Here is a 55,059-nt window from a genome sequence, read left to right on the forward strand (position 1 = left end):
CCTCCCGCGCCATCAGCATCTCGACCCGGTGGCTCAGAACGGCGATCTGCCGTTCCTGACGGGCGACGACATCCGAAAGATCATCGACCGCGCGGAGGAGATGGGCGATGCGCTCTTCGAGAGGGGTGAGGTCCATGTCCGCATGAGACTCCGGGCCGGCGGGGCTTGTCCAGCCCCCGCCGTTGCCCCCGCCGGGCCCTCGCGCTAAAGCGCCTCCGCAACCCGGAGGACCCCAGGTGCTTAAGGATACCAAGACCCAACGCCGCCCCAAGGCCGAGACGCCCAAGGGCTTTCGCGACTACTTCGGCGCGGAGGTGACCGAGCGGAGCGCGATGCTCGCCCGGATCGCGGAGGTCTATCGCCATTACGGCTTCGAGGCGCTGGAGACCTCGGCGGTCGAGACCGTCGAGGCACTGGGCAAGTTCCTCCCCGACGTGGACCGTCCGAACGAGGGCGTCTTCGCCTGGAAGGAGGAGGAGGACTGGCTCGCCCTCCGCTACGACCTCACGGCGCCGCTGGCTCGCGTCTACGCCCAGCACCGGGCGCAACTGCCGACGCCCTACCGGCGCTACGCGATGGGCCCGGTCTGGCGGAACGAGAAGCCGGGGCCGGGGCGGTTCCGGCAGTTCTACCAGTGCGACGCGGATACGGTGGGGACGCCGACGGTCGCGGCGGATGCAGAGATTTGTGCGATGCTGGCCGATGCCCTAGAGACGGTCGGCATCACGCGCGGTGACTACCTTATCAAGATTAACAACCGCAAAGTCCTTAATGGGGTTTTGGAGAAACTTGGCTTAACTGAAGAGCCGATCAAGCGCGGCGAACCGATAACGGAGAATGAAGCTGCTTTGGGCCTCTACGCTGAGATGATCCGACGGAACGTCGAGAATATCTCCCGGCTCGATGTTCTTCGCACAGTTGATAAGTTCGACAAGGTTGGACTTGAGGGCGTTCGGCAACTACTTACCGTGGGTCGCAAAGATGCATCCGGCGCTTTCATCGAGGGTGTTGGTCTGTCTGATGAACAGGCGGACATCGTCTTGCAGTTCCTTGGTGCAAAAGGCCATACAAATGATGATACTCTTTGGAACCTTCGGAAAGCGGTAAGTGGTGCAAAGATCGGTGAGGAGGGAGTTGACGAATTAGAGGAAATTGCAAGCCTCCTCTCTGCTCAGGGATATGGCCCTGATCGAGTGCTAATCGACCCGTCTGTCGTTAGAGGTCTGGGTTACTACACTGGCCCTGTCTTTGAGGCAGAGCTAACTTTCGAGATCAGGGACGAGAAAGGACGACAGCAAAAGTTCGGCTCGGTGGCTGGGGGTGGGCGCTATGATGACCTCGTGAAGCGCTTCACCGGTGAATCGGTGCCCGCGACCGGCATCTCCATCGGCGTGGATCGCCTGCTCGCCGCGCTGCGCGCCAAGAGACGGGTCGCGGATGAGCAGCCCGGGCCGGTCGTCGTGACCGTGATGGACCGCGACCGCATGGCCGACACCTTCGCCATCGTGGCCGAGCTTCGCGCGGCAGGCATCCGGGCCGAGCCCTATCTCGGCAATCCCAAGAGCTTCGGCAACCAGATGAAATACGCCGACCGCCGCCGCGCGCCCTTTGCCATCATCGAGGGCTCGGACGAGAAGGCGAGGGGCGTCGTGCAGGTCAAGGACCTGGTCGCCGGCGCCCGGGCCGCTGAGACGGCGAGCCTGGAGGAATGGAAGGACCGCCCGGCCCAGCAGGAGGTCCCGCGCGGCGAGCTGGTCCAGCGCCTCAAGGCCCTGCTCGCCAAGTGACCCTCCCTGCCCGGAAGACAGCCGCGCGCGCCGAGGCCCAGCGTCTCCTTCGTCGTTTCCGCGACCACGGCGCGGAGGAGGTCGAGGCGCGCATCCTCCAGCCTGCCGAGGAGCTTCTCGACCTTTACGGCGAGGATATCCGCGCACGCGCCTTCGTCACGCAGGACCCGCTCCGGGGCGAGATGATGCTCCGGCCCGACTTCACGGTGCCCGTGGTGCGGATGCACATGGAGGCGGGCCTCGATCCCGCTCGCTACGCCTACGCGGGCGAGGTGTTCCGCGCGCAGGATACCGAGGACGAGAGCCGACCGAGCGAGTACCTCCAGGCGGGATTCGAGGTCTTCGGCGGCACCGACCCCGCCGAGGCTGAGGCCGAGGTCTTCGCGGTCCTCTCGGGCGCTCTCCCCGATCTGCATCTGCGTGCCGCGATGGGCGACATCGGCCTCCTCCTCGCCGCCGTCGACGGCCTCGCGACGAGCGAGCCGCGCAAGGCCGCGCTTCGTCGCCATGTGTGGCGGCCCCGGAGGTTCCGGGCCCTCCTCGACCGCTACGCCGGCCGGGCGCCGCTGCCGGCGGGACGGGTGGAGCTGCTCGCGCATCCCGATCCGCTGGCCCTGGCCGAGGCAGGCCCCGAGATCGGCCTGCGAAGCCGCGAGGAGGTCGAAGCGCGCGTGCGGATGCTCCGAGAGGATGCCGCCACGCCGCCCCTCGCCGATGAGGCCGTGGACCTGATCGACGCGATCCTGTCCATCGCCGCGCCGGCGCGGTCGGCCTTGGCCACCCTGCGTGGCCTCGGCGCCCCCAGCTTGGCCCACGCGTTGGATCGGCTGGAGCGTAGGCTCGACGCCCTGGAGCGACGGGGAGTGGACCCGAATGGGGTCGCCTTCGAGGGTAGCTTTGGCCGCACGACGCTGGAATACTACGACGGCTTCGTCTTCGGGCTCTTCGCGGAGGGGAGGCCGGACTTGCCACCGGTGGCCACGGGGGGGCGTTACGACGCCCTGACGCGGGTGCTGGGGCGCGGTCGCGCGGTCCCCGCCGTGGGAGGCGTCATCCGGCCGGAGTTGGTCGTCCGTCTGAGGAAAGCGCGATGACCTTGCGGCTGGGCCTGCCGTCCAAGGGGCGGCTCATGGAGGATGCCTTCGCCTGGTTCGCCGAACGAGGGATCTCGCTCGGCCGGGCGAACGGACGGGAATATGCCGCGCGGTCCGATTGGGGCGGGTTGGAACCGGTGCTCCTGTCGGCCGGGAGATCCCTCGGGAGCTCGAGGCGGGCGCATCCATCTGGGCGTGACCGGATCCGATCTCGTGCGCGAGAGAATCGCGCGCTGGGAGGAGCGGGTGCAGGCGCTGGCGCCGATGGGCTTCGGGCACGCGGACGTGGTGATCGCAGTGCCGCAGTTCTGGGTGGACGTGGAGACGTTGGACGACCTCGACGCGGTCTGTGCGGCCTTCCGGAGGATGCACGGGCATCGGCTCAGGATCGCGACCAAGTATCATCGGCTCACGCGCGACTTCCTGCAGGGGGCGGGGGTGGCGGACTACCTGCTCGTCGATAGCCAGGGCGCCACGGAGGGGACCGTGCGGGGCGAGACGGCCGAGGCCGTGGCGGACATCACCTCGACGGGCGAGACGCTGCGGGCGAACGGGCTGAAGGTGCTGCGCGATGGGTTGGTCCATGCGAGCCAGGCCACGCTGTTCCTGAGCCGCGGGACGGCTTGGGGTGCGAACGAATGGGCGGAGCTGAGTCGGTTGCGGCAGCAACTGGGACTACCGAGTCCCCAGGGGGACTAGCCGGATCGCAACCCATCCCTTGTTGCGGAAGCGGAAGGGACGCCAGGCGCTCGAGAGGGGCGCCGGACGTCCCTGGTAGTCCCTAGAGCAGGACGTCGTCGGCCGTGAGGGTCGAGGCTCCCGCCAGGAAGATCTCGAAGTCAGCCTTGGCGTCGCCGGTCACGTCGCCGCTGACGACCACGCCTCCGGTGTTCGCGGTCCACCAGATCGAATGTGCCGCGGCCGATTCCCCGGACCAGTGGAAATCGTCGTCCGACTTCGAAGTCGAGGCATCGGCGTCGATGCGGCCGAGATCGATGACGTCGCTTCCCCCGGTGAAGTGAAGGATCACGTCGCGCTTGGTACCGACCGCGCTGTCGGCGTCGTTGAACACGAAGCTGTCGCGGGTCGTGTCATCTCCCCCATCGAGGGTGTCCTTGCCGGCTCCGCCATAGAGCTTGTCCTGCCCGGCGTCGCCGAAGAGGTGGTCGTTGCCCTTGGCGCCGTTCAGCTTGTCGTTGCCATCCCCGCCGTTGCCGTTCATGGCGTCATTGCCGCCGTAACCGCGTGCGAGGTCATTCCTGGTGGACAGGTTGAACTTGTCGGCGCCGGAGAGTTCACCCTGGATGATGTCGAAATCATCCGCCGTGGTGCTGGAATCCGATGCGAGCGCGAATGTTTCCGCGCCAACGGAGATACCCTGGATTCCGCCCCAGATCGCCTTGCCGCCGGTGGAGGCGGCCTCGAGGATGGCGGTCAAAGTTCCATGGAGCGGATCATTGGGGCCGCTGGGCATGCGGATGTCCGTGCCGGCGAAGATGGACGCCTCGTGTTCGCCGTAGTCGGCTTCGGCCCAGTCAACGTATTTGTAACCGTTCAGACCAAAGGGTTGGTTCAGGTGGGGAACGATGTTCCAGTCGATCTGCGCCAGCTTGTGGAAATCAAGGTGGTCCATATTGTAGGCGCGTGTCGCGAAAACGTAGGCCATGTTCTCTCGATGCTGAGGTGGTGAGTCCGATGCCGCCATCCTGCGCAAATTTCCTTTAGATCCGGTTAATGCGCTGGCCATGACGTTGAGGAAAGCACCCCTGTCCCTTCGAGACGGGGCGGCGGCCCGATCGAGTCACGGCGATTCGCGGCCTGCGCTCGTCTGCCGGCCGGGAACTGAAACGAGTGCTGTTCCGCGTCGGACGCTTAGCCCTTCGGCGCCGGCCCCCAGACGACCCCGAACTCCGCCAGCGCCATGGAGAGCTTCGGCGGCAACTCCCCCTCGCCGGCGTCCCAATGGCCGAGGTCGCGCGGGGCCTCGGCCGCGGCAAGATAGCGCCAGCCTTGGAACGGCCGGCGGGCCGTTGGCGTGACGCGGACCAGCTCGGGGTCGAGGATGAGGGCGCAGCGGGGGACGCCGTCGCCGCCGACGACCTCGTCGAAGCGGAGGAGGCGCTGGCGGCAGAGCATCACGCCCTTGATGACCCAGTAGACCGAGCCGCCGTCGAGGAGCTCGGCCTCGCGCTTGGGCCACATCCGGGTGACGTGGCGCGGCAGGCCGTCGGCGCCCTTGCCACGGCCGGACTGCCAGTCCGCGAGGTCGGCCACGTCCTCCGTGCCGACCGACAGCTTCATCAGGTGCAGACCCGCCATGTCTCCCTCCGTTTGGCGTGGGGAAGCATAGGCGTCGCTTGTCGGCAAGGTCCAGAACACCACATCTTGTTGACCTGTTCCCGGTTCGTCCCCAGGATCGGTGTCGCATCCCCGGAGGCTCCCATGGCGAACGACCAGTCCCCGATCTCCTCGCGGTTCCTGGCCGCGATCTCCGAATCGATCTGGGACATGAAGTACCGCCTCAAGGGGCCGGACGGCGCGCCCGTCGACCTGACCGTCGAGGACTCGTGGCGGCGGGTGGCCAAGGCGCTGGCCTCGGTCGAAGCCGATCCCTCGGCCTGGGAGCGGAGGTTCCACGAAGCGCTGGAGGATTTCCGGTTCCTGCCGGCCGGTCGCATCCTCGCGGGGGCGGGGACGGGCAGGGCCGTGACGCTATTCAACTGCTTCGTCATGGGGACCATCGAGGACTCGATGGCCGGCATCTTCGAATCGCTCAAGGAAGCCGCGCTGACGATGCAGGCGGGGGGCGGGATCGGCTACGACTTCTCGACGCTGCGGCCCAAGGGGGCGCCGGTGAGGGGCGTGGGGGCCGATGCCTCGGGACCGCTGAGCTTCATGGATGTCTGGGACGCGATGTGCCGGACGATCATGTCGGCGGGCTCCCGGCGCGGCGCCATGATGGCGACCATGCGCTGCGACCACCCGGACATCGAGGACTTCGTCACCGCCAAGCAGGACCCGGCGCGGCTGCGGATGTTCAACGTGAGCGTGCTGGTCACGGACGCCTTCATGGACGCGGTGAATGAGGACGGCGGCTGGGACCTCGTCTTCGGCGGTCGGGTGTTCCGAACGGTCCGGGCGCGGGACCTCTGGGACCGGATCATGCGATCCACCTACGACTTCGCCGAGCCGGGCGTGATCTTCATCGACCGGATCAACCGGGAGAACAACCTCGCCTACGCCGAGGCGATCTCGGCCACGAACCCCTGCGGAGAGCAGCCGCTGCCGCCCTATGGGGCTTGCCTCCTGGGGAGCGTGAACCTCGCGCGGCTGGTGCGGGACCCGTTCGGGGCGGAGGCGCGGATCGACGAGGGGGAGCTTCGGGAGCTCGTCGGGACGGCTGTCCGGATGATGGACAACGTCGTGGACCTGTCGCGCTTTCCGCTGCCGCAGCAGGCCGAGGAGGCACGGACCAAGCGGCGGATCGGGCTCGGGGCCACGGGACTCGCGGATGCTCTGCTGATGGTCGGGTTGCGCTACGGCTCCCCCGAGGCGGCGGAGTGGACGCAAGGGATCATGCGGCAGATCGCGCGGGCGGCCTACCTCGCGAGCGTGGGGCTGGCGCGGGAGAAGGGAGCGTTCCCGCTCTTCGACAGGGAAAAATACCTCGCATCGGGGACCATGAGGCGAATGGACCCCGACGTGCGCGAGGCCGTGCGCGAGCATGGCATCCGCAACGCGCTCCTGACCTCCATCGCGCCGACCGGGACGATCTCGCTCTATGCCGGGAACGTGTCGAGCGGGATCGAGCCGGTCTTCGCCTATTCCTACACCCGCAAGGTGCTGCTGCCGGACGGGTCGAGGCGCGAGGAGGAGGTGGTCGACCATGCCGTCGCGCTGTGGCGGCGCACCCACGGGCACGCGCCGCTGCCGCCCCATTTCGTCACCGCGCAGGACCTCGCGCCGCTCGACCACGTGCGGATGCAGGCGGCTGCGCAGGAGTGGGTGGACTCGTCGATCTCCAAGACGATCAACGTGCCGCAGGACATCGCCTTCGAGGAGTTCCGCGACGTCTATCAGGCGGCCTGGGACATGGGCTGCAAGGGCTGCACGACCTATCGGCCGAACGCCGTCACGGGCTCGGTCCTCTCGGTGGCCGAGCCGCCGAACCCCGCGTCCGAGGAGGCGCCGCTCCAGCGGCCCGAGGAGCTGGAAGGCGCGACGTACAAGCTTCGCTGGCCGGGGTCGGAGCACGCCATCTACATCACCGTCAACGATATCGTCGTGGACGGGCGGCGTCGGCCTTTCGAAGTCTTCATCAACTCCAAGAACATGGAGCACTACGCCTGGACCGTGGCGCTGACCCGCATGATCTCGGCGGTGTTCCGGCGCGGGGGCGAGGTGGCCTTCGTGGTCGAGGAGCTCAAGGCCGTGTTCGATCCGCGCGGGGGCGCCTGGATGAACGGGCGCTACGTCCCCTCCATCCTCGCCGCCATCGGGATCGAGATCGAGCGGCACATGAAGCGGATCGGCTTCCTGGGCGAGGGCGACCGAATCCTCCCGCCGGAGGAGGGCGTGGCGACGCCGGTCGTCCGCAGCGGCAAGCTCGACGACACGGGATGGGAGGAGACTCCGGCTCCCGAGGCCACCGTCGCGCCGCTGGGCGCGGCCTGCCCGTCCTGCGGCAGCTACGAGGTGAGGGTGCAGGAGGGCTGCCTGAGCTGCGCGACCTGCGGCTTCTCCCGCTGCGGGTAGGAACCCCTCGCGCACCTGGGCATTGAAAGGGCGACGGGGACGGACAGGCGAAGACCTCCCCATGGCCACGACAACGGAAGGAGCACGACCGTGCCCGAGCAGCCGAATCCGCCCGACCGGGACGATCCCGTCACCGAGCGCGCCGTGTCCATGGACACTCGGCCCGCCGAGCCGGATGTCGGCGCCGGGCGTGCCATCAACGCCGCCTTCAGCCGTCGGCGCCCTGAGGGGATGCCCCGGCCGCAGGTCGAGACGACCGGTCAGCAGGACCTGCACATCGAGGGGCCGGGCTACCCGTCGGAGGACATGGACGACGTGGACCCCGAGGAGGACGACGCCGAGGACGAGGAGGACGACGCCGAGGACGAGGATGACGACGGCTATCGCGTGAAGGAGGAGGAGCAGGGCCTCGAATCCGGCGATGGGCAGCTTCCCGACCTCATGCCGGAACGGGACCGCTTCGACTCCGGGAACGGCGCCGCCGGGGCCGGCCGGGATGGCTCGGCTCCTGGGATGGAGACCGGCGACGGACAGCTCGAGGAGCTGCTGGTGCCACCGGGTGGCGACGACCTGGGCGGCGACCGCGACTCCGATCCGAACCTCAACGGCGGCCATGGCATCAGCATGATGGCGCCGGAGGAGGGGCCGATCCCGATCGAGGACGAGCCCACCGACACCTCGATCATCGGGCATGGCCATGAGGACAAGGCGGCCTGGAACCGCGACCGGGTGGCGCACCTGCAGGATATCGAGGACGATGAGGGCGACCTCCGCGACGCCACCTCGGAGGCGATGGGGCTGGGCGGCGCGGTCCTGGGCGGCGAGCTCAAGGGCTGGGAGGGCGGCGACGCCTCGCCCACCGTCGACCAAGGGGTCGATCCCCGGTTCGACGACGAGCTTTCGGAGACGGAGGAGGTGCTCGGCGACATGCAGATCGAGGACGCGCCGGACGTCTTGGACGATGAGTCGATCGACGATCCCAACAACATGCCCTTCCTGCCCGAGCACCGCGACCTGCCTGACGACAACGTGGACCTCGAAGAGAGGCTGATCGCGACCGACGGCGAGGATGTCCTGTCCTCCGGCCCGGAGCTGGGCGTCGTCGAGGAGCTGGAGGCCGAGGACCTCAACGAGACCGACAACATCTCGCAGGCCTTCGAGGACCAGCGCGAGTTCATGGACGACGCCATGGAAGGCAACGAGCGGCGCGGCGGCGTCGAGGACGACTGAGCACCGTCGCGGGGCGATGACGGAGGGGACGCGGGCCGTCGGGCGCGCGTCCCCTTTTTGTCGCGCCCGGGGTGTCGCATGGGCCTTGGGCTCTGCTAGGGAGAGCGGCAATCCAGGAACGGAGGCCGTCATGGTCCGCGCGCTGATCCCCGAGCTCGTCCTGACGGACCCCGAGGCGGGCGCCGCCGAGATGCAGCGGGTCTTCGGCTTCTCGCCCAAGGATGGGCGGATGGTTCTGGGCTCTCAGTCCGTGATCCTGTCCCGGGGCGAACCGGACGGACGGCACGGGCGGATCGACCACCTCGCGCTGTCGGTGCCGGACGTGCCGGCGGCGCTGCGGGAATGCCTGTCGAGGGGCGGGCGGCTCTCGGAGGCGACACCGGACGGCCCCCTGTCCATCCCGGAATTCTGGGAGAGCGGCGTGGACTACGTGTTCCTCGACGGCCCGGAGGGGGCGAAGGTGGAGCTGATCGCCCGTCGCCCGCCCACGCCGCGCCTGCCTTGGGGGCACGACCACATCGGCATCTCCTGCGCCGGGATCGGCGCGATGCGAGGGTTCTTCCTGGAGCTCGGCCTGACCGAGCTGGCGACGGTCACGCTGGAGCGGCCCGAAGGGCGCGTGGGCGTGGCCTTCCTCGCCTGGGGCGACAGCGTCCTGGAACTCTACTCCCTGCCCGAGACCCGCTCCGCTCCGTCGCTCGACTCGGCCCCCGGCTTCTGGCGGCTCCGGGCCGAGGGGATCGGGAAGCGGCGCGTCGGGCCCGAAGGCGTCGAGGTGCTACCGCTGTGAGGCGAGCGCCACGCCGGCGAGGATGACGAGCACCCCAGTGGCGCGGAGCGGGGCGCCCTCCGCCCCGTGGCACAGCGTGTCGATCATGGCACCCGAGACCATCTGCCCGGCGATCACGAGGAGGGCCGTCATCGTCGCGCCGATGCGTGCCACCAGCCAGCTCCCCGCCGCCACGAAGACCACGCCGAGCGTGCCGCCCGCCCAGGCATAGGCCGGCGTCTCGGCCAGGCCGGAGAGGTCCGGGCGCGTGCCGGCCAGGGCCAGCAGCAGGGTGGCCGTGCCGAGCGCCAGGGAGCCGACGAGATGGTTCCAGAAGGACGCGCCGAGCGCCCCCTTGGCGAGCGAGAGCCGCCCGTTGACCTGCCGGCTGAGGCCGATCAGCGCTCCGGCCAGGACCGCCATGCCGATGGCGAGCGTCATGCCGGTGCTCCGAAGATCAGGATCGTGCTGCCGCCGAGGATCAGGGTCAGGGCCGCGAGGTCCCGGACCGTCGGCCGTCGTCGCGGGAGACCCAGGAGGCCCCAGCGGTCCGCCGCGAGGCCGAACGCCGCCTGGCCGACGAGGCCCAGAGCCAGCGTCCCCGACAGCGCCAGGGCCGTGTTCGCGGCCATCGAGGACAGCATCACCGTGACCGCGCCCGAGAGGCCGCCGAGATAGGCCCAGGACGGCGCCTCCAGCCCGCGTCCTCGCCGGGCGAGGAGCGCAAGCGCCAGCCCTGCGGCCAGGGTTCCTGTCGCGTGAGGTACCAGCGAGCCAAGGAGCGGCCCGGCGTTCCGCGTGACCTCGGCGTTGCAGAGCACCATGAGGGACAGGAGGCCGCCGGTGGCCAAGGCTGCGAACGAGTGGACCAGGCGCGTGGATGAGGCCGTGTGAGGGCCATTCGCGGCCATGTGGTTCACTCCCGCCAGTGCTGCGCGACCCGGAAGGCGGGCAGGCCGTGGTGCCGAGGTTGCTTCAGGGTCCGTCCGCGCTGCGTCGTCCCAGGCAGCCTCCGGGTTCGGGCGAGGGTTGACAACCTCTGCGCCCCGGGTCAAGAGCCGCGCCTGGTGTTGGTGGCCCCCGCGAGGGGATGCCTGTCGCCCCGTTCGGGGGAAAGGACAACGCCCTTCAACCCCGGCCTCACCAGGCCACATGAAGGAGATCAGAGGTGACGAAACGCACCGCTGCCAAATACAAGCTTGACCGCCGCATGGGCGAGAACGTCTTCGGCCGTCCGAAGTCGCCCGTCAACAAGCGCGAATACGGCCCCGGCCAGCACGGCCAGCGCCGCAAGAACAAGCTGTCGGACTTCGGCACGCAGCTCCGCGCCAAGCAGAAGCTCAAGGGCTACTACGGCGACCTGACCGAGAAGCAGTTCAAGCGCATCTACGCCGAGGCCGCCCGCGTGAAGGGTGACACCGGCGAGAACCTGATCGGCTTCCTCGAGCGCCGCCTCGACGCCGTGGTCTACCGCGCCAAGTTCGTGCCCACCATCTGGGCCGCCCGCCAGTTCGTGAACCACGCCCACGTGCTGGTGAACGGCAAGTCGGTGAACATCCCCTCCTACCGCGTGAAGGAAGGCGACGTCATCGAGGTGCGGACGAAGTCCAAGCAGCTCGGCCTGATCCAGGAAGCCATCCAGCTCACCGAGCGGGACGTGCCCGACTACATCGAGGTCGACCACAACAAGCTGACCGCGACCTTCGTGCGCACGCCGGGCCTTTCGGACGTGCCCTATCCGGTCATCATGCAGCCCTCGCTGGTGGTCGAGTTCTACGCCAAGAACGGCTGATAACAGCCCTTCCGGCCAAGGTTTCGGACCCGTCGCAGCCACCTGCGGCGGGTCTTTTCGTTGCCGAATCCGCGTGACCCGTGCAAGGAGGGACCCATCATGGTCCAGACCGCACCCCGCGGGCGCATCGCCCCGAGCCATCCCGTCCATGCCCGCATCGAGGGCGCCGTCGTCATCATCGGCTTCGGCTCGATCGGCATGGGCACGCTCCCCCTGATCGAGCGGCACTTCGAATACGACGCCGCGCGCCTGACGGTGATCGACCCCGATCCCGACATGGGCAACTGGCTGAGGCAGCACCGGATCAACCACCTCAACGTGGGGGCTCACGCGCGCGAACTACCGCGAGGTGCTGGGCGGGCTCTTCGCCGGCGGCCCCGGCTTCTGCGTCAACGTCTCGGTGGACGTGTCCTCGCTCGACGTGATGACCTTCTGCCGCGAGATCGGGGTGCTCTACATCGACACGGTGGCGGAACCCTGGGCCGGCTTCTACTTCGAGACGCCCGACAACGAGGCCCGGACCAACTACGCCCTGCGCCAGGCGGTGCGGGACGAGGCCGCGCGCCACCCTGGCGGCTCCACGGCGGTGAGCTGCTGCGGTGCCAATCCTGGCATGGTGTCGTGGTTCGTCAAGGAGGCGCTCCTGCGGCTGGCCTCCGATCTGGGGCGCGATCCGGGGGCGCCGACGACCCGCGAGGGCTGGGCGCGGCTCATGCGGGATCTCGGCGTCAAGGGCCTGCACATCGCCGAGTGCGACACCCAGGTCCGCCCCCGCCCCCGCCCGCGCGGGACCTTCGTCAACACGTGGTCCGTCGAGGGCTTCATCGCCGAGGGGCTCCAGCCCGCCGAGCTCGGCTGGGGCAGCTTCGAGCCCTGGTTCCCGGAGAACGGCCACCGGCACGGGCAGGGCTGCCGCTCCGCGATCTGGCTCGAGCGGCCGGGCGCGATCACCCGCGTCCATAGCTGGTGCCCGACCCCGGGGCCGCAGTTCGGCTTCCTCGTCACCCACAACGAGGCGATCTCGATCGCGGACTACTACACCGTCGGCGACCCTGCCACGCCGGAGTTTCGCCCGACCTGCCATTACGCCTACCACCCCTGCGACGAGGCGGTGCTGTCGCTCGAGGAGATGTTCGGCTCGGGGCGCAAGCAGGACCGGCAGGACATCCTGACCGCCGATGAGATCACCGACGGTCGTGACGAGCTGGGGGTCCTGCTCTTCGGGCACGAGAGGAACGCGCTCTGGTACGGCTCGCGGCTGACGAACGCCGAGGCGCGGCAGCTCGCGCCCTTGCAGAACGCGACCGGGCTCCAGGTCTCCTCCGCCATCATCGCCGGCATGGTCTGGGCCCTGGAGAACCCAAAAGCCGGGATCGTCGAGACCGACGAGATGGACCACGCCCGCTGCCTGGAAATCCAGCGTCCCTACCTGGGCTCCGTCGAGGCGCATTACACCGACTGGACGCCCCTCTCGGATCGCTGGGAGCTGTTCCCCGAGGACATCGACGAGTCCGAGCCCTGGGCCTTCCGCAACGTGCTGGCGACCTGATCGAACATCATATTCGCCGCCGACTTCCTCGGGGCCGTAAACGGTTTCTTAATCTTTCTCTGCCATGGTGATCCTGTCCCCGGGTCGCCGCCCGGCGGGGTAGGGCAAGCTGCGCCTTCCGCGCAGGCGCCGTGGGAGGTCGCCCTAGACCTCGGCCAGGATGCGATCCATGGCGCTGTCGCCCCGCACATAGCCCTCGCGAGGCTGGAGGAAAGTCCGCTCGGTCGCTTCCAGCTCCTCCATCTCGTCGACATGGAAGCTCCGCCAGCCCTTGCGAGACTGCCACCCGACGAGGCGCAGCCGTCCGCCATCCACTCCGAGCCGATAGGGCTCCACGCTGCGATGCTCGTCGTGGTAGCGGAACTCGATGACACGGCGGTCACGGATCGCCTGCCTCAGGAGAGTTTCGGACATGGCGGCCTCCGTTCGGCGACGGGAGGGGGCAGGGGCTCCCTCCCGGTCCGGTGCGCGGTTCAGAGGAGGAAGTCGTCCGCCTGCAACAGGCGGTCGCCCGCGTCGACCAGGAAGGCCAGCTCGGGCCTCGAGCCGTCGTCCAAGTTGACCTGCACCTCCTGATAGCCGTTCGTTTCGCGCAGGTCCGCGATGCGGACCTCGTAGGCTCCATCGAAGGCGGCGCGTCCGATGAAGTCGAGGCCCAGGTCCGACACGTCCGACAGGTCGATCAGGTCGTCGGCTTCGAAGTCCTGGATGCGGTCCTCGGTGAGGCCGACGGCGTCGTATCGGGCCTCGCCGACGAGGAAGTGGAAGGTGTCGGCGCCACGTCCGCCGAACAGCGTATCCACTCCGGCGCCACCGCGAAGGAAGTCGTCGCCCAGGCCGCCGATGAGCACGTCGCCGCCTCTCTGGCCCAAGAGGTCGTCGTCGCCCCGGTTGCCGTTCAGCAGGTCGCCCCCGCTCCCGCCGTTGAGGCTGTCGAGGGCGCCGCCGCCGCGCAGCTCGTCGCCGCCTGCTCCGCCGATCAGGGCGTCCTGGCCGTTTCCGCCGTCCAGGGTGTCCGATCCCTGCTCGCCGGCCAGCTCGTCGTTGCCTCGCTCGCCGGAGAGGAGGTCCGCCCCATCGCCCCCGCGGCGATGTCGTCACCGCCGCCAAGGCTCACCTCGTCGTCGCCGCCCATCGCGAGCACGCTCTGGTCATCGCTACCGAAGTTGCGGTCGTTCGAACGGTCGGAGAGCTCGATCCGCTCCGGCACCTCCGGCGAGGAGACGATGAAGGTGTAGTCGCCGGTGCCGCCGGTGCCCTCGAACCGGAACGCTTCGTCGACATAATCCACGCCTTCGCTGTGAATCGCGACGTAGTAGGTGCCCGAGACGTCCACGCTGAAGGTGAATCGCGGATCGAGGGTGGTGAACGAGCCGTCGTCCGCCGGGTCGCCATCGCTGACGGTCTCGATGAGTCGGCCGCGCGCGTCGATCAGGTCGAATTCGAGGTCCACGTCGCCGCCGACGAGATCGCCCGAGCCGTCGTCGATGTCGAAGGTATAGGTCTGATCCTTGATGAGCGTGACCCCGATGAGGTCCACGTCGCCCGGCACGTCGATGCTCTGGCTGGACGCCACCGCCGAGGACTCGCCCGGGTCATTGACGCCGGGGCGTCGCCGGGCGTGAGCTGGGTCTGAAGCAGATAGTTCTGTGTCTTCAGGAAATCGGCGCTGAAGCTGAAGTTGGTCGACATTCATTCCTCCGAAGCACGCCGGGAGCGGCGCGTCTGGCCGGCTCGGTTTCCCATGAACCCCGGCCGGGTTGGGCCCCATTGTCCCTAAGCTAGCAGCGGGCCGCCATCCGGACAGGGTCTGGCCCGGAAACCGGCGTGTTATCAAGCAGAAGGCGACATCGACCGATCACGGGAAACCGTGGGCCTGCAGGGGGTGTCCACCGTTCGAGCCGCCCGTCGGTCTTGCGGGACGGCGTCCCGGTCGCCATCTCCGCTCCCAGAGATTCAAGGAGTCCAGGATGCGAAGCGAGACCTTCGGCAGCGGAATGCGCGGGCGTCGTCGCCCGGGGGTGGAGGTGCACCGGCTGTTCACCACGACGGGTGGGTCCGGGTTTCGGCCCGCGCTGGCCGGAGAGGGCCCTGGCTGCGCCTCGACCGCGGGGTGCTGACGATGGCCGAGCTCATCTATGGCTTCGATCCGCTCTGCGGCTGGTGCTACGGCATCGTCCCTGCCATGCGCCGCGTGGCGGAGGAGCATCCCGACATTCCGATCCGCCTCGTCATGCCGGGTCTCGTGGCCGGCGAGGGGGTGGGGCCCTATTCCCGGATGGCGGGCTACATCCGCGAGGCCGAGAAGCGTCTCGCGCAGGTCACGGGGCAGGGGTCCTCGGAGGCGTTCTTCCGGCTCATCGAGACGCCGGGGGTCGAGGCGAACAGCGGGCCCCCTTGCGTCGCCATCGCCTATGTCGCGGGCCTCGCGCCGGAGCGGGCGGTGGACTTCGCCCATCTCGTGATCGAGGCGCATCATGGTGACGGCGCCGACCTCAACGATCCCGCCACCTATGCGCCACTGCTGAGCAAGGTCGGCCTTCCGGCCGACCTGCCCGACATCCACGATCCGGCGCTCGCCGAGTCGGTCTGGGCGGAAGGACGCAGGATCGGGTTGCGCGCCTTTCCCACGCTGGCCGTCGTCAGGGACGGGCGGGCGCGGGTCCTTCCGTCGGAGTTCGACCCGGAGCGGCTTTCGGAGCTCGTTGGCAACGCGGCGAAATGACGGTGGCGTCCTCCTGAGGGCGCCGCTATGACGGCGCGGAAAGGAGAAGCTCCCTTGACCCGGATCGTCCCGCAGCCCGGCATCATGGACATCGCCCTCTACGAGGGCGGCGCCTCGCACCTCGAGGGCAAGACCAACGTCCTGAAGCTCAGCTCCAACGAGAATCCCTTCGGACCGCCGGAGGCGGCCAAGGAGGCTTTCCTCCGCGCCGTCCGCGACCTGCACCGCTATCCGTCGACCGACCACGCCGCCCTTCGCCACGCGATCGGCGAGGTCTGGGGCCTGGAGCCGAGGCGGATCATCTGCGGAGTGGGGTCGGACGAGATCATCCACTTCCTCTGCCAGGCCTATGCCGGCCCAGGCGACGAGGTCGTCCACACCGAGCACGGCTTCGCCATGTACCGAATCTCGGCGCTGGCGGCCGGCGCGACGCCCGTCGAGGTGCCCGAGCGGGAGCGGACCACCGACGTCGATGCGATCCTCGCGGCCTGCTCGGAGAGGACGAAGCTCGTCTTCATCGCCAATCCGAACAACCCGACCGGCACGATGATCGGGATGTCGGAGATCCGCCGGCTCGCCGAGGGCCTCCCGGAGCAGGCCATCCTGGTCCTGGATGGTGCCTATGCGGAGTACGTGGAGGGCTACGACGCCGGCACCTCGCTCATCGCCGAGCGCGACAACGTGGTGATGACGCGGACCTTCTCCAAGATCTATGGGTTGGGCGGGCTGCGGGTCGGCTGGGGCTACGGGCCGCAGGCGATCATCGACAACCTCAACCGCGTGCGCGGGCCCTTCAACCTGTCGAACGCCGCGCTGGTGGCCGCCGAGGCCGCCGTGCGTGACCGCGCCTGGGTGCAGAGGTGCCGGAGCGAGAACGCCCGTTGGCGCGACTGGCTGGCGCGCAAGCTCGCCGAGGTGGGCGTGCCCTCGGACGTGGCGACGGCCAACTTCGTCCTCGCCCGCTTCGCCGACGCGCAGGAGGCCAATGCCTGCGACGAGCATCTGCGGAGCGAGGGGATCATCGTCCGGCGCGTGGCCGGCTACAAGCTGCCCCACTGCCTGCGCATCACCGTGGGCGACGAAGCCTCCTGTCGCCGGGTGGCCCACGCGATCGGCCAGTTCAAGGGCGTCAGGTGATCTACGGACGCGTCGCCCTGATCGGGCTGGGTCTGATCGCCTCCTCGATGGCCCACGCCATGCGTCGCGGGGGCCTGGCCGGGGAGATCGTCGGCTACGCCAGGACCGCCGAGACCCGCGACGTCGCTCGCGAGATCGGGCTTTGCGACCGCGTCGTCGAGACGGCGCGCGAGGCCGTCGAAGGCGCGGACCTCGTCGTCCTCTGCGTTCCGGTGGGGGCCATGGATGCCGTGGCCCGCGAGATCGCCCCCGCGCTCAAGCCCGGCGCGACGTTGAGCGACGTGGGCTCGGTCAAGCGGGCCGTGATCGAGGCGATGGCTCCGCATGTGCCATCGGGGGTCCATTTCGTCCCGGCGCACCCCCTCGCGGGGACGGAATACTCGGGTCCCCGCTCCGGTTTCGCCACGCTCTTCGACAACCGCTGGTGCATCCTGGTCCCCGGCGAAGCGGACCGCGCGGCCGTGGACCGGCTCGGGAGGCTCTGGCGCGGGATGGGCGCCAACGTGGACGAGATGGACGCGGGCCACCACGACCTTGTCCTCGCGGTCGTGTCCCACACGCCGCACCTCATCGCCTACACGATGGTGGGCGTGGCCGAGCACCTGGAGCAGGTCTCGAACAGCGAGGTCATCAAGTATTCGGCCTCCGGCTTCCGCGACTTCACGCGGATCGCCGCCTCGGACCCGACGATGTGGCGCGACGTGTTCCTGACGAACCGGGACGCCACGCTCGATATCCTCGGGCGGTTCACCGAGGAGCTCTTCGTGCTCCAGCGGGCGATCAGGATGGGGGACGGGGCGCAACTGCACGACTACTTCACGCGGACCCGGGCGATCCGGCGCGGGATCGTGGAGGCCGGGCAGGACACGGCCGCGCCGGACTTCGGTCGCGTCCCGGCGCCGGAACCCGGCGGGTGAAGGCCGACGCGGCGGCCCTCCTCGCGTTGGGCCTCCTGCCGGGGCTGGCCTGGGCCGAGGCGCCCGAGACAAGTCCCCGCCCCGAGGTCCGCGCGATTGCGGAGCCGCCCGGGCGCCCCGAGGCGCGGCCGACGGGCGGTGCCGCGCTCGCCATCGAGCTGCATCCCGACGGCTCGCCGCTCGCGCAGGACGTCGCGCCGACCCTGCCAACGGTGCGGCCCGCCGATCCGCTGCCGAGCCCAGGCGCCGAGAGGCTGCCGACCGTCATGCGCGAGGCGCCGCTCCTTGAGGATGATCCGCCACCGCCGCGTCTGGAAGGTCCTCGGGCCATCGTGAGGGCCGAGGAGCTGATGACCGAGCCGCCGCCCGTTCCCGTGACCGTCGGCGGGTGGGAGGGCGCCCCCCCGCCCATCCGTCCGGCCGCAGAGCCGCCTCCATCCGTCCTCCCGGTCCCGGGCCGTCCCCGTTCCAGGCCACAGGCCCCGCAGGACCCGCAGCCGCTGCCCCCGTCCGAGCCCGACGCACCGCCGGCCTATGCGCCCGGTGCCCGCCCGGACGTCCTGCCCGAGGGGCTTGGCTACTCGCCCCTGGCCGTTGCCCGTGCCGTCCTGCCCGCCTCGCGGCCCTCTGGCATCGTCGAGCGCGCGGAGCAGCGGCGGGCCGAGCTCGTGCGCGGGCAGGTCTGCGGCGATCCGGCGATCCAGGGCGAGGTCATCGCCGCGATCCACGCGGGCGGTGGCTGCGGCGTCGAGGAGCCGGTCCTGGTCCGCTCCGTCGACGGCGTGCGCCTGTCGGAACCGGCCACCATGGACTGCGCCACCGCTCAGGCGCTGCTCGACTGGACGCGCGACGGAGCACGGCCGGCGGTAGGCAGCCGGGGCGGCGGGCTGGCGGAGCTGGAGGTCATGGGCAGCTACACCTGCCGGCCCCGAAACAACCAGGCGGGCGCCCGTCTCTCCGAGCACGGGAAGGGCAGGGCCATCGACATCGGCGCGGCGGTCCTTGCCGATGGATCGACCCTCAGCGTCTTGCGCGACTGGCCGGACCCGGCGCTTCGACAGATGCGGGAGGCAGCCTGCGGGACCTTCTCGACGGTCCTGGGCCCGGGCGATCCGTTCCACGACGACCACCTTCACCTCGACACGGCCCGGGGGCGCGGCGCCTACTGTCGCTAGAGCACCCGGGGCGCCTCCAGCAGCACGAGGCCCAGGGCCTCGACCTTCCCATCGGCGAAGGTCACGGGCACCTCGATCCGGTCGCTCCCCTGAGCCATCTGGGCGAGCGCGCCCTCGACGAAGGGCCGCTGCTGCTCGGCCAGGAGCCCCGCCGCCTGGAGAAGGTCGAGCAGGCCCGGCCAGTTCTCGGCCGTCAAGTTGACGGTCCCGGCGAGGTAGCCCTGCGCATCGGGTTCGAGGGTCCCGGACCCGGTCAGCGCCACGTCGCCTTGGGCCAGCCGGACCTCGCGCAAGGCAACGCCCCGGAAGCGCGGTGCGGTGGGCGATCGGAGCTCCAGCGGTGCGTCGAGCGTCACGCGCGCATCGAGCCGCAGGAGGCCGATGTTCGCGCTGACCGTGGCGGGTCGCAGCCCCTCCACCTCCGCGAAGAGGTCGTAGGCGGACCCGCTCCGTGCGGCCCTGGCGGCCAGCCGGTCCATCCCGAACCCCAAGCCGTTCTCGGCCTGGACCGTCGCGAGACCGCTCCCTATCGTTGCCTCGTCGAGAGGGAGGTCGGTAGAGAGGCCCACCGTCGCACTGGCGCGGAGGTCCTTCGCGGAGAGGTCGATCCTCTGCCCCGCAAGGGTGAGCGTCTGGTCCTGCGGCCAGAGGGTGGTGACGCGATTGGGCCTGATGCTGAGCGCCGTGACGCGAAGGAAGGGAGCCTCCCAGATCACGCGCCCGTCCGGCGTCGCGAGCCGCAGGTTCGTCGCGGTCGTGTCGAAGCGCGACGGGAAGCCGGTGGTCGAGAGGTCGGCGTAGTCCACGGAGAAGCCCCGCGCCCGAAGGTCGGCCAGGGCCGCCTCGGCCCTCGACTCGATCTGCCAGGCAACCAGGAACCAGCCCCCCGACAGGAGAGCGAAGAGCGCCGCGATCACTAAGAGCAAGGTCCGCATCGAAATCCTCCCCGACGTCATCTAGATGGGACGAGAAAGGGGAGCCAGCCTCGTGATGAACGGGAACGATCTTTGGGTCTTCGCCTATGGGTCCTTGCTCTGGGATCCGGGGTTCGAGCCGGCGGAGGCCGTCCGGGCGCGGCTCGACGGCTGGCGGCGGAGCTTCTGCATGTGGTCCCACATGTTCCGGGGCAGCGAGGAGGCGCCGGGCCTCGTCCTCGCGCTCGACGCGGACCCGCAGGCCTCCTGCGAGGGCTTGGCGCTGCGGGTGGACCCGGCCGGGAAGAGGAGATCATGGCCACGCTGCGTGGGCGCGAGCTCATCACGAACGCCTACGAGGAGCGAGTCCTCCCCCTGAACCTCGCGGACGGTCGGACGGTCGAGGCCGTGACCTACGTCATCCGCCGCGACCATCCGCAATACGCCTGCGTGGATGCCGAGACCCAGGCCCGCACCATCGCGCGGGCCCGGGGGCAGCGCGGGCCCAACATCGACTATCTCACCCGGACCGCCGCCCGGCTCGTCGAGCATGGCATCCGCGACTCGGAAATCGAGGCGCTCCTGGCGCGCGCCCGGGCGCTGGTCCCCTGATTCACGCCCCTCTTCGGCCCAAGTTCCGCCGCCTTGCCGACCTTTAACCGGGCCGGCGGGACGAGACGAGATGCGCGACCTCTCCGCAGCTTGACATGGCGGGGCTTGGGTTTCCGAGCATCGTCCTCTAGCGTGAACCAACAACCCTGGACAGGCGAGGATCGTAGCCGAGGCATGGACAGACGGGACCCCCAGGCTCCGCCGCACTTCTCGCAGCCTGTGCGCCAGATCGCGCTGATGCTGATCGCCCTCGGTCTGGTGGGCTTTGGTGCCTATGTCGCCTTCCGGACCCTGGAGCGGGTGTTCTTCACGAACGTCTACCTGAATACGGCCATCGCCGTGGTGTTCACGCTGGGGGTGCTGAGCTGCTTCTGGCAGGTCATCCTGCTCATGCGCTCCGTCTCGTGGATCGAGGCCTTCACCAGCTCCGCCCCGGGGGAGCAGCTCCGCGCGCCGCCCTCCCTCCTCGCGCCGCTGGCGGCGCTGCTCCGGTCGCGCGGCGCGCGGCTGCAGCTCACCTCGACCTCGACGCGCACGATCCTCGATTCGGTCGCCACGCGCGTGGACGAGGATCAGGAGGTCACCCGCTACCTCGCCAGCACGCTGATCTTCCTGGGCCTGCTCGGCACCTTCTATGGCCTCGCCACGACGGTCCCCGCGCTGGTGGAGACGATCCGGTCGCTGACGCCGCAGGAGGGCGAGACGGGCGCCGACATCTTCGCGCGGCTGCAGGCCGGGCTGGAGACGCAGCTCGGCGGCATGGGCACGGCCTTCTCCTCCTCGCTGCTGGGCCTTGCCGGATCGCTGATCGTCGGACTGCTGGAGCTCTTCGCCGGGCACGGGCAGGGGCGCTTCTACCGCGAGCTGGAGGAATGGCTGTCCTCGGTCACGCGGGTCGGGCTGTCGGGTGAGGAGGGGGGATCGGCCGAGGGATCGATCCTGGGGCAGGTCGTGGACGCCATGGCCGAGCAGATGGAATCGCTCCAGCGGATGTTCACGCAGGGCGACCTCGCGCGGGCGCAGACGGACCGGCGTCTCGGGGACCTCGCCATCGCCGTGGGGCAGCTCGCGCAGAAGATCGAGGAGCGCGACACGGGGCCGGCGCTGGCGCGGCTGGCCGAAGGGCAGGAGCGGATGATCGTGGCGCTGGAGAGGCTCGGCGCACATCTCGCCGAAGGCGGCTCGGACCCGGAGGCGCGGATGCGGCTGCGGTCCATCGACGTGCAGCTCCTCCGCATCCTGGAGGAGATCTCGGCCGGGCGGCAGGAGAGCATGGCGGAGCTTCGCGCCGACCTCGGCAACCTGGCCCGGTCCCTGCGCGGCGGCGCGCGGGTCGGCACCGAGGCGCGCTAGGCCATGCTGCGGGCGCGCCGGCGCGGCGGCCACCCGATGACCTGGCCCGGCTTCGTGGACGCGATGACGGGGCTGCTCCTCGTCCTCATGTTCGTGCTCACCATCTTCACGGTCGTGCAGTTCACCCTGCGCGACCAGATCAGCGGGCAGCAATCCAGGCTCGACCAGCTCTCGGCCGAGGTCGCGCAGCTCACCGAGGTGCTGGGCCTGTCGCAGGATCGCGAGGCGGCGCTGACGGAGGACTTGTCCGAGGCCAACAGCCGGAGCGAGGAGCAGGCCTCGCTCATCGACTCCCTGACGCGGCAGCGCGACGCCACGGCGGCCGAGCTGTCGGACGCGCAGACCCGCATCACGGGCTTCGAGGCGCAGGTCGCGAGCCTGATCGCCGACAAGCAGGAGGCCGAAGGGCGCGTCGCGAGTCTGGAGCAGGAGACGGCCCGTCAGACGGACGAGGCCGAGGCGCTGAACCTCGCGCTCGCCTCGGCGCGGGAGGAGATCAGCGCGGGCGAGGAACAGGCCCGGCTCGCCGCCGCGCGGCGCGAGGCCTTGGAGACGCTGATCCGTTCGCTCCAGAACCGGACCGCCACGGACGGGGAGTCGATGGCCGACTCGCGGCAGGCGCTCAGCGATGCGGATGCGCAGCGGGCGGTCGAGGCCGCCGCCGCGCAGGAGCTGCGGGACCGGCTCCAGAACTCCGACGCCGAGCTGACCGCGATGACGCTGCGGCTGGAGGAGGAGCGGAAGAAGGCCGAGGAGACGCTGACCATGCTCGCCGCCGCGCAGTCGGCGCGGGACGACCTCGACACGCAGCTCGCGGCGGCGATCCTGGCCCGGCATCAGGCGGAGCAGCGGGCGTCCGACGCCGAGGCGAGGGGCGAGGATCTCGATGCACGGTTGTTGGCGGCGCTGAGCCTCCAGTCGAACACCGAGGCCGAGCTGCAGGCCGCCCGGGAGGCCCTGGAAGCCGCACGATCGCAAGGGGCGGACCTGTCCACTCAACTGGCGGCCTCCCTGTCGGCGCGGGAGCTGTCGGCCGGCAACCTCGAGGCGGCGAAGGCGGCGCTCGAGGCGGCGTTGGACGAGGCGCAGGTCGGTCGGGAGGAGGCGGAGCGACGGCTGGCCCAGGCGGTGCTCGCGCGGGACGCGGCCGAGGCGCAGCGGCAGGAGACCGAAGCGCGCCTCGCCAACCTGGAGGCGCAGGGGCGCGCGTCCGCCGAGGCACAGGCACAGGCCGAGGCCGAGCGAGGCGACGCCCAGGAACGGCTCGCACGGGAGATCGCGGCGCGGGAGGCGGCGGAGGCGGAGCTCGCGCGGGTGCAGGGGCAGCAGGACGACCTGTCGTCCCGGCTGGCCGACGCGCTCCTGCGCCAGCAGCAGGCCGAGGAGGCGGCGCAGGCCAGTGCCGGCGACGATGCGGATCTGCGCGCGCGGCTCGCGGATGCGCTGGAGCGGGTGGCGGCGGCCGAATCCTCCTCGCAGGAGGCCATGAGCGAGTCCGAGCGGCAGGCGGCGCTCCTCGCGACGGCGCAGGGGCAGCTTCGGGATCAGGAGACGCTGTCCGACGAGAGCCAGCGCCAGGTGGCGGCGCTCAATGCCCAGGTGGCGGATCTGAGGAACCAGATGGGCACGCTGCAGGCGCTGCTCGATGTCGCGAAGGACGAGGACCAGCAGGCGCAGGTGCAGATCGAGTCGCTGGGCAGCGAGCTCAACACCGCCTTGGCCCGCGTCGCGGCCGAGCAGCGACGCCGGGCCGAGCTCGAGGAGGCGGAGCGGCAACGGGCGGAGCAGGAGGCGCAGCGGCTGGCGGCGGAGGCGCAGGACCTCGAGAGCTACAAGTCCGAGTTCTTCGGCAACATGCGGCGGCTGGTCGAGGGGCGCGAGGGCATCCAGGTCGTCGGCGACCGCTTCGTCTTCTCCTCCGAGGTGCTGTTCCCGCCGGGGAGCGCGACGCTGTCGCCCGCTGGGCGCGAGCAGATCGGGCGCGTGGCGGGCCTCCTGCGCGAGATCTCGGACCAGATCCCGCCGGGGATCAATTGGGTCATCCAGGTGGATGGACATACCGACGACGTTCCGGTGACCCGTGGCGGGCCGTTCCGCGACAACTGGGAGTTGAGCCAGGCGCGCGCGCTGTCGGTCGTCCGGGAGATGAGCGAGGTCGAGGGCATCCCGCCCGAGCACCTGTCGGCGAACGGCTATGGCGAGTTCCAGCCCATCGACACCAGCGGCACGCCCGAGGGTCGGGCGCGCAACCGGCGGATCGAGATCAAGCTGACGGAACGATAGGGTCATGGGCGGCTCCGGCGGAGGGTTCTGATGGCGGACCATTGAGGGCCTGTTGCAGACCACTGTGCCGGAGAAAGCTTAACGAATTGCGTGACCACCGTTCGGTGGGGGGGTGGCGCGACGCAACACCCGGGCGGTAAACCCATGATGCGGCTCGGAAACCGCTGGCCGGTGGGTGTTGCGTCGAGGGATGGCGAGGCGTGGCGAATCAGGCTGCGGGGGGTGGAATCTATGTGGGGAGCGCCAGGCGGGGAGGGGTCGACGCATGGGTCGCGCGATCCTGGGGCGGGCTGGACCCACGTGACGGGCAGGTGCCAGTCATGTCGCGCCCCGTCCGCTGAGCGCCCCCAGCGGGTGATTCCGGCAGCGGCTTCGTAGGGCCGGCTTCAGCCCGCCAAGCCCTGATCGCCAGGTTCGGGCAGGCGGCAGAGGTCGCGCGGCGGGCTGGGGCTCTCCGTATGCGATTGTGCTGTCTGCCGCCGGTTCATGCCACCGGCTCGCCCTTGTCGAAGCGCGCGTCGAGCTCCGCGAGGATGCGGTCCGCGTCCTTGGGGCTCACGGCGCGGAGGATCGCGTCGATCTTCTCCTCGAGCCGGTCGTCCTCCTCGCGCGATTGCGGGGAGCCGACGTGGAGGAGCAGGGAGAGCCCGGCGACCTGCCAGATGAGCTGCAGGAACTCGGACTGCCAGTTCTCTAGGGTGTCGCGGCCGGTCTCCAGCAGGTAGCCCTTGAGCTCGGGCTCCTGGCCGTGGGTGCGCTGGTCCTCGGCGTAGGCGCCCCAGGCGAGCGCCCAGTGGCCGACGAGCGACGCCGCGAACAGGACCGCCGTGACCCAGGTGTAGCCGTAGCGCTTCCAGATGGAGAAGTGCTTGACCGGGGGCTTGGTGATCTGCGCTGCGGACATGGTGTCGTCCTCCTTCTACTTAGCCGCAGAAGGAATGGACGTTGCCCGAACGCGGTTCCCGGATCGGCTTGGGGACAAGCCCTTGGTGGGCAAGGGCGCTGGTCCCGGAATGCAGAGCGCCGCCCCGGGGGGCGGCGCTCGCTTGGGTTCGGGGACCTTACTCGGCCGTCAGAAGGGGCGGCTTGCTTCCCGCGAGGCGGGGCGCGGAAGGCTCGTCGTATTGAAGGTCGAGCTTGTCGTCCTTGACCCGACGCGGACCACGCCGCCCTTGGTGAGCTTGCCGAAGAGAAGCTCCTCGGCGAGCGGCTTCTTGATGTGCTCCTGGATCACGCGGCCCAGGACGACGCGCGCCCATCTTGTCGTCGTAGCCCTTCTCGCCCAGCCAGTCGGCGGCCTCGGGCGAGAGCTCGATGTGGACGTGGCGGTCCATGAGCTGCGCCTCGAGCTGGAGGACGAACTTCTCCACGACCTGGTGGATGACCTCCTTGGAGAGGGGCGCGAAGGAGATGGTCGCGTCGAGACGGTTGCGGAACTCGGGCGTGAACATCCGCTCGATGGCGGCGGTGTCCTCGCCCTCGCGGCGGTCGCGGCCGAAGCCGATGGCGGCCTTGGCCATGTCCGCCGCACCCGCGTTCGACGTCATGATGAGGATCACGTTGCGGAAGTCCACCGCCCGGCCGTTGTGGTCGGTGAGCTTGCCGTGGTCCATCACCTGCAGGAGGATGTTGTAGACGTCCGGGTGCGCCTTCTCGATCTCGTCGAGGAGGAGCACGCAATGCGGGTGCTGGTCCACCCCGTCCGTGAGCATCCCGCCCTGGTCGAAGCCGACATAGCCCGGAGGCGCGCCGATCAGCCGCGAGACCGCGTGCTTCTCCATGTACTCGGACATGTCGAAGCGCAGGAGCTCCACGCCCAGCGTGTCCGCCAGTTGCTTGGCGACCTCGGTCTTGCCGACGCCGGTGGGGCCGGCGAAGAGGTAGTTGCCGATGGGCTTCTCGGGCTCGCGCAGGCCGGCGCGGGCGAGCTTGATAGCCGAGGACAGCGCCTCGATGGCGGCGTCCTGGCCGAAGACCACGCGCTTCAGGGCGCCTTCGAGATCCTTGAGGACCTCGGCGTCGTCCTTGGACACGTTCTTGGGCGGGATCCGGGCGATCTTGGCCACGACGGCCTCGATCTCCTTGATGCCGATGGTCTTCTTCTTGCGCGAGTCGGGCAGGAGGTGCTGCGCCGCGCCCGCCTCGTCGATGACGTCGATCGCCTTGTCGGGGAGCTTGCGGTCGTTGATGTAGCGGGCCGACAGCTCCACGGCGGTGCGGATGGCGTCGCCGGTGTACTTGATGCCGTGATGCTCCTCGAAGTAGGGCTTGAGGCCCTTGAGGATCTTCACGCTGTCCTCGACCGAAGGCTCGTTCACGTCGATCTTCTGGAAGCGCCGCGACAGGGCGCGGTCCTTCTCGAAGTGCTGGCGGAACTCCTTGTAGGTGGTCGAGCCCATGCAGCGCAGCTTGCCGCCCTGCAGCGCAGGCTTGAGGAGGTTCGACGCGTCCATCGCGCCGCCGGAGGTCGCGCCGGCGCCGATCACGGTGTGGATCTCGTCGATGAAGAGGACGGCGTCAGGGTGGCCCTCAAGCTCGCTCACCACGGACTTGAGACGCTCCTCGAAGTCGCCGCGGTAGCGGGTGCCCGCGAGCAGCGCGCCCATGTCGAGCGAGAAGATCGTCGCGCCCGAGAGGACGTCCGGCACCTCGCCCTGAACGATCTTCCAGGCGAGCCCCTCGGCGATGGCGGTCTTGCCCACGCCGGGGTCGCCGACGAGGAGCGGGTTGTTCTTGCGCCGCCGGCAGAGGACCTGGATGCAGCGCTCCACCTCCTCGTCGCGGCCGATGAGGGGGTCCACATCGCCCTTGCGGGCCTTGGCGTTGAGGTCGACGCAGTACTTGGACAGGGCGCTCTCCTTGTCGTCGGACGAGTCTGACTTTTCGTGGTCTTCGTTCTTGGACGAGGAGGAATCGGCGCCCTTGACGGGGCGATGCTCCCCGAAGGCGGGATCCTTGGCGACGCCGTGCGCGATGAAGTTCACCGCGTCGTAGCGCGTCATGTCCTGCTCCTGCAGGAAGTAGGCGGCGTTCGACTCCCGCTCGGCGAAGATCGCGACGAGGACGTTCGCGCCGGTGACCTCGGTGCGGCCGGAGGACTGGACGTGGATGGCGGCCCGCTGGATCACGCGCTGGAAGGCGGCGGTCGGGACGGCCTCGGACCCCTCGACGTCGGTGACGAGGGTGGAGAGGTCGTCGTCGATGAAGTCCTCGAGGTTCTTCCTGAGGGCGCCGAGATCGACCGAGCAGGCCCGCATGACGCGCGCCGCGTCGGGCTCGTCGATGAGGGCGAGGAGCAGGTGTTCGAGGGTGGCGAGTTCGTGGCGCTTGCCGTTGGCGATGGCCAGCGCCTGGTGGATGGACTGCTCGAGTGTGGTCGAGAAAGACGGCACTTGTCGTGCTCCTCTAACGGCGGCGGGCGGGGGGTCTGGCCCCGTTCCACCATGGGCCTCTTGGGATTAAAGATCGGTGTTTGCGCCCGCGCTTCAAGCGCTTTTTTGAAACAGACCGATCACGATCCCATGGGTGGGGAAACCTTGCGCCGGTGAGGGCGGGCAGGTCCTTCGGGACGGGCAACGCGAGGGTGCGGGTGCCCGTTCCTTGGGCATCAGCGGAAGCTGTCCTTGGCGGACCGGATGGCGCCGAAGACCTCGGCGTCGGGTCGGTCCGACATCCCCATCGCGGATTTAAGGGCCGGGTCGTCGGCGCGCAAGAAGGGGTTGGTCTCGATCTCCTCCCGGAGCGAGGAGGGCACGGTCGGCTCGTTGCGCGAGCGCGCGGCGCGGACCCGGGCCACGCGGTCGCGCAGGCGGTCGTTGTCGCCATCCACGGTGAGGGCGAAGCGGCCGTTCGCCTCGGTGTATTCGTGGCCGGAGCAGACCGTCGTGTCGGGCGGCAGGGCGCGGAGCCTGAGGAGCGAGTCCCACATCTGCTGGGCGGTTCCCTCGAAGAGCCGGCCGCAGCCCAGGGCCATCAGCGTGTCGGCGGTGAAGGCGAGGGCCGAGCGGGCGAAGTGGTAGGAGACGTGGCCGACCGTGTGGCCGGGGGTGTCGATCACCGTCACCGCCTCGCCGCAGACCTCCAGCGGGTCGCCGGGGAGGATCGCGAGGTCGAGAGGCGGCAGGCGGTGGCGGTCGGCGGCGTTGCCGATGACGCGGGCGCCCTCGCGCAGGGCCTCGACGGCCTGGACGTGGTCGGCGTGGTGGTGGGTGATGAGGATGTCGTCGAGCCGCCAGCCCCGGCGGTCGAGCTCGGCCCGGATGGGCGCGGCCTCGGGGGCATCCACGAGGGCGGTCCGGCGGGTCGATCCGTCGTGAAGCAGGAAGGCATAGTTGTCCTGGAGGCACGGCACGGTGACGAGCGTGAGCGGAGCGTGATCGTCGGGCATGGCGGGGGCGCCTCCTGTTGGCTTAAGCTCGGTCCGATCCTGCCCCGGGAGACTTCGGCCCGCAATGCGGCCCATCTGATGCATCTGGACGTGACCGAGCTGCGCGACTTCTACTACCGCAGCGCCCTGGGGCGCGCGGCGCAGAGGGTCATCCGCGACGAGCTCCTGAAGCTCTGGCCCGAATCTAAGGGGCAGGCGGTCGCGGGCTACGGCTTCGCGGTGCCGCTCCTGCGGCCCTACCTCGCGCAGGCGCGGCGGGTGATCGGGCTGATGCCGGGGCCGCAGGGGGTGATGCCCTGGCCCGCCGGGCAGCCCAACGTCGCGCTCCTCTGCGAGGAGACGCTCTGGCCGATCTCGACGGGCTTCGTCGACAAGCTCGTGGTCATGCACGGGTTGGAGGTGAGCGAGCACCCGTCCGCGCTGCTGGAGGAGTGCTGGCGCGTGCTGGGGCCGGGGGGACGGGCGGTCTTCGTGGTGCCGAACCGGGCCGGGCTCTGGTCGCGGACGGATGCGACGCCCTTCGGCTACGGGCGCCCCTACACCATGGGCCAGCTCGAATCCGTGCTGCGGGATCATCGGTTCACCACCGAGCGCGCGGTCGCCACGCTTCACCAGCCGCCGTCGACCCACAAGTTCTGGCGGCGGGTCGGCGGCGTGATGGAAGGCGTGGGGCGCCGACTGCCCGGGTCGATCGCGGGCGGCGTCCTGATGCTGGAGGTCGCCAAGCAGGTCGCGGCCCCCACCCGGCCGGGGCTTGCGGAGGCCGTGCGCCGGCCCCGGCTGGTTCCCAACGGGATGCCCGCCCCGGCCGGCCGGTCGCCCGCCTCCTGACGGCGCGCCGCGGAGGTCGAAAATGCGCCTCCGAGCCGGTTGCGGGCTGGGGAGCCCTCTGCTAGATGCGCCCGCGAACGAACCCCTCCGCCGGGGCGGACCCGGACGGAGGCTTTGCCATAGGAATCGACCGGGCAGGGCGGGGGCCAACGACAACGGAAGGGTGGACGTGTCCGAACCAGCTTCGATCTCGACCGGCATCGCAGGCCGCTATGCCCAGGCCGTCTTCGACCTCGCAAGGGAAGAGGGCATGCTTCCGGCCCTGGAGGCCGACATCGGCGCGCTCGAATCCGCGCTTGCCGACAGCGCCGACCTGCGCGCGCTGATCTCCTCGCCGATCTACTCGCGCGACGAGCAGGGGAACGCCATCCTCGCCATCGGCGACCGCATGGGCCTCACGCCCGTGATGCGCAACGTGCTCGGGCTCATGGCGCAGAAGCGCCGTCTCTTCGTGCTGCCGAACCTGCTGGCTGCGCTGCGGACCCGTCTCGCGGACGCGCGGGGCGAGGTCGCGGCCGAGGTGACTTCGGCCCAGCCGCTCAGCCCCGAGCAGGCGCAACAACTCGCGGACACGCTGTCGGCCCAGGCCGGCAAGGCCGTCCGGCTCCAGACCAGGGTGGACCCGTCGCTGATCGGCGGGCTCGTCGTAAGGCTCGGCTCGCGCATGATCGACACCTCGATCCGCGCGAAGCTCGGCCAACTGCAGAACATGATGAAAGAGGTGGGATGATGGCGATTCAGGCGGCCGAGATTTCGGCGATCCTTCGGGACCAGATCAGGAACTTCGGCCGCGAGGCGGAGGTGGCCGAGGTCGGCCGGGTGCTGTCGGTGGGCGACGGCATCGCGCGCGTCTACGGCCTCGACAACATCCAGGCCGGCGAGATGGTCGAGTTTCCCGGCGGCATCCAGGGGATGGCTCTGAACCTGGAAACGGACAACGTCGGCTGCGTGATCTTCGGCTCGGACCGGGACATCAAGGAAGGGGACGTCGTCAAGCGCACCCAGTCCATCGTGTCGGTGCCCGCCGGCGAGGCGCTGCTCGGCCGGGTCGTTGACGGCCTCGGCAATCCCATCGACGGCAAGGGCCCCATCGCCACCACGGAGCGTCGCGTCGCCGACGTCAAGGCGCCGGGCATCATCCCCCGCCGCTCGGTGCACGAGCCGATGGCGACCGGCCTCAAGTCCGTGGACGCCATGATCCCGATCGGCCGCGGCCAGCGCGAGCTCATCATCGGCGACCGCCAGACCGGCAAGTCGGCGATCATCCTCGACACGATCCTGAACCAGAAGGTCTACAACGAGGCCGCCGGGGACGACGAGTCGAAGAAGCTCTACTGCGTCTACGTGGCCGTGGGCCAGAAGCGCTCGACCGTGGCGCAGTTCGTTCGTCGCCTCGAGGAATCGGGCGCGATGGCCTACTCGATCGTCGTGGCCGCGACCGCCTCGGACCCGGCGCCGATGCAGTTCCTCGCGCCCTACTCCGCGACCGCCATGGCGGGATACTTCCGCGACAACGGCCGCCACGCGGTGATCTTCTACGACGACCTGTCCAAGCAGGCCGTGGCCTACCGCCAGATGTCGCTCCTGCTGCGCCGTCCGCCGGGCCGCGAAGCCTATCCGGGCGACGTGTTCTACCTCCACTCCCGCCTGCTGGAGCGGTCCGCGAAGCTCAACGCCGAGAACGGCTCGGGCTCGCTGACGGCGCTGCCGGTGGTGGAGACCCAGGCCGGTGACATCTCGGCCTACATCCCGACCAACGTGATCTCGATCACCGACGGCCAGATCTTCCTCGAGTCCGAGCTGTTCTACCAGGGCATCCGTCCGGCGGTGAACACCGGCCTCTCGGTGTCGCGGGTGGGCTCCTCGGCCCAGACCAAGGCGATGAAGTCGGTGGCCGGCCCGGTGAAGCTGGAGCTCGCGCAGTACCGCGAGATGGCCGCCTTCGCGCAGTTCGGCTCGGACCTCGACGCCTCGACCCAGCAACTGCTGAACCGGGGCGCGCGCCTGACCGAGCTGATGAAGCAGCCGCAATACTCGCCGCTGACCAACGCCGAGATCGTGGCGGTGATCTACGCGGGCACCAAGGGCTACCTCGACAAGCTCCCCGTCGCCGACGTGGGCCGCTTCGAGGCCGGGCTCCTCGGCCATCTGCGCAACCGTCGCCGCGACGTGCTCGACATGATCTCGACGCAGGACCCGAAGATCGCAGGCGAGGCGGAAGCGACGCTCCGCGGCGCGATCGACGAGTTCGCGCGCGACTTCGCCTGAGGGACGGTAGGGGATGCCCAGCCTTAAGGACCTGAAGAACCGCATCGCCTCGGTGAAATCCACGCGGAAGATCACCAAGGCGATGCAGATGGTGGCGGCGGCGAAGCTCCGTCGCGCCCAGGACGCCGCCGAGGCCGCGCGTCCCTACACGGAACGGTTCAACGCCGTAATGGCGGGGCTCGCGGCGTCGGCCGCATCCTCGCCCACCGCGCCCCGGCTTCTGGCCGGGACGGGACGGGACGACGTGCATCTGCTGGTCGTCATGACCTCGGAGCGGGGCCTCTGCGGGGGCTTCAACTCCACCATCGCCCGGCTGGCGCGCCAGCGGGCGGAGGAGCTGCTGCGCCAGGGCAAGACCGTGAAGATCCTGACGGTCGGCAAGAAGGGCCGCGAGGCGCTCAAGCGCGACCACGCGCAGCGGTTCGTCAACCACGTGGACCTCTCGGCCGAGAAGCGGATGGGCTACGACGTGGCCCAGCGGATCGCGCGCGACATCATCCACCGCTTCGAGGCGGGCGAGTTCGACGTGGCGACGATCTTCTACAACCGCTTCCAGTCGGTGATCTCGCAGGTGCCGACCGCAAGGCAGGTCATCCCGGCGAGCTTCGAGGAGACCAGCGTCTCGCCGCTCTACGAGTACGAGCCGCATGAGGAAGGCATCTTGGGCGACCTGCTGCCGCGCGGCGTGGCCACCCAGGTCTTCTCGGCGCTGCTGGAGAACGGCGCCTCGGAGCAGGGGGCCCGGATGTCGGCCATGGACAGCGCCACGCGCAACGCGGGTGACATGATCGACCGGCTGACGATCCAGTACAACCGCAGCCGCCAGGCCTCGATCACCAAGGAACTCATCGAAATCATCTCGGGCGCCGAGGCGCTCTGACCCAAGGGTAACAACATGGCATTGGACGCGACGCCCAACGGGCGAATCACCCAGATCATCGGCGCCGTCGTGGACGTGCAGTTCGAGGGCCACCTGCCCGAGATCCTGAACGCCCTCGAGACCGAGAACAACGGCCGCCGCCTCGTGCTCGAGGTCGCGCAGCACCTCGGCGAGAGCACCGTGCGGACCATCGCCATGGACGCGACGGACGGCCTCGTGCGCGGCGCGCGCGTGCTGGACACCGGCCGCCCGATCTCCGTGCCCGTGGGCCCGGCGACTCTCGGCCGCATCCTGAACGTGGTGGGCGAGCCCGTGGACGAGAAGGGCCCGGTCGCCACGACCGAGGAGCGCCCGATCCACGCCCCGGCGCCCGAGTTCTCGGAGCAGTCCACCGAGTCCGAGATCCTCGTGACCGGCATCAAGGTCATCGACCTGCTCGCCCCCTACTCCAAGGGCGGCAAGATCGGCCTCTTCGGCGGCGCCGGCGTGGGCAAGACGGTGCTCATCCAGGAGCTCATCAACAACATCGCCAAGGTGCACTCGGGCTTCTCGGTGTTCGCCGGCGTGGGCGAGCGGACCCGTGAGGGGAACGACCTCTACCACGAGTTCATCGAGTCCGGCGTCATCAACATGGACGACCTCGAGAAGTCCAAGGTGGCGCTCGTCTACGGCCAGATGAACGAGCCGCCGGGCGCCCGCGCCCGCGTCGCCCTGACCGGCCTCACCATCGCCGAGCAGTTCCGCGACGCCTCCGGGACGGACGTGCTGTTCTTCGTGGACAACATCTTCCGCTTCACGCAGGCCGGGTCGGAAGTGTCGGCTCTCCTGGGCCGCATCCCCTCCGCCGTGGGCTACCAGCCGACGCTCGCCACCGACATGGGCGCGCTGCAGGAGCGGATCACCTCGACCCGGAACGGCTCGATCACCTCGGTGCAGGCCATCTACGTGCCGGCCGACGACCTGACCGACCCGGCGCCCGCGACGTCGTTCGCGCACCTCGACGCCACGACCGTGCTGTCGCGCGCGATCTCGGAGCTGGGCATCTACCCGGCCGTGGACCCGCTCGACTCGACCTCGCGCATCCTCGACCCGCAGATCGTGGGCCGCGACCACTACGAGACCGCGCGCGCCGTGCAGGGAATCCTCCAGCGCTACAAGTCGCTTCAGGACATCATCGCCATCCTCGGGATGGACGAGTTGTCGGAAGAGGACAAGCTGACCGTGGCCCGCGCCCGGAAGATCCAGCGCTTCCTGTCGCAGCCCTTCGACGTGGCGCAGGTCTTCACCGGCTCGCCCGGCGTGCAGGTGCCGATCGAGGAGACCATCGCCTCGTTCAAGGCCGTCGTGAACGGCGAATACGACCACCTGCCGGAGGCCGCCTTCTACATGGTCGGCGGCATCAAGGAGGTCATCGCCAAGGCCGAGCGCCTGGCCGCTCAGGCGGCCTGACCATGGCGGACACGATGCAGTTCGACCTCGTGTCGCCGGAGCGGAGGCTGTCCTCCCTCCAGGCGCGCGAGGTGCAGATCCCCGGCTCGGACGGGGACATGACGGCGATGGCGGGGCATGTCCCCACCATCACCACCCTGCGCCCGGGCGTCCTTCGGGTCGTCCATTCGGGCGGCGCCGACGAGTTCGTGGTCTCGGGCGGCTTCGCCGAGATCACCGCGACCAACGTCTCGGTCCTGGCGGAGCAGGCCTTGACCCGCGCGGACCTCACGGCCGAAGTTCACGACCGGCTGGTCGCGGAGGCCCGCGAGGCGGTCGCGGCCGCGCAGGCTGCCGGCGATTCGGGCCGACTGGACGACGCGAGCAAGTTCCTCGCGGACGTGACCTCGCTGCGCGCGTGAGCTCTTGTCGCGGCAGGCCCTGATGGGCCTTCCGCGTGACCTTGAGGCCTGCCGGCTGGATCGTCGGCGGGCCTCTTCGTTTGTGGCGCGGATGCCTCATCGCTCCGCTTCCTGCCTCCCGGCCCTGTGCGGAGGACGGCCAGGCCGTCCCGGGGCCCCGAACCAAGACGTCCCGCCGAGCGTTGGGACGAGTGGACCACGATGGACAGTGATGCGTTGAAGGTCGAAGTCACCCGCGAGTCCCTCGCCAACACCCCGAGCGCGCCCGAGGAGCTGGAGCAGCGCCTCGTCCAGCAGGCCTTGGTGGCCGAGTTCGGACGCTATGCCCTCAGAAATCATGATCTCGACGCTGTCCTGGAGGAGGCTTGCCGCGTGGCGGCCGAGGGGCTTCAGGTCCGCTTCGCCAAGGTGCTCGAATGCTTGGAGGAGGGGGAGCCCTTCCTGCTGCGGGCAGGCGTGGGCTGGGGACCGGGGCTCGTGGGCCACGCGCAGGTGGGCGCGGATCTGGAAAGCCCCGGGGGCTATGCCTTCCGCACGGGCGAGCCGGTCATCTCGAACCACCTCACCCGCGAGACACGGTTCCGCACGCCGCAGCTCCTGGCCGACCACGGCGTCGTGCGGGCGGTCAACGTGGTGATCCGAGGGGACGGCGAGCCCTACGGCGTGCTGGAGGCCGACAGCCGCGACCCCGGCGCCTTCTCCCCGCATGACGTGGCCTTCATGCAGGCGCTGGCGAACACGCTGGGTCTCGCCATCGAGAAGGAGAAGGCGCTGAACGACAAGCGCCTCGTGTCGCGCGAGATCGACCACCGCATCAAGAACAGCCTGATGCTGGTGAGCTCGGTGCTCGCCATGCAGCAGCGCAACGCCGTCTCGCCCGAGGCGAAGGCCGCCCTGGTGCAGGCCTCGGACCGGGTCGGGACGATCGCGCGCATCCACGATCAGCTCCACCGCAGCGCGACGGCGGACAGCGTGGAGTTCGGCTCCTACCTGCGGGCGCTGGCGCGCGACCTCATGGGCTCGCTGGCGCGCAACGACGCGGACCTGACCTTGGAGGCGGAGTCCGTGGATCTCGCCGCCGACCGGGCGGCGCCGCTGGGGCTCATCGCGGCTGAGCTGCTGATGAACGCGCTCAAGCACGCGCGGCGAGAGAGGGAGCGGTCCCACCTAGGGCTGAGCTTCCGGCGGGATGGGGACGCGCTGGAGCTGGTGGTCGCGGACGATGGGCCGGGGCTGCCCGCGGGCTTCGATCCGGCGCAGAGCAAGGGCCTCGGGATGCGGCTGATCCTGTCGCTGGTGCGGCAGATCGAGGGGACCTTCGAGGCGGGCAACCACGGGGAGGGCGCTCGCTTCATCGTGCGCTGCCCGGCCGAGGGGCCGGGCTGAGCGGTCAGGCCCGCGTGTACATCCCCTCGTAGATCGGGGCGAGGCTGTCGGCCTCGAAGAGGCTCGACACGCTCGTGCCGTTCCAGATGTTCAGGATCGCCTGCGCGAACATGGGCGCGGTGGGGACGATGCGGATGTTAGGGCAGTCCTTCACGGCCTGAGTGGGCTCGATGGAGTCGGTGAGGACGAGGCTCTTGAGGCGGGAGCCCTTCACACGCTCCACGGCGGGGCCGGACATGACGCCATGGGTGATGTAGGCGTGGACCTCCTTGGCCCCCTGCTCGGTCAGGAGCTCGGCCGCCTTGACGAGCGTGCCGGCGGTGTCGGCGATGTCGTCCACGATGACGCAGATCTGATCCTTCACGTCGCCGATCACCGTCATCTCGGCGATCTCGCCCGGACGGGCGCGGCGCTTGTCCACGATGGCGAGGCCGCAGCCGATCCGCTGGGCGAGCTCGCGGGCGCGGGCCACGCCGCCCACGTCGGGGGAGACGACCGTCATCTCCTGCGTGCGGCCGTTGAAATGGTGCTCGATGTCGAGGGCGAAGATCGGCGCGGCGTAGAGGTTATCGACGGGGATGTCGAAGAAGCCCTGGATCTGCGCGGCGTGGAGGTCGAGCGTGAGGACGCGGTCGATGCCGGCCGTGGTCATCAGGTTCGCGACGAGCTTGGCGCTGATCGGCGTGCGGGCCTTGGCGCGGCGGTCCTGGCGGGCGTAGCCGAAGTAGGGGACCACGGCGGTGATGCGGTGCGCGGAGGACCGGCGCAGGGCGTCGGTCATGATGAGGAGCTCCATGAGCGTGTCGTTGGCGGGGTTCGACGTGCTCTGGATGATGAACATGTCCTCGCCGCGGACGTTCTCGTAGACCTCGACGAAGATCTCCTGGTCATTGAACCGTTCGACCCGGGCCTTGACCAGATCGACCGCGACGCCCCGGTGCAGCGCCATCCGCCGCGCGACCGCCTTGGCGAGGGGGAGGTTGGAGTTGCCGGCGATCAGCTTGGGCTCGGTCTGGACGGGCATTGATGATTCCTTCTGCGCGAGCAGCCCCTAGCACGGGGGAACGGAGGGCGGGAGAGGCTGGCCGGCGGCAGCGGCGAGGAAGCGGTCCACGGCGCCGGGCCCGGTGGACCAGTCGCAGACGAGGCGGCAGAGCAGGGGCTCGTCGGGGTCGCCGGACTCGAGCGGGCCCTCGAACAGGTAGTAGGTCGCGCCCGTCGCGCGGAGGCGCTGGTGGACCTGGCGAGGCAGGCGGAGGAAGACGAGGTTCGCGGCGGGCTCCCAGGCGGGAGTGCCGCCGAGGGCGCGCAGGCCCTCGACCAGGAGGGCCATGGCGCCGTTCGCGGCGCGGGCCATGTCGAGCCAGAGGCCGTCGGTCAGGTAGGCGGCCATCTGCGCGCCGAGGTAGCGGTGCTTCGAGAAGAGCTGGGCGGCGCGCTTGCGGCGCAGCTCGAACTCCCAGGAGCGGGCCGGGTTGAAGAGGACGACCGCCTCGACGCCCATGAGGCCGTTCTTGGTGCCGCCGAAGCTCACGGCGTCCACGCCCGCGCGCCAGGTCATGTCGGCGGGGGAGGCATCCAGGGCCACTAGGGCGTTGGCGAAGCGGGCGCCATCCATGTGGACGGGGGCGCCGAACTCCTTGGCCACCGCCGTCACCGCCCGAACCTCCTCCAGGGAGTAGACGGTGCCGCGCTCGGTCACGGTGGTGAGCGTCACGGGGCCGCGCTGGGGGTTGTGGACGCCCAGGCCCACCGAGGCCATCGCGGAGCGGAGCGCCTCGGGAGTCAGCTTCGCTTCGGGCGCCGGGATCGGGATCATCTTGGCCCCGCCGGTGAAGAGCTCCGGGGCGTTGGTCTCGTCCTCCTGCGCGTGGGCCACGGCGGTGCAGAAGATCGCATCCCAGGGCTTGGCCAGGGTGGCGAGGGCGAGCGAGTTGGCGGCGGTGCCGGTGGCGACGAGGTGGACCGCCGCGTCGGGCGCCTCGAAGACCTCGCGGATGCGGGCCGTGGCCTCGGCGGTCCAGCGGTCGGCGCCGTAGGAGGGGGCGTGGCCCTCGTTGGCCTCGATCAGGGCGGCCATGACCCTGGGGTGCACGGGGCCGGCGTTGTCGCTCGCGAAGTTCACGTTCCGGGTTCCTCGATGATGTGGTCCTCCCAGTCGTCGTCGGCGACGTCGAGCTCGGACACCGTGAGGTCCTGCACCGAGACGCCAGCGCGGTGAACGCTGTCGGGGTCGCCGGTGAGGAGGGGGTGCCAGTCGGGCAGGGGTTGGCCCCGGTGGCGCAGCTTGTAGGCGCAGGTTTCCGGCAGCCAGTAGAGGTTCTTGGGGATCGTCCGGGGCGTCAGCACGATGCATTCGGGGACGAACTGGTGGCGGGTCTCGTACTTGCTGCACCGGCAGGTCGAGCCGTCGAGGAGGCGGCAGGCCACGTTGGTCAGCGCCACCTCGCCAGTGTCCTCATCCTCGAGCTTGTTGAGGCAGCACTTGCCGCAGCCGTCGCAGAGCGCCTCCCACTCCTTGCGGGTCAGCTCCTTGAGGGGCAGCTCCCAGAAGCGGGGACGCAGGTCAGGCATGGGCCAGGATCTCCCGCGCGCGGAGGCAATCGGCGTCCATCTGGCGGATCAACGCGGGAAGGCCGTCGAAGGTCATCTCGGGTCGGAGGTAGTCCACGAGGGCGACCGAGAGGGTCGCGCCGTAGAGGTCGCCGGAGAAGTCGAAGAGGAAGGTCTCGCAGTTCGGAACCTCGCCGCCGAACTGGGGGCGGACGCCGATGGAGGCCGCGCCGCCGTAGCTTCCGGCATGGGGCCCGTCGAGGACATCGGCCTTGACGGCGTAGATGCCGAAGCGGGGCGGATGGAGGCCGGCGATGGAGAGGTTCGCGGTCGGGTAGCCCAGCTCGCGGCCGCGCTTCTCGCCATGCTCCACGGGCCCTTCGATTCGATGCCAGTGGCCGAGCATCCGGGCGGCGTCGCGAGGCCGACCTTCGGAGAGCGCCTGGCGTATCGCGGTGGAGGAGACCTCGCTGGCGCCGAGCTCGACCATGGGGGCGACGGTGACCGCGATTCCCGCTGCCGGTCCGAGGTCCCGCAGCGTCTCGGCCGAGCCGGCACGGCCCTTGCCGAAGCGGAAGTCCTCGCCCACGACGGCATGGGAGAGGCCGAGGTCGCGGGCCAGCACGTCGCGGACGAATTCCTCGGGCGAGAGGGCGGCGAGGGCGGCGTCGAAGCGGAGCTCGAACAGGGTCTCGACGCCCAACATCTGCAGCCGGTGGGCGCGGGCCTGGGCGTTCATGAGGCGGAAGGGGGGCGTCGTGGGGGCGAAGTATTCGCGGGGATGGGGCTCGAAGGTGACGACGCCGAGCGACTGGCCGGATCGGCGCGCGAGGTCGATGACCGCCTGGTGCCCCAGGTGGACGCCGTCGAAGTTCCCGATGGCCGCCGAGGCGCCCCTCGCGTCCGGCGGGATGGCAGTGCGGTCGCGGAGGATGCGCATGGCGGGGTGGTTAGCCGTCGGAGGCGGGGGGCGCAACCCGGGCCGGCCGACCTTTCCGTCAGGCCAGCCGTCCGGGCGCCGCATGGCTAGCGCAGGAAGCCGATGGCGAAGGTCGGCGACCAGCCGTGCTCCTCGGCGTAGGCGATCACGGAGGCCTGATCGGGCTGGCCACCCGGGTCCGTCTGCGTCTCGCGCGCCGCGAGGCCGCCGGTGATGAAGAGGCAGTCGAGCCCCTCGCCGATGGCGCCCTGCACGTCGGTCCGAATGCCATCGCCGATGGCGACGATGCGGTCGTCGGACGGCAGGTTTCCCAGCGCCGCGAGGCGCCGGCGCGCGAGGTCGTAGATGGGCGGGTGCGGCTTGCCGAAGTAGAGCGCCTCGCCACCCATCTCCTCGTAGAGGGCGGCCAGGGCGCCGGCGCACCACTCCCGCTCCTCGCCGCGGTCCACGACGATGTCGGGATTGGCGCAGAGGAGCTTGAGGCCCCTGGTCTTGGCCAGGAGGAAGTCGGGCCGGTTCACGGCGGGGTCGGCGTGCGGGTCGAAGGGGCCGCAGCAGACGATGCCCTCGGCCTCGGCGAGGGGGGACCTCCTCGATGGCGATGGGGTCCTGGACGATCCGGGGCGGCTCCAGGAAGACGCGGTCCCAGGGCTGGCCCATGAACCAGACCTTGCGGCCCACGGCACCCTGGAAGAGCGCCACGCGCCCGGCGTCGCCCGAGGTCGCGATGGCGTCGTAGGCGTCGCGAGGGATGCCGAGGCGCGTCACCTGCTCCTCCACGCTCGCGCGTGGGCGGGGGGCGTTTGTCACGAGGATGACGCGCCCGCCCTTGCGGCGGAACTCCTGCATGGCCGCCACGGCCTCCGGGAAGGCCTGGAGGCCGTTGTGCATGCAGCCTCAGAGGTCCACGAAGGCCGCCTCGTAGCGGTCGGAGATCTCCGCGAAGCTCCCGATGACCTGGGCCACGGGCTCAGGCGACCTTGAGGGAGGGGATGATCTGCTTCTTGCGCGACATGATCCCGGGCAGGACCACGGTGTCGCCGGTGACGGTCGCGCCGAAGGAGGCCTCGGCAACCTTCCGGGTCAGGTCGTTGGGGACGAGCAGCGTGGCCTCTTCCTTGAGGATGTCCACGACGAAGAGGAGCACCTGCTGGGCGCCGTCCTCGTGAGCGACCTGCGGCATGGCGGCGACCAGCTCGTCCTTGCGTGAGAGGACGGTCTGGGGCGAGGTGGTCTCCAGCACCGAGACGCGGAAGTCCACGCCGTCTACGGTGTATTCCTTGGAGTCCATCCGCAGGAGCTCAGCCGCCGAGAAGCGAGACACGTCAGACTTGGCCGCGAACATCTCGGCCGCATAGGACGGTATGTCGATGCCGAGGTCCTGCGCCAGCATCTCGGCCAGGCGCTTGTCCACGGGGGTCGTCGTGGGCGAGCGGAATTCCAGGGTGTCGGAGAGGATCGCGGAGAGGGCGAGGCCCTTGATGCCGTCGGGGGCGTGGCCGCCATGGCCGCCCATGAGCTGCCACATCAGGGTCGCGGTGCAGGCCACCGGGCGGATCGTCACCTCGATGGGGGTCTTGGTCTCGATGCCGCCGGTCAGCTTGTGGTGGTCGATGATCGACAGGACGTTGGCCTTGTTGATCGAGGCGGGAAGCTCGGCCGGGTTGTTGGTGTCGACGATGACCACGTCCTGCCCTTCGGCCACGTCGTCGAGGACGGGGGGAAGATCGAAGCCCCAGCGGCTCGCCACGAACTGCGCCTCGGTGTTCGGCGTGCCGAGCAGCCGCGCCTCGGCGGCACCGGGCTGGTGGTGCGACAGGAACCAGGCCCAGATGATCGGGGAGGCGGTGGAGTCGGTGTCGGGCGACTTGTGGCCGAAGACGAGGGTGGTCATGACGCAGGGTCCCTTGGCGATTTCGGCGGTGGAATAGCGAGGGGCGGCGCGCTTGTCCACGCGCCGCCCCCGGGGTGCTGTCACGGACCCCTCCCAAACGAGTGGTTGGAAATGCCTGTCGCCGAATGCGGACCGCGGAACTTGGCGGGACGAACGATCGGGGAGAGGCCCGTGACACGCCTCTGGACCCTAGGGCTCATGCCGGAGCCCAGAGGCGGACCATGGCCGCGAACCGCGCGAAGCGGCCGGGCGATGATGACCGGGCGGGCTGCGGGTCCCGGACCGCCAGGGCTCCCCGAAGGGACCCCCCGGGCGAGGGCGGGTCGAAGCGCAGGCGCTCGGGCGCGGAGCGACGCAGGACGCGCCGTTCCTCGAATGGCAGGGGAGACGAGCCGATGCGATGATCGGCCGTGGAGAACGGGAGCATGGTGACGGACCTAAAGATATGAGGAACCGGCCCTGGAAATGGGCTTGCGTGGGTCAGGCCGGGATCGCTGGAAAACGGCTGCGCCTATCGCGCGGCCAGGGGCTGCGGGCGCCTTAGAAGGCGGCGGGGGTATAACCTCTGAGCATATGCAGCCTCCACCAATGGTGGCGCGATGTTCCACGCCACCTCGGCTGCATACCCGAAACGGAGCGCTCTCGCCAGCGTGAAAATGCGTGAGGAGCGGATTTTCTCCGACTGGCAGGCCGAGGGCCTCGGCTGGGCGAACCCCGATCCGGGAGCGATGGTTTCCATGATATGGCCTCTCTGGGGTTGGTGGCGCGGCTCGTCTTCGCAGGGCGGGCAAGGGATGCCGTGATGTTCCCGGTCCCGTGAGGCCGCGTGACTCGGGCCGTGAGCATCATCTGGCCGGTGCGGGAGGTGCGACCCTCCGCCCGGGAACAAGCCGGCAAGCGGTGGGTTGTGGACACGAGGATCCGAACCGGCACCGGGCGACGGGCTGGAACAGGACCCCAAGGGAGACAACCCAGGAGGAGAACATGGCCCAGCAAGGGAACCATGACGACGACCGCTTCGGCGGGAGCCGGGGTCAACAGGACTATGGCCAAGGCGGGACCAGCTACGGAAGTGGCCAGGGCGGCTTTGGCAACCAGAGCAGCTTCGGCCAGGGTGGCTATGCCCAGCACGGTCAGTCGAACTACGGCCAGGGCGGCCATCAAGGCTATGGCCAGGGCGGCCAGCAGGGCTACGGCCAGGGCGGCCAGCAGGGCTACGGCGGCAGCCAGTCCTATGGCAGCCAGGGAAGCAGCGGCAGCTACGGCGGTCAGGGCGGGAGCTACGGTGGCTCGCATACCGGCAGCCAGGGCGGCATGAGCCAGAGCACCGGCGGGTACGGCAGCCAGGGTGGCTACGGCGGCGGCAGCGGCATGGGCTCGGGCTTCGCCGGCAGCCAGGGCTCGGGCGGCTACGGGCATGCCGGCTATGGCCAGGGCGGCTATGGCGGCCAGCAGAGCTATGGCGACATGGGCTCGGGCAGCTACGGCGGCGCGCAGGGCGGCTACGGCAGCTCGGGCGTCGGCATGGGCGGCTACGGGCAGGGCCAATACGGCCAGGGCGGCTACGGCCATGGCCAGGGCAGCGGCCAGCAGAGCCAGTGGGGCTCCTCGGGTAGCCAGTACGGAGGCGGCTACGGCCAAGGGACCGGCGGCTTCGGCGGCGCGGGCCAGGGTTATGGCGGGTCGAGCTATGGTGGCTCCTCGGGCTACGGCTCCTCGGGCGGCTATGGCCATGGCGGTCATCAGCAGAGCCAGTGGGGCGGCTCGGGTGGCCAGTATGGCGGCCACCAGGGCGGCCAAGGCTATGGCAGCCAGCAGCACCAGTATGGTTCGTCCGGCGGGCAATACGGCCAGTCCGGCCAAGGTCAGGGCGGCTATGGCTCGGGCAGCTACGGCATGGGCGGCGGCTACGGGTCCACGGGCTACGGTTCCGGCCAGCAGAGCCAGTTCGGCGGCGGCTACGGTGGCCAGCAGGGCGGCTCGGGCGACTACGGCTCGGGCTACGGCCAAGGTGGCCAGGGCTCGGGAATGGGCGGCGGGATCGTCGGCGGCCTGATCGGCGCCGTCGGAAACGCGCTGGGCTTCGGCCAGCAGGGCCAGCAGCAGCGTGGCCGCGCCCCCAAGGGCTACACCCGCTCCGACACCCGGATCGAGGAGGACGTGAACGAGCGCCTGGCCTCGGCCGGCATCGACGCCTCCGAGATCAACGTCTCGGTCTCCTCGGGAGAGGTGACGCTCTCGGGCACCGTCAACTCCCGCTGGGAGAAGCGGCGGGCCGAGGACGTGGCGGATGACGTCTCGGGCGTGAAGCACGTCCAGAACAACCTGCGCGTCCAGGAGCAGTCCTCGTCCGGCTGGGGTGACTCGTCCTACGGATCGTCGAGCGGCTCCTCGGGCACGTCCTCGGGCAGCACGTCGGGCTCGTCGATGGGCAGCGGCTCGGGCAGCACCTCCGGCTCGTCGCTGAGCGGCGGGTCCAGCGGCTCGACCACGAGCACGGGCGGCAGCTCCTCGACGATGTCGAGCGGCTCGTCCTCGGGCTCGACAGGCAGCGGCTCGGGCTCCAGCGGGTCGTCCTCGACTAGCAAGACCTGATCCCGGATCGAGGTCCGGACCCACGGCCGGCCGCCTTCGGGCGGCCGGCTTCGTTTTGCTCACCGGGCCGTTGACAGAGGCGGGCCGTTTTCCTATCTCGCTGCCGCTGGCACTCATCAGTGACGAGTGCCAGCAAAGCCAGAGATACGAACACTGGGAGCTCTACAATGGCCTCGTTCAAGCCGCTCCACGACCGGGTGCTGGTGCGCCGCGTGCAAAGCGAAGAGAAGACCAAGGGGGGGCTCATCATCCCCGACACCGCCAAGGAAAAGCCCGCCGAGGGTGAAGTCGTCGCCACCGGCGAAGGCGCCCGCAAGGACTCGGGCGAGCTGATCGCCCCCTCCGTCAAGGCCGGCGACCGCATCCTGTTCGGCAAGTGGTCGGGCACCGAGGTCACCCTCGATGGCCAGGAATATCTGATCATGAAGGAATCGGACATTCTCGGCATCATCGACCAGTCGGCTTCCCAAGCCGCTGCCGCCTGATTTCCCCAACATCTGACAACCTAGGAGACAGCAGAACATGGCTGCCAAGGACGTCAAGTTCGATACCGATGCCCGCAACCGCATGCTGCGCGGCGTCAACACCCTGGCCAACGCGGTCAAGGTGACCCTCGGCCCCAAGGGCCGCAACGTCGTCATCGAGAAGTCGTTCGGTGCCCCCCGGATCACCAAGGACGGCGTCACCGTCGCCAAGGAGATCGAGCTCGAGGACAAGTTCGAGAACATGGGCGCCCAGATGGTCCGCGAAGTCGCTTCGCGCACCAACGACGAGGCGGGTGACGGCACCACCACCGCCACCGTGCTCGCCCAGGCCATCGTGACCGAAGGCATGAAGTCGGTCGCCGCCGGCATGAACCCGATGGACCTCAAGCGCGGCATCGACCTCGCCGTCGGCAAGGTCATCGAGTCGATCAAGGGCGCCTCGCGTCCCGTGAAGGACTCGGACGAAGTCGCCCAGGTCGGCACCATCTCCGCCAACGGCGAGGCCCAGATCGGCCGCTTCATCGCCGACGCGATGCAGAAGGTCGGCAACGAGGGCGTCATCACCGTCGAGGAGAACAAGGGCCTCGATACGGAAGTCGAAGTCGTCGAAGGGATGCAGTTCGACCGCGGTTATCTGTCGCCCTACTTCGTGACCAACGCCGAGAAGATGACGGCCGAGCTCGACGATGTGATGATCCTCATCCACGAGAAGAAGCTCTCGTCGCTGCAGCCGATGGTCCCGCTCCTCGAGGCCGTGATCCAGTCGCAGCGTCCGCTCCTCATCATCGCCGAGGACGTGGAAGGCGAGGCGCTGGCCACGCTCGTGGTCAACAAGCTCCGTGGCGGCCTCAAGGTCGCGGCCGTCAAGGCCCCGGGCTTCGGCGACCGTCGCAAGGCCATGCTGCAGGACATCGCGATCCTGACCGCCGGCCAGGTGATCTCGGATGACCTCGGCATGAAGCTCGAGAATGTCGGCATCGACATGCTCGGCCGCGCCAAGAAGATCATCATCAAGAAGGATGACACCACCGTCATCGACGGCGCCGGCGACAAGGCCGAGATCGAGGCCCGCGTGGCCCAGATCCGCGCCCAGATCGAGGAAACGACCTCGGACTACGACCGCGAGAAGCTGCAGGAGCGGGTCGCCAAGCTCGCCGGTGGTGTCGCCGTCATCCGCGTGGGCGGCATGACCGAGATCGAGGTCAAGGAGCGCAAGGACCGCGTCGATGACGCCCTGAACGCGACCCGTGCGGCCGTGCAGGAAGGCATCGTGGTCGGGGGGCGTGGCCCTCGTGCAGGCGGCCAAGGGTCTCCGTGATCTCAAGGGCGGCAACTCCGACCAGGACGCGGGCATCTCGATCGTCCGCAAGGCGCTCGAAGCCCCGATGCGCCAGATCGCCGAGAACGCCGGCGTCGACGGCGCCGTGGTGGCCGGCAAGGTGCGCGAGTCGGACGACAAGGCCTTCGGCTTCAACGCCCAGACCGAAGAGTACGGGGACATGTTCACCTTCGGCGTGATCGACCCGGCCAAGGTGGTTCGCACCGCCCTGGAAGACGCAGCGTCGGTGGCCGGTCTGCTCATCACCACCGAGGCGATGGTTGCGGACAAGCCCAAGGACGACAAGGCCCCGGCGATGCCCGGCGGCGGCATGGGCGGCATGGGCGACTTCTGATCGCCTAGCGGCACCACGGAACGGGAAGGGCGCCTCTCGGGGCGCCCTTTCTGTTTGGTTCGGGACTTACCGATCGTGGTGCCGCGTCCCTTTCGCGGCAGCCTAAAGGCTCTTGTGGAGCCGAATCCTAACATGGACTCGATCGCCGATCCGCGCGGGCGGGAAGACGCGGGGCGAGCCGAAGCCCTCGCTTTCCCAGAACGCCCGCCCGCGCGGGTTGGCCTCCAGCACGGCGAGGAGAAGGCGCGTGGCGCCGCGATTCCGTGCCGCCTGCTCGACGTGCCGCAGGAAGGCCCGCCCGCGCCCGCGTCCGCGAGCCTCCCGCGCGAACATCATCAGGCCGAGATAGGCATCCCTGGCGCTCGGGTAGCCGAAGGCGAGGTCGACGATTCCCATGAGCCGACCGTCTTCGAGCAGCCCCAGCTTCAGGGAGGCCGTCGAGTCGCCGCCGGGCGGCGCGTCGGTGAAATACTCCTCGACCACGGCATCGTCCGGCGTCCGCCCGGACTCCAGGTCCAGGAAATCGGCCGCCCGTCGGTAGAGGTCGAGCACCGCCTCGGCATCGCCGGCGGGATCGAGCGTCCGGATCATCGCAAGATGGGCTCCAGGGGATCGTAGCGGATGGCCCCTGGGTCGCCCCAGGCAACGGAGGCGAGGCTGTCGGGCTTGATCCTCAAGGTCGCCATCTCGGCCCGCGTGACCCAGAGCCGGTGCGAGACGACGCCCTCCGGGTCCGTCCAGTCGCCCTCCGGATCGCCGGACAGGATCGTGCAGCGGAAGTAGAGGTCCACCTGATGGAACGGACCAAAGGGGTCGTGGAACTCGTTGATCAAGCAGGGATCGCCGACCGCGACCATGAGGCCGGTCTCCTCTCGAACCTCCCGAGCCAGGGCCTCGGGCAGGGCCTGATGCACCTCGACCCCGCCGCCTGGCGCGCACCACAGGTGGGTGCGCCCCTTCCAGGCGTTCACGAGGAGGAGGCGGTCGTCGCGCAGGATGACCGCCCGGACGGCGAGGCGGGGCGAGGGCATGGCCGAACCCTGGCCGAGCCGGACCAGCGGCGCAAGCCCGGGGAACCTGCGCATCGCCGGATGCGCCAGGGGATGTCTGGCCGGGCGATCCGATTCGGCCCGCTCGTCCGAGAGCGACCGGGTTCAGAGACAGTCCAAGAAGCTTGCGCGCCAGTGTTTCCGCTCACGGTCCGTCTTCAGCATGTAAGACGGATTTCGTTGACCGTGGCGGAAACATGGCAACAGATGGCCCCAAGGGTGTCGATTGTGACCGGATCTTGACGTCAGGGGTGAGCGATATGTCCTGCTATCACTTCCACATGGAAGGCCACGCCAGCGCCTCGGAGCGGGTCGAGATGAGACTCGATGACCCGGAGGAGGCCCGGGCCCATACCATCGTCGCCGTTGGCGACATGCTTCGCAGGGCCGGTGCGGGGTTCTGGAACGGGCCGGAGTGGCAGATCGACGTCACGGATGAAACGGGCCGCCTCGTTTGCACGCTCACGGTCCAGGGCCGGGCGGCAGATGCGTTCCACGAGGATTGGGCAGTCGCCGCGGCGCAGGTCCAGCCCGCTATGGCCAGCGTCGCCTAGGCTCGCGACACGCCGAATTGGGAGGCGCCAGGCGGCGCCTTCGAAAAACACCACCTCGGAGGCTTTCCGGGTCAGCGGCGTAGCCGGTTCACGTGACCCATCTTGCGGCCTTCGCGGACCTCGGCCTTGCCGTAGAGATGCACCCGTGCTCCCTCCCGCATGAGGTCCGGCAGGCGGTCAACGTCGTGGCCGATCAGGTTCTCCATGACGACGTCCGCGAAGCGGGAGCCATCGCCAAGCGGCAACCCGGCCACGGCCCGGATATGCTGCTCGAACTGGTCTACAAGGCAGCCGGCCTCGGTCCAATGGCCCGAGTTGTGGACGCGGGGCGCGATCTCGTTGACGATGAGGCCCTGGCGCGTGACGAAGAGCTCCACTCCCATCACGCCGACGTAGTCGAGCGCGTTGAGGATCTTGGCTGCGGCCAGGACAGCGTCGGACCGCAGCGCGTGCATGAGGCGGGCGGGAACGGTCGTGGTCCGCAGGATGCCGCCCTCGTGGACGTTCTCGCCGGGGTCATAGGCGGCGACCGAGCCGTCGAGGCCACGCGCGGCGATGACCGAGACCTCACGCTCGAAGTGGACGAACCCTTCGAGAATCGCAGGACGACCGCCCATGGCCGACAGAGCCGCTCCGGCGTCGCTGGGCGCCATGATGCGGGCCTGCCCCTTGCCGTCGTAGCCGAGCGTGCGAATCTTGAGGATCGACGGCGTCCCGATCAGCGCGAGGGCCTGGGCGAGGTCCGTCTCATCGTCCACGGCGGCGTAGGGGGCCGTCCTGAGGCCGACCTCGTGCAGGAACGTCTTCTCCGCCAGCCGGTCGCGCGAGGTGGCGAGGGCGCGGCGGTTAGGGCGGATCGGGACGCGCGCCTCGATCAGGTCGAGCGCGGCAGGGGGAATGTTCTCGAACTCGTAGGTGACCACGTCCACGGAGCTGGCGAAGGCGTCGAGGGCCTGCGCGTCGGCGTAGCCCGCATGAGTGGCCGTCCGTGCGACCTCGGCCGCCGGGGCGGAAGGGTCGGGGTCGTAGATGTGGACGTGGAAGCCCAGCCGCGCCGCCGCCATGGCCAGCATCCGACCTAGCTGGCCGCCGCCGAGAATGCCGATGGTCGCACCTGGACGCAGCGGTTCAGTCATGCGGGACCTCCGGCACCGAGGCCGAGAGCGCCTCGCGCCAGGCGATGAGGCGGCTCGAGAGGGCTTCGTCGGAGAGCGCCAGGATAGCCGCGCCATCAGCGCGGCGTTCACGGCGCCGGCCTCGCCGATCGCCATGGTCGCCACCGGGAAGCCGCGCGGCATCTGGACTATGGAGTAGAGCGAATCGACTCCGCCCAGCGCCTTGGTCTGCACGGGGACGCCGATGACGGGCAGTGGGGTCTTGGAGGCCATCATGCCGGGCAGGTGCGCGGCGCCGCCCGCCCCCGCGATGATGACCTTGAGGCCGCGCTCCGCCGCCGCCTTGCCGTAGGACCAGAGCCGGTCCGGCGTCCGGTGGGCGGAGACGATGCGCGATTCGTAGGCGATGCCCAACTCGTCCAGCACACGCGCGGATTCGCGCATCGTGGACCAGTCGGACTGGCTGCCCATGATGATTCCGACAAGGGCCATCAGGCGATGATGTCCGGGAGAAGCCGGTCCTCGATCAGGCGGATGCGGTCCTTGAGGACGAGCTTTTCCTTCTTCTTGCGGCGGATCGTCAGCATGTCCCGCGATCCCTCCTCCTCGAGGGCGCGGATCGCGTCGTCGAGCTCGCGGTGCTCGGTCTTGAGAACCTCGAGCTCGACGCGCAGGACCTCGATCTCATCCATGGCGGTGGGGATGTTCATTCCGTCCTCGTCAGGTCGCCGAACCTTAGCCTCTCGACGCCGCCGCGCCTAGCCCCGCAGGGGTTGCCTGTGCCTTCGCCGCCCCCCATATTCACTTCAAGCGGTCGCCATAAGGGGCCGCAAGACGGTCGCTTTCGCGCAAAGGACGTGTCGCAATGACCAAACTCACCTTGGGGACGCATCCCTACCTGCTGGGCTTCGAGCAGCTCGAACGCCTGGTGGAACGGACGGCCAAGACCGGCAACGACGGCTACCCCCCCTACAACATCGAGCAGACCTCGGACCGCTCCTATCGGATCACGCTGGCGGTGGCCGGCTTCCGGGAGGAGGACCTTTCGATCACGGTCGAGGATCGGCAGCTCGTGATCCGGGGGCGGCAGTCGGATGACGGCCAGGACCGCGTCTTTCTTCACCGGGGGATCGCGGCGCGCCAATTCCAGCGGAGCTTTGTGCTGGCCGAAGGCGTTGATGTGGGTGAGGCGGTGATGGAGAACGGACTCCTTCATGTCGACCTGACCCGCCATGTCCCCGAGACGGTCGTGCAGACCGTCCGCATCAAGAGGAGTGGGGTCAAGTGAACCGACCTTATGAAACGCACCGGCCCGGGCCGGACCTCGCGGCGCTCGGCGCCGAATTCGTGTACGTCAAGCCGGTCGCCGTGTCGTCGCTGCCCGAGAACCTGCGCGAGCAGGCCGGGGAGCTGGAGACGATCTTCGCCGTCCACGACGCCGAGGGGCAGCAGCTCGCCCTCGTGGCGGACCGCAACCTCGCCTTCGTGCTGGCCCGCCAGTACGACCGGGTGCCGGTCACGGTCCACTGAGCCGCGGCGGCGAGGGGATTGACCTCCCCTCCCGCCGTCACAGCTTCCTCCGGCAACGCCCTTTGGGCCCTCGTGACCGGAGCTGAGGCATGACGACGACACCGACCTCGCCGACCGAGCGCGCCGCTCATGCGCGGCACGGCTACTCCTCCACCCAAATCGCGGTTCACTGGCTCGTGGCGGCCCTCGTGATCGTCAATTGGCTCCTCGGCGACGGCATGTCCGACGTGTTCCGAGCCGTGGAGGAGGGTCAGGCCGTCAATAACATCGGCCCCGCCTATATCCACATCGCCATTGGCGTGACGGTCCTGCTCCTGATGCTGTTCCGTCTGATGGCCCGCATCAGGCGGCCGGTGCAGACCGACCCCGACGATCCGCACCGCATCCTGGCGGTCCTGGGGGCGATCAACCATTGGGCGTTCTACGCCCTGCTCATCCTGATCCCGGTGGGTGGGGCCATCGCCTGGTTCGGCAGGTCGGAAGAGGCTGGGGACCTTCATGAGCTCCTGGTGAACGTCACCCTGGTCCTCGTGCTGATCCACGTGGCCGCGGCGCTGTTCCACCAGTTCGTGCTGAGGGACGGCCTGATCCGGCGGATGCTGAGGCCGACTGGAGGAACCTGATCCCGACGCCGATCACCGGACAAGGAAAGGGGGCCTTGCGGCCCCCTTCGCGTCACTGACCCTTGATGAGCCCATCCCCTCGAGCTTCAGGAGCACCTGATGCGCGCAGGTGTCCACGTCGAGGCCCTCGGTGTCCACCCTGAGCTCGGGTTTCTCCGGCACGTCGTAGGGTCGGAGATGCCGGTGAACTCCTTGATCTTGCCTTCGCGGGCCAGCTTGTAGAGGCCCTTGCGGTCGCGCCGCTCGCATTCCTCCAAGGGGGTTGCGACGTGCACCTCGATGAAGGCGCCGAAGGCCTCGATCATCTCGCGCACCTCGCGCGGGTGGCCGCATAGGGGGCGATGGGCGCGCAGATCGCGATGCCGCCGTTCTTGGTGATCTCGGAGGCGACGTAGCCGATCCGCTTGATGTTGATGTCCCGGTGCTCCTTGGAGAAGCCGAGCTCGGACGACAGGTGCTTGCGCACCACGTCGCCGTCGAGCAGCGTCACCGGGCGGCCGCCCATCTCCATGAGCTTGACCATCAGGGCGTTGGCGATGGTGCTCTTGCCCGAGCCCGAGAAGCCCGTGAAGAACACCGTGAAGCCCTGCTTGGACCGCTCGGGCGAGGTCTTGCGGAGCTGCTCCACGACCTCGGGGAAGGAGAACCAGTCGGGGATTTCCAGCCCCTCGCGCAGGCGGCGGCGCAGCTCGGTCCCGGAGATGTTGAGGACGGTCGAGCCTTCGGGGACCTCGTCCTCGGGGAAGTACTGGGCCTTCTCCTGGACGTAGACCATCTGCTTGAAGGGCACGACCTCGATGCCGATCTCCTCGGCGTGCTTCTTCACCAGCTCCTGCGCGGCGTAGGGGTGGTAGAAGTCCTTGCCCTGGGAGTTCTTGCCGGGGCCGGCGTGATCGCGGCCGACGATGAAGTGCGTGAGGCCGTGGTTCTTGCGGATGATCGCGTGCCAGACCGCCTCGCGCGGGCCGCCCATCCGCATGGCGAGGTTGAGGAGCGACAGGTGCGTCGTCGCCGCCGGATACTTGCCCAGCACCGCCTCGTAGCAACGGACGCGGGTGAAGTGGTCCACGTCGCCGGGCTTGGTCATGCCCACGACCGGGTGGATCAACAGGTTCGCCTGCGCCTCGCGCGCGGCGCGGAAGGTCAGTTCCTGGTGGGCGCGGTGGAGCGGGTTCCGGGTCTGGAACGCCACGATCCGGCGCCAGCCGAGCTTGCGGAAGTAGGCCCGGAGCTCGTTCGGGGTGTCGCGGCGGCCGCGGAAATCGTAGTGCACGGGCGGCGTCAGGCCGGTGACGGGGCCGCCCAGATAGACCTTGCCCGCCTTGTTGTGCAGGTAGTTGACCGCCGGGTGCGCCACGTCGTCGGCGCCGAAGACGCCCTCGGCCTCGCGCGACTTGTTGGGGACCCACTTGTCGGTGACGGTCATGGTGGCGAGGATCACGCCCTCCTGGTCGCGCAGCGCGATGTCCTGGCCGGGCTCGATCTTCTCGGCGAAGGCCTCGGACACGTCGAGCGTGATCGGCATGGGCCAGAGCGTGCCGTCGGCGAGACGCATATCATCCACGACCGAGTTGTAGTCGGCCTGCGGGAGAAAGCCCTTCAACGGATAGAAGCCGCCGTTCATCAGCAGCTCGAGGTCGCAGATCTGGCGCGGCGTGAGGTCGTGGCTGAGGAGGCTCCCGGCCTCGTGCTTCAGCTTCTGCGCGGAGTCGGCCGAGACGTAGAGCTCGGGGATGGGGCCGAGATTGTGCATCGGGAAGGGGCTCGATTCGGAACCGGGGGCAGAGGAGTCCAGCATTCGGAAGCGGCTTTCGACTTGGGACGGAAGGGATAAGCTTCGCCCCCGTAGACCCGGCGGGCCGGGGCTGCAAGGCTGGAATCCCTCCGGGACCGCGAAAGCGGGCCGGGCGAGGCCCAAGGGAATCAGTAGTGCGAGAAGGCCGGGCTCGGGTCCTTGGTCGTGTTCAGCGTCTCGCCGATGTGGGAGGCCGGCTGAGCGGCAAGCCAGCGCTCCGCGTCCAGCGCGGCCATGCAGCCCATCCCGGCGCTGGTGACGGCCTGCCGATAGACGTGGTCGGTCAGGTCGCCGGCGGCGAAGACGCCCGGCACCGAGGTGTGGGTGCTGCCCGACTCGACCTTGACGTAGCCGCCGTTGTGCAGCTCGAGCTGGCCTTGGACCAGTTCCGAGGCGGGGGCATGGCCGATGGCGACGAAGAAGCCTGTGGCGGGGACGACCTGGGTCGCGCCGGTGGCGACGTCGCGGATGCGGACGCCGGTGACGCCCTGGTCGCCCAGCACCTCCTCGACCTCGTGGTTCCAGATCACGGCGATCTTGGGATGCTTGAAGAGGCGGTCCTGCAGGATCTTCTCGGCGCGGAGACTGTCGCGGCGGTGGACCAGGGTCACCTTGGTGGCGAAGTTGGTCAGGAACAGAGCCTCCTCGACGGCGGTGTTGCCGCCACCGACCACGACGATCTCCTGTCCGCGGTAGAAGAAGCCGTCGCAGGTCGCGCAGGCGGAGACGCCGAAGCCCTTGTACTTCTCCTCGGACGGGATGCCGAGCCACTTGGCCCGTGCGCCGGTGGCGAGGATGACCGCGTCGGCGAGCCAGGCTTGGCCGCTGTCGGTCTCGGCCCGGAAGGGACGGCGGGAGAGGTCGAGGCGGGTCACGAGGTCGGTCACGATCTCGGCGCCCATCTCTCGGGCATGGGCCTCCATCCGCACCATGAGGTCGGGCCCCTGGACGGAGAGATCGCCGGGCCAGTTCTCGACCTCGGTCGTGGTGGTGAGCTGGCCGCCGGGCTCCATCCCCTGGATCAGCACCGGGGCGAGCATGGCGCGCGCGGCATAGACGGCGGCCGTGTAGCCGGCGGGCCCGGAGCCCACGATCAGAAGCCGGACGTGGCGCGGATCGGCCATGGTGCATCTCCCTGGAGTCGTGACGACTGGATATAGCGTGCCGCGCGGTGGTTCGGAACCCTCGGGCCGTGCAAGGCGGCCTTGCCGGCGCGCGAAACATAATTGCGTGGCCCCGGGGGCACGGGTAGGTTCGGCGCGGAGGGGGAGGACTCATGCCCGGGCAGAGGCTCGACAGCATCGACCGGCGCATCCTGGCCTTGCTCCAGGCCGAGGGCCGCATGACCAACGTGGAGCTCGCGAGGCGGGTCGGCATCTCGCCGCCGCCCTGCCTGCGGCGCGTGCGGGCCTTGGAGGAGGCGGGCTACATCCGGGGCTATCATGCGGATCTCGATCCCGAGAGGCTGGGCTTCGGGGTGCGGGTCTTCGCGTCCGTCCGGCTCAAGAGCCAGGCCGAGGCTGACCTGAGGGCCTTCGAGACGCTCGCGCAGGGCTGGCCCTATGTCCGCGAGTGCCACATGCTGAACGGCGAGGTGGACTTCATCCTCAAATGCGCGGCGCCGGACCTGGGGGCGTTCCAGCGCTTCCTGACGGAGTCGCTGACGCCCGCGCCCAACGTGGCGAGCGTCAAGACCAGCCTCGTGATCCGCAGCGGCAAGGACGAGCCCGGCGTGCCGGTCGACTAGAGGCGGATCGCGGCGATGAGACGGCCGTAGTCGGCCTCGCGCTGGTGGACCGATCGGCGGTAGCTGAAGAAGCGCTGCGGGTCCGAATAGGTGCAGTGGCGGGTCCACGAGGCCTCGCCCGCGCCGGCCCGCCGGAGGCGCTGGAGGCCGTAGCCCGGCAGGTCGAAGTGGAGCCGGTCGGCCTGCCCATTGGCGAAGTAGCGGGCGGCCTTCGGGTCCTCGGAGAGGATCGTGTCCATGAACTCGGGCCCGACCTCGTAGGCGCGCTGGCTGATCGTCGGCCCGATGACGGCGACGATGCGGGCCCGCTCGGCTCCCAGCCGCTCCATGGCGTCGACGGTCGCCTCGAGGATGCCGTTCAAGGTCCCTTTCCAGCCCGCGTGAGCGGCGCCGATGACCTTGGCCGCGGCGTCCGCGAAGAGCACCGGCTGGCAGTCGGCGGTCAGCACGGAGAGCGCGAGGCCAGGGACCCTGGTCACCATGGCGTCGGCCCGGGGCTTGGGCCCCTCGCAGATGTGGTCCACCACGATCACGTCGGCTGAGTGGACCTGGTGGACGCCGAGCAACGCCTCGGGCGCGACGCCCATGGCATCGGCCACGCGGGCGCGGTTGATGGTGACGGCCTCGGCCTGGTCGGTCGAGCCCTGGCCGCAGTTGAGCCCCTGGAACACCCCCGACGAGGCGCCCCCCGCGCGGCCGAAGAATCCATGCCTCAGGGGGTCGAGGTCGGGGGAGGTGATGATGTCGAGGCTCAATCGGCGAATCCGGGCGGTGGAGGGACGGCGGCTGGATGCACGCCCATGACCTTGAAG

General features: G+C 69.5%; 48 protein-coding genes and 8 pseudogenes (1 of these 56 only partly in view). 30 read left to right on the plus strand and 26 right to left on the minus strand.

Going from position 1 to position 55,059, the window contains the following annotated elements; genetic code table 11:
- A partial coding sequence (locus RUMESO_RS16225; RefSeq protein ID WP_037281615.1) for a SlyX family protein occupies positions 1-136 on the minus strand: 136 nt, incomplete at its 3' end.
- A gap of 100 nt (positions 137-236) precedes the next feature.
- Here RUMESO_RS16225 and hisS point away from each other — a divergent pair.
- From hisS to hisG, 3 genes and pseudogenes are all read left to right on the plus strand, one after another.
- Positions 237-1,787, plus strand: a complete 1,551-nt coding sequence (hisS, locus tag RUMESO_RS16230) for a histidine--tRNA ligase (protein ID WP_037281616.1) — start codon at positions 237-239, stop codon at positions 1,785-1,787.
- Complete coding sequence (locus RUMESO_RS16235) at positions 1,784-2,881, plus strand: ATP phosphoribosyltransferase regulatory subunit (protein WP_037281617.1); 1,098 nt, start codon at positions 1,784-1,786, stop codon at positions 2,879-2,881. Before hisS ends, RUMESO_RS16235 begins: the two co-directional genes overlap by 4 nt.
- A pseudogene (hisG, locus tag RUMESO_RS16240) lies at positions 2,878-3,580 on the plus strand (ATP phosphoribosyltransferase). Before RUMESO_RS16235 ends, hisG begins: the two are co-directional and overlap by 4 nt.
- A gap of 82 nt (positions 3,581-3,662) precedes the next feature.
- Here the strand turns inward: hisG and RUMESO_RS27920 are convergent.
- Both RUMESO_RS27920 and RUMESO_RS16250 read right to left on the minus strand, forming a co-directional pair.
- Positions 3,663-4,547, minus strand: a complete 885-nt coding sequence (locus tag RUMESO_RS27920; RefSeq protein WP_051521402.1) for a M10 family metallopeptidase C-terminal domain-containing protein — start codon at positions 4,545-4,547, stop codon at positions 3,663-3,665.
- A 206-nt stretch (positions 4,548-4,753) separates the two neighbouring features.
- On the minus strand, positions 4,754-5,200 hold the full coding sequence (locus RUMESO_RS16250) for a DUF1489 family protein (protein ID WP_037281618.1): 447 nt from the start codon (positions 5,198-5,200) through the stop codon (positions 4,754-4,756).
- Positions 5,201-5,323: 123 nt separating this feature from the next.
- Here RUMESO_RS16250 and RUMESO_RS16255 point away from each other — a divergent pair, with 123 nt between their 5' ends.
- From RUMESO_RS16255 to RUMESO_RS25280, 3 genes are all read left to right on the plus strand, one after another.
- Positions 5,324-7,636 carry an adenosylcobalamin-dependent ribonucleoside-diphosphate reductase gene (locus RUMESO_RS16255; protein WP_037281620.1) on the plus strand — a complete coding sequence of 771 codons (2,313 nt, stop codon included), beginning with the start codon at positions 5,324-5,326 and terminating at the stop codon, positions 7,634-7,636.
- A 90-nt stretch (positions 7,637-7,726) separates the two neighbouring features.
- Entirely contained in the window at positions 7,727-8,866 is a 1,140-nt protein-coding gene (locus RUMESO_RS16260) for a hypothetical protein (RefSeq protein ID WP_037281621.1), read from the plus strand.
- 130 nt (positions 8,867-8,996) lie between these two features.
- Positions 8,997-9,656 carry a VOC family protein gene (locus RUMESO_RS25280; protein WP_037281622.1) on the plus strand — a complete coding sequence of 220 codons (660 nt, stop codon included), beginning with the start codon at positions 8,997-8,999 and terminating at the stop codon, positions 9,654-9,656.
- Here RUMESO_RS25280 and RUMESO_RS16270 read toward each other — a convergent pair.
- Positions 9,645-10,076 (minus strand): DMT family transporter, encoded by a 432-nt coding sequence (locus RUMESO_RS16270; RefSeq protein WP_037281625.1) that lies wholly within the window; start codon positions 10,074-10,076, stop codon positions 9,645-9,647. The genes RUMESO_RS25280 and RUMESO_RS16270 overlap by 12 nt on opposite strands.
- A complete protein-coding gene (locus tag RUMESO_RS16275; protein WP_051521403.1) occupies positions 10,073-10,546 on the minus strand; it encodes a DMT family transporter in 474 nt (157 codons plus the stop codon). Before RUMESO_RS16275 ends, RUMESO_RS16270 begins: the two co-directional genes overlap by 4 nt.
- A 257-nt stretch (positions 10,547-10,803) precedes the next feature.
- On the opposite strand from RUMESO_RS16275, the gene rpsD reads away from it, so the two are divergent.
- Both rpsD and RUMESO_RS16285 read left to right on the plus strand, forming a co-directional pair.
- Positions 10,804-11,427 carry a 30S ribosomal protein S4 gene (gene rpsD, locus RUMESO_RS16280; RefSeq protein WP_037281627.1) on the plus strand — a complete coding sequence of 208 codons (624 nt, stop codon included), beginning with the start codon at positions 10,804-10,806 and terminating at the stop codon, positions 11,425-11,427.
- 99 nt (positions 11,428-11,526) lie between these two features.
- Positions 11,527-12,976 (plus strand): annotated as a pseudogene (locus tag RUMESO_RS16285) (homospermidine synthase).
- A 144-nt stretch (positions 12,977-13,120) separates the two neighbouring features.
- On the opposite strand, the gene RUMESO_RS16290 reads toward RUMESO_RS16285, so the two are convergent.
- Positions 13,121-13,390, minus strand: a complete 270-nt coding sequence (locus tag RUMESO_RS16290; RefSeq protein ID WP_037281629.1) for a helix-turn-helix transcriptional regulator — start codon at positions 13,388-13,390, stop codon at positions 13,121-13,123.
- A gap of 59 nt (positions 13,391-13,449) precedes the next feature.
- The gene (locus tag RUMESO_RS16295; RefSeq protein ID WP_037281631.1) at positions 13,450-13,848 is read right to left on the minus strand and encodes a calcium-binding protein; all 399 of its coding nucleotides are present in this window, start codon (positions 13,846-13,848) and stop codon (positions 13,450-13,452) included.
- Between the two features lie 1,250 nt (positions 13,849-15,098).
- On the opposite strand from RUMESO_RS16295, the gene RUMESO_RS16305 reads away from it, so the two are divergent.
- From RUMESO_RS16305 to RUMESO_RS16320, 4 genes are read left to right on the plus strand one after another with little or no spacing between them, the layout of a single operon-like run.
- Positions 15,099-15,701 carry a DsbA family protein gene (locus tag RUMESO_RS16305; RefSeq protein ID WP_156362986.1) on the plus strand — a complete coding sequence of 201 codons (603 nt, stop codon included), beginning with the start codon at positions 15,099-15,101 and terminating at the stop codon, positions 15,699-15,701.
- 27 nt (positions 15,702-15,728) lie between these two features.
- Complete coding sequence (gene hisC, locus RUMESO_RS16310) at positions 15,729-16,838, plus strand: histidinol-phosphate transaminase (RefSeq protein WP_051521404.1); 1,110 nt, start codon at positions 15,729-15,731, stop codon at positions 16,836-16,838.
- Positions 16,835-17,755, plus strand: coding sequence for a prephenate/arogenate dehydrogenase family protein (locus tag RUMESO_RS16315; protein ID WP_037281639.1), 921 nt, complete (start codon positions 16,835-16,837; stop codon positions 17,753-17,755). Before hisC ends, RUMESO_RS16315 begins: the two co-directional genes overlap by 4 nt.
- Positions 17,752-18,930: an extensin-like domain-containing protein gene (locus RUMESO_RS16320; protein ID WP_051521405.1), complete on the plus strand. Its 1,179-nt coding sequence runs from the start codon at positions 17,752-17,754 to the stop codon at positions 18,928-18,930. Before RUMESO_RS16315 ends, RUMESO_RS16320 begins: the two co-directional genes overlap by 4 nt.
- Here RUMESO_RS16320 and RUMESO_RS16325 read toward each other — a convergent pair.
- The gene (locus tag RUMESO_RS16325; RefSeq protein ID WP_037281640.1) at positions 18,927-19,865 is read right to left on the minus strand and encodes a DUF2125 domain-containing protein; all 939 of its coding nucleotides are present in this window, start codon (positions 19,863-19,865) and stop codon (positions 18,927-18,929) included. The genes RUMESO_RS16320 and RUMESO_RS16325 overlap by 4 nt on opposite strands.
- 55 nt (positions 19,866-19,920) lie before the next feature.
- Here RUMESO_RS16325 and RUMESO_RS16330 point away from each other — a divergent pair.
- The 3 genes and pseudogenes from RUMESO_RS16330 (at position 19,921) to RUMESO_RS16340 (ending at position 24,092) form a co-directional block, all read left to right on the plus strand.
- Positions 19,921-20,456, plus strand: a pseudogene (locus RUMESO_RS16330) (gamma-glutamylcyclotransferase).
- 174 nt (positions 20,457-20,630) lie between these two features.
- Complete coding sequence (locus RUMESO_RS16335) at positions 20,631-21,809, plus strand: hypothetical protein (protein WP_037281642.1); 1,179 nt, start codon at positions 20,631-20,633, stop codon at positions 21,807-21,809.
- A 3-nt stretch (positions 21,810-21,812) separates the two neighbouring features.
- The gene (locus RUMESO_RS16340) at positions 21,813-24,092 is read left to right on the plus strand and encodes a peptidoglycan -binding protein (RefSeq protein ID WP_037281643.1); all 2,280 of its coding nucleotides are present in this window, start codon (positions 21,813-21,815) and stop codon (positions 24,090-24,092) included.
- 484 nt (positions 24,093-24,576) lie between these two features.
- On the opposite strand, the gene RUMESO_RS16345 is transcribed toward RUMESO_RS16340, so the two are convergent.
- The 3 genes and pseudogenes from RUMESO_RS16345 to gloB all read right to left on the minus strand — a co-directional run bounded on the left by RUMESO_RS16345 (position 24,577) and on the right by gloB (position 28,479).
- Positions 24,577-24,996 (minus strand): DUF6766 family protein, encoded by a 420-nt coding sequence (locus tag RUMESO_RS16345; protein ID WP_051521406.1) that lies wholly within the window; start codon positions 24,994-24,996, stop codon positions 24,577-24,579.
- Between the two features lie 157 nt (positions 24,997-25,153).
- Positions 25,154-27,484, minus strand: a pseudogene (gene clpA, locus RUMESO_RS16350) (ATP-dependent Clp protease ATP-binding subunit ClpA).
- Positions 27,485-27,699: 215 nt separating this feature from the next.
- A complete protein-coding gene (gloB, locus tag RUMESO_RS16355; protein ID WP_037281644.1) occupies positions 27,700-28,479 on the minus strand; it encodes a hydroxyacylglutathione hydrolase in 780 nt (259 codons plus the stop codon).
- A 78-nt stretch (positions 28,480-28,557) separates the two neighbouring features.
- Here gloB and RUMESO_RS16360 point away from each other — a divergent pair, with 78 nt between their 5' ends.
- The 7 genes from RUMESO_RS16360 (at position 28,558) to RUMESO_RS16390 (ending at position 35,694) form a co-directional block, all read left to right on the plus strand.
- On the plus strand, positions 28,558-29,310 hold the full coding sequence (locus tag RUMESO_RS16360) for a class I SAM-dependent methyltransferase (RefSeq protein WP_037281645.1): 753 nt from the start codon (positions 28,558-28,560) through the stop codon (positions 29,308-29,310).
- A gap of 169 nt (positions 29,311-29,479) precedes the next feature.
- Positions 29,480-30,040, plus strand: a complete 561-nt coding sequence (locus RUMESO_RS16365) for a F0F1 ATP synthase subunit delta (RefSeq protein ID WP_037281646.1) — start codon at positions 29,480-29,482, stop codon at positions 30,038-30,040.
- Positions 30,040-31,578: a F0F1 ATP synthase subunit alpha gene (atpA, locus tag RUMESO_RS16370; protein WP_037281776.1), complete on the plus strand. Its 1,539-nt coding sequence runs from the start codon at positions 30,040-30,042 to the stop codon at positions 31,576-31,578. The genes RUMESO_RS16365 and atpA overlap by 1 nt, the downstream gene beginning before the upstream one ends.
- 13 nt (positions 31,579-31,591) lie before the next feature.
- On the plus strand, positions 31,592-32,458 hold the full coding sequence (locus RUMESO_RS16375) for a F0F1 ATP synthase subunit gamma (protein WP_037281647.1): 867 nt from the start codon (positions 31,592-31,594) through the stop codon (positions 32,456-32,458).
- A 15-nt stretch (positions 32,459-32,473) separates the two neighbouring features.
- Positions 32,474-33,907 (plus strand): F0F1 ATP synthase subunit beta, encoded by a 1,434-nt coding sequence (gene atpD, locus RUMESO_RS16380; RefSeq protein WP_037281648.1) that lies wholly within the window; start codon positions 32,474-32,476, stop codon positions 33,905-33,907.
- Positions 33,908-33,909: 2 nt separating this feature from the next.
- On the plus strand, positions 33,910-34,308 hold the full coding sequence (locus RUMESO_RS16385; RefSeq protein WP_037281650.1) for a F0F1 ATP synthase subunit epsilon: 399 nt from the start codon (positions 33,910-33,912) through the stop codon (positions 34,306-34,308).
- A 216-nt stretch (positions 34,309-34,524) separates the two neighbouring features.
- Positions 34,525-35,694, plus strand: a complete 1,170-nt coding sequence (locus RUMESO_RS16390; protein WP_051521407.1) for a sensor histidine kinase — start codon at positions 34,525-34,527, stop codon at positions 35,692-35,694.
- 4 nt (positions 35,695-35,698) lie between these two features.
- Here the strand turns inward: RUMESO_RS16390 and RUMESO_RS16395 are convergent, their stop codons facing one another.
- The 6 genes and pseudogenes from RUMESO_RS16395 to RUMESO_RS16420 form a co-directional block, all read right to left on the minus strand.
- Entirely contained in the window at positions 35,699-36,718 is a 1,020-nt protein-coding gene (locus RUMESO_RS16395; RefSeq protein WP_037281652.1) for a ribose-phosphate pyrophosphokinase, read from the minus strand.
- A 27-nt stretch (positions 36,719-36,745) separates the two neighbouring features.
- Entirely contained in the window at positions 36,746-37,819 is a 1,074-nt protein-coding gene (locus RUMESO_RS16400) for a threonine aldolase family protein (RefSeq protein ID WP_037281653.1), read from the minus strand.
- Positions 37,816-38,268, minus strand: coding sequence for a YcgN family cysteine cluster protein (locus RUMESO_RS16405; protein ID WP_037281655.1), 453 nt, complete (start codon positions 38,266-38,268; stop codon positions 37,816-37,818). Before RUMESO_RS16405 ends, RUMESO_RS16400 begins: the two co-directional genes overlap by 4 nt.
- The gene (locus RUMESO_RS16410) at positions 38,261-39,187 is read right to left on the minus strand and encodes a bifunctional riboflavin kinase/FAD synthetase (protein ID WP_037281656.1); all 927 of its coding nucleotides are present in this window, start codon (positions 39,185-39,187) and stop codon (positions 38,261-38,263) included. Before RUMESO_RS16410 ends, RUMESO_RS16405 begins: the two co-directional genes overlap by 8 nt.
- An 86-nt stretch (positions 39,188-39,273) precedes the next feature.
- Positions 39,274-40,153: pseudogene (locus tag RUMESO_RS16415) on the minus strand (TIGR01459 family HAD-type hydrolase).
- Positions 40,154-40,157: 4 nt separating this feature from the next.
- Positions 40,158-41,081 carry a manganese-dependent inorganic pyrophosphatase gene (locus tag RUMESO_RS16420; RefSeq protein WP_037281778.1) on the minus strand — a complete coding sequence of 308 codons (924 nt, stop codon included), beginning with the start codon at positions 41,079-41,081 and terminating at the stop codon, positions 40,158-40,160.
- A 984-nt stretch (positions 41,082-42,065) separates the two neighbouring features.
- On the opposite strand from RUMESO_RS16420, the gene RUMESO_RS27350 reads away from it, so the two are divergent.
- From RUMESO_RS27350 to groL, 3 genes and pseudogenes are all read left to right on the plus strand, one after another.
- Positions 42,066-43,676 (plus strand): BON domain-containing protein, encoded by a 1,611-nt coding sequence (locus RUMESO_RS27350; RefSeq protein ID WP_051521408.1) that lies wholly within the window; start codon positions 42,066-42,068, stop codon positions 43,674-43,676.
- A gap of 167 nt (positions 43,677-43,843) precedes the next feature.
- A complete protein-coding gene (gene groES / locus RUMESO_RS16430) occupies positions 43,844-44,161 on the plus strand; it encodes a co-chaperone GroES (protein WP_037281657.1) in 318 nt (105 codons plus the stop codon).
- A gap of 37 nt (positions 44,162-44,198) precedes the next feature.
- Positions 44,199-45,834, plus strand: a pseudogene (gene groL / locus RUMESO_RS16435) (chaperonin GroEL).
- 102 nt (positions 45,835-45,936) lie between these two features.
- Here groL and RUMESO_RS16440 read toward each other — a convergent pair.
- Both RUMESO_RS16440 and RUMESO_RS16445 read right to left on the minus strand, forming a co-directional pair.
- On the minus strand, positions 45,937-46,425 hold the full coding sequence (locus tag RUMESO_RS16440) for a GNAT family N-acetyltransferase (RefSeq protein ID WP_051521409.1): 489 nt from the start codon (positions 46,423-46,425) through the stop codon (positions 45,937-45,939).
- Positions 46,422-46,865: an NUDIX domain-containing protein gene (locus RUMESO_RS16445; protein ID WP_051521420.1), complete on the minus strand. Its 444-nt coding sequence runs from the start codon at positions 46,863-46,865 to the stop codon at positions 46,422-46,424. Before RUMESO_RS16445 ends, RUMESO_RS16440 begins: the two co-directional genes overlap by 4 nt.
- 299 nt (positions 46,866-47,164) lie before the next feature.
- Between RUMESO_RS16445 and RUMESO_RS16450 the strand changes: the two genes are divergently transcribed.
- Positions 47,165-47,437: a DUF6894 family protein gene (locus RUMESO_RS16450; RefSeq protein ID WP_425414920.1), complete on the plus strand. Its 273-nt coding sequence runs from the start codon at positions 47,165-47,167 to the stop codon at positions 47,435-47,437.
- 71 nt (positions 47,438-47,508) lie between these two features.
- Here the strand turns inward: RUMESO_RS16450 and RUMESO_RS16455 are convergent, their stop codons facing one another.
- The 3 genes and pseudogenes from RUMESO_RS16455 to RUMESO_RS16460 all read right to left on the minus strand — a co-directional run bounded on the left by RUMESO_RS16455 (position 47,509) and on the right by RUMESO_RS16460 (position 49,262).
- Positions 47,509-48,573, minus strand: coding sequence for a 5-(carboxyamino)imidazole ribonucleotide synthase (locus RUMESO_RS16455; RefSeq protein WP_037281783.1), 1,065 nt, complete (start codon positions 48,571-48,573; stop codon positions 47,509-47,511).
- Positions 48,566-49,023, minus strand: a pseudogene (gene purE / locus RUMESO_RS24400) (5-(carboxyamino)imidazole ribonucleotide mutase). The gene RUMESO_RS16455 and the pseudogene purE overlap by 8 nt, the downstream one beginning before the upstream one ends.
- Before the next feature lie 20 nt (positions 49,024-49,043).
- Positions 49,044-49,262: a YdcH family protein gene (locus RUMESO_RS16460; RefSeq protein ID WP_037281659.1), complete on the minus strand. Its 219-nt coding sequence runs from the start codon at positions 49,260-49,262 to the stop codon at positions 49,044-49,046.
- Between the two features lie 155 nt (positions 49,263-49,417).
- On the opposite strand from RUMESO_RS16460, the gene RUMESO_RS16465 reads away from it, so the two are divergent.
- The 3 genes from RUMESO_RS16465 to RUMESO_RS16475 all read left to right on the plus strand — a co-directional run bounded on the left by RUMESO_RS16465 (position 49,418) and on the right by RUMESO_RS16475 (position 50,705).
- Positions 49,418-49,840, plus strand: coding sequence for an Hsp20 family protein (locus RUMESO_RS16465; RefSeq protein WP_037281660.1), 423 nt, complete (start codon positions 49,418-49,420; stop codon positions 49,838-49,840).
- Positions 49,837-50,082, plus strand: a complete 246-nt coding sequence (locus RUMESO_RS16470) for a DUF1150 family protein (protein WP_082484158.1) — start codon at positions 49,837-49,839, stop codon at positions 50,080-50,082. The genes RUMESO_RS16465 and RUMESO_RS16470 overlap by 4 nt, the downstream gene beginning before the upstream one ends.
- A gap of 89 nt (positions 50,083-50,171) precedes the next feature.
- Positions 50,172-50,705 carry a cytochrome b gene (locus tag RUMESO_RS16475; RefSeq protein WP_051521410.1) on the plus strand — a complete coding sequence of 178 codons (534 nt, stop codon included), beginning with the start codon at positions 50,172-50,174 and terminating at the stop codon, positions 50,703-50,705.
- Between the two features lie 12 nt (positions 50,706-50,717).
- Here the strand turns inward: RUMESO_RS16475 and RUMESO_RS16480 are convergent.
- Positions 50,718-52,458 (minus strand): annotated as a pseudogene (locus tag RUMESO_RS16480) (bifunctional sulfate adenylyltransferase/adenylylsulfate kinase).
- Between the two features lie 170 nt (positions 52,459-52,628).
- Positions 52,629-53,624, minus strand: coding sequence for a thioredoxin-disulfide reductase (gene trxB / locus RUMESO_RS16485; protein WP_051521411.1), 996 nt, complete (start codon positions 53,622-53,624; stop codon positions 52,629-52,631).
- A gap of 152 nt (positions 53,625-53,776) precedes the next feature.
- Here trxB and RUMESO_RS16490 point away from each other — a divergent pair, with 152 nt between their 5' ends.
- Positions 53,777-54,247 (plus strand): Lrp/AsnC family transcriptional regulator, encoded by a 471-nt coding sequence (locus tag RUMESO_RS16490; protein ID WP_037281661.1) that lies wholly within the window; start codon positions 53,777-53,779, stop codon positions 54,245-54,247.
- Here the strand turns inward: RUMESO_RS16490 and pgeF are convergent.
- On the minus strand, positions 54,244-55,002 hold the full coding sequence (gene pgeF, locus RUMESO_RS16495; protein WP_037281662.1) for a peptidoglycan editing factor PgeF: 759 nt from the start codon (positions 55,000-55,002) through the stop codon (positions 54,244-54,246). The genes RUMESO_RS16490 and pgeF overlap by 4 nt on opposite strands.
- Positions 54,999-55,059, minus strand: partial view of a class I SAM-dependent methyltransferase gene (locus RUMESO_RS16500; RefSeq protein WP_037281663.1) — the 3' portion only. Its footprint extends 998 nt past the window's final position; the window shows 61 of its 1,059 coding nt (coding positions 999-1,059); its start codon lies beyond the right edge, outside the window; its stop codon occupies positions 54,999-55,001. Before RUMESO_RS16500 ends, pgeF begins: the two co-directional genes overlap by 4 nt.

It is taken from the genome of Rubellimicrobium mesophilum DSM 19309 (assembly GCF_000600335.2).
Taxonomy (GTDB): Bacteria; Pseudomonadota; Alphaproteobacteria; order Rhodobacterales; family Rhodobacteraceae; genus Rubellimicrobium; species Rubellimicrobium mesophilum.

What these genes read in the sequence shown, in the direction of transcription:
- RUMESO_RS27920 (WP_051521402.1), bottom strand. Translation starts at nt 4,547, where the DNA reads ATGGCCTACGTTTTCGCGACACGCGCCTACAATATGGACCACCTTGAT.
- RUMESO_RS16420 (WP_037281778.1), bottom strand. Translation starts at nt 41,081, where the DNA reads ATGACCACCCTCGTCTTCGGCCACAAGTCGCCCGACACCGACTCCACC.
- gloB (WP_037281644.1), bottom strand. Translation starts at nt 28,479, where the DNA reads ATGCCCGACGATCACGCTCCGCTCACGCTCGTCACCGTGCCGTGCCTC.
- atpD (WP_037281648.1), top strand. Translation starts at nt 32,474, where the DNA reads ATGGCATTGGACGCGACGCCCAACGGGCGAATCACCCAGATCATCGGC.
- RUMESO_RS16455 (WP_037281783.1), bottom strand. Translation starts at nt 48,573, where the DNA reads ATGACTGAACCGCTGCGTCCAGGTGCGACCATCGGCATTCTCGGCGGC.
- RUMESO_RS16305 (WP_156362986.1), top strand. Translation starts at nt 15,099, where the DNA reads ATGGCCGAGCTCATCTATGGCTTCGATCCGCTCTGCGGCTGGTGCTAC.
- trxB (WP_051521411.1), bottom strand. Translation starts at nt 53,624, where the DNA reads ATGGCCGATCCGCGCCACGTCCGGCTTCTGATCGTGGGCTCCGGGCCC.
- RUMESO_RS16405 (WP_037281655.1), bottom strand. Translation starts at nt 38,268, where the DNA reads ATGCCTGACCTGCGTCCCCGCTTCTGGGAGCTGCCCCTCAAGGAGCTG.
- RUMESO_RS16410 (WP_037281656.1), bottom strand. Translation starts at nt 39,187, where the DNA reads ATGCGCATCCTCCGCGACCGCACTGCCATCCCGCCGGACGCGAGGGGC.
- RUMESO_RS16345 (WP_051521406.1), bottom strand. Translation starts at nt 24,996, where the DNA reads ATGTCCGCAGCGCAGATCACCAAGCCCCCGGTCAAGCACTTCTCCATC.
- RUMESO_RS16360 (WP_037281645.1), top strand. Translation starts at nt 28,558, where the DNA reads ATGCATCTGGACGTGACCGAGCTGCGCGACTTCTACTACCGCAGCGCC.
- RUMESO_RS16290 (WP_037281629.1), bottom strand. Translation starts at nt 13,390, where the DNA reads ATGTCCGAAACTCTCCTGAGGCAGGCGATCCGTGACCGCCGTGTCATC.
- hisC (WP_051521404.1), top strand. Translation starts at nt 15,729, where the DNA reads ATGACGGCGCGGAAAGGAGAAGCTCCCTTGACCCGGATCGTCCCGCAG.
- RUMESO_RS16375 (WP_037281647.1), top strand. Translation starts at nt 31,592, where the DNA reads ATGCCCAGCCTTAAGGACCTGAAGAACCGCATCGCCTCGGTGAAATCC.
- RUMESO_RS16450 (WP_425414920.1), top strand. Translation starts at nt 47,165, where the DNA reads ATGGAAGGCCACGCCAGCGCCTCGGAGCGGGTCGAGATGAGACTCGAT.
- RUMESO_RS16340 (WP_037281643.1), top strand. Translation starts at nt 21,813, where the DNA reads ATGCTGCGGGCGCGCCGGCGCGGCGGCCACCCGATGACCTGGCCCGGC.
- RUMESO_RS27350 (WP_051521408.1), top strand. Translation starts at nt 42,066, where the DNA reads ATGGCCCAGCAAGGGAACCATGACGACGACCGCTTCGGCGGGAGCCGG.
- groES (WP_037281657.1), top strand. Translation starts at nt 43,844, where the DNA reads ATGGCCTCGTTCAAGCCGCTCCACGACCGGGTGCTGGTGCGCCGCGTG.
- RUMESO_RS16275 (WP_051521403.1), bottom strand. Translation starts at nt 10,546, where the DNA reads ATGGCCGCGAATGGCCCTCACACGGCCTCATCCACGCGCCTGGTCCAC.
- RUMESO_RS16270 (WP_037281625.1), bottom strand. Translation starts at nt 10,076, where the DNA reads ATGACGCTCGCCATCGGCATGGCGGTCCTGGCCGGAGCGCTGATCGGC.
- RUMESO_RS16385 (WP_037281650.1), top strand. Translation starts at nt 33,910, where the DNA reads ATGGCGGACACGATGCAGTTCGACCTCGTGTCGCCGGAGCGGAGGCTG.
- RUMESO_RS16440 (WP_051521409.1), bottom strand. Translation starts at nt 46,425, where the DNA reads ATGATCCGGACGCTCGATCCCGCCGGCGATGCCGAGGCGGTGCTCGAC.
- RUMESO_RS16475 (WP_051521410.1), top strand. Translation starts at nt 50,172, where the DNA reads ATGACGACGACACCGACCTCGCCGACCGAGCGCGCCGCTCATGCGCGG.
- RUMESO_RS16465 (WP_037281660.1), top strand. Translation starts at nt 49,418, where the DNA reads ATGACCAAACTCACCTTGGGGACGCATCCCTACCTGCTGGGCTTCGAG.
- RUMESO_RS16460 (WP_037281659.1), bottom strand. Translation starts at nt 49,262, where the DNA reads ATGAACATCCCCACCGCCATGGATGAGATCGAGGTCCTGCGCGTCGAG.
- RUMESO_RS25280 (WP_037281622.1), top strand. Translation starts at nt 8,997, where the DNA reads ATGGTCCGCGCGCTGATCCCCGAGCTCGTCCTGACGGACCCCGAGGCG.
- atpA (WP_037281776.1), top strand. Translation starts at nt 30,040, where the DNA reads ATGGCGATTCAGGCGGCCGAGATTTCGGCGATCCTTCGGGACCAGATC.
- RUMESO_RS16335 (WP_037281642.1), top strand. Translation starts at nt 20,631, where the DNA reads ATGGACAGACGGGACCCCCAGGCTCCGCCGCACTTCTCGCAGCCTGTG.
- RUMESO_RS16250 (WP_037281618.1), bottom strand. Translation starts at nt 5,200, where the DNA reads ATGGCGGGTCTGCACCTGATGAAGCTGTCGGTCGGCACGGAGGACGTG.
- RUMESO_RS16325 (WP_037281640.1), bottom strand. Translation starts at nt 19,865, where the DNA reads ATGCGGACCTTGCTCTTAGTGATCGCGGCGCTCTTCGCTCTCCTGTCG.
- RUMESO_RS16490 (WP_037281661.1), top strand. Translation starts at nt 53,777, where the DNA reads ATGCCCGGGCAGAGGCTCGACAGCATCGACCGGCGCATCCTGGCCTTG.
- RUMESO_RS16395 (WP_037281652.1), bottom strand. Translation starts at nt 36,718, where the DNA reads ATGCCCGTCCAGACCGAGCCCAAGCTGATCGCCGGCAACTCCAACCTC.
- RUMESO_RS16445 (WP_051521420.1), bottom strand. Translation starts at nt 46,865, where the DNA reads ATGCCCTCGCCCCGCCTCGCCGTCCGGGCGGTCATCCTGCGCGACGAC.
- RUMESO_RS16255 (WP_037281620.1), top strand. Translation starts at nt 5,324, where the DNA reads ATGGCGAACGACCAGTCCCCGATCTCCTCGCGGTTCCTGGCCGCGATC.